This is a genomic window from Pantoea sp. SM3 (assembly GCF_000963995.1).
In the GTDB taxonomy this organism is placed as follows: domain Bacteria; phylum Pseudomonadota; class Gammaproteobacteria; order Enterobacterales; family Enterobacteriaceae; genus Pantoea; species Pantoea rwandensis_B.
In genome coordinates this window covers 1-57,671 of record NZ_JZRD01000024.1, presented here as the reverse complement: position 1 = coordinate 57,671, position 57,671 = coordinate 1, and the positions used below count along the sequence as shown (strand labels likewise).

Below are 57,671 nucleotides of genomic sequence, written 5' to 3'. Positions count from 1 at the left end.
TACCACATCAATCGCCAAAGCTATGGCAGGAGCGCCTTAGTAATACGCGTCCGGGTGTGCATATGCTAGTGGCAATGATTGACGATCAACTGGCTGGGCAAATCACGCTAGAAGTGCAATCTGTCGCACGACGTCGCCACGCCGCTACCTTTGGCATGGGCGTCGATCCCGCCTTTCACCGTCGCGGCGTAGGCTCGGCGCTCATGGCCGCGATGATTGACCTGTGCGACAACTGGCTACAGGTGACGCGTATTGAGCTGACGGTGTTTGCCGATAATCATAAAGCGATTGGGCTGTATCAGAAGTTTGGCTTTGAGATTGAAGGCACCGCGAAGCGTTTTGCGATGCGAGACGGTGAGATGATTGATACGCACTACATGGCGCGACTGAAATAACCGCTAATCAGTAGAAGCGCCCTCAAGCATATTAAAGCGCCACGACGGACAATAAGACTCGTCGCGGCGCCTTTTTATTCGAACTTAATACCCAGCACTCAAATCATCCACCGAACGCGGATCCGAAGCGCCATAACGCATGCCATCCGGCCCAATCATGATGCTCTGGGTGCTGCCCATCGCTGGCATCACTTTCACATGCTGACCTTTGGCTTCCAGCAAACGCAGCGTATCCGGGCTGAAGCCTTTCTCTACGCGCAACTGATCTGGCAACCACTGATGGTGGAAACGCGGCGCATTGGTCGCTTCCGCTACGTTCATACCAAAATCGATGCTGTTCACCACCATTTGCAGCACAGTGGTGATAATACGGCTGCCACCTGGGCTGCCCGTCACCAACCAGGTTTTGCCATCTTTGGCGATGATAGTCGGTGACATCGATGACAATGGACGTTTAGCCGGTTGCACGGCATTCGCCTCGCCGCCCACTAAACCATAAACGTTTGGTGTGCCCGGCTTAGCGGAGAAGTCATCCATTTCGTTGTTCATCAGGATACCGCTCTGTCCGGCGACAATGCCGCTACCGAAATAGGTGTTCAGCGTGTAGGTCACGGCGACCGCATTACCGTCTTTATCCACCACCGAGAAGTGCGTAGTCTGGTTGCTTTCGTACGGCTCAAGCTTACCCGGTTTGATTTCGCTGGAAGGACGCGCTTTGTTGACGTCAATCTGCTGCGCCAGGGTTTTGGCGTAGGCTTTGCTGGTCAATGCTTGCTGCGGCACTTTGACGAAATCCGGATCGCCCAGGTATTCCGAGCGGTCGGCATAAGCGTACTTCTCAGCTTCCGCCATCACCTGCATTGCATCAGCGCTGCCAAAGCCCCACTTCGCCAGATCGAAGTTCTCCAGGATGTTGAGGATCTGCACGATGTGAATCCCACCTGAAGACGGTGGCGGCATTGAGAACACTTCGTAGCCGCGATAGGTGCCGCTGACCGGTTTGCGCTCTACCGCACGATAGGCGGCCAAATCCGGTTTGCCAATCAATCCGCCATGCTGTGCCATTTCTCCGGCGATCTCATCGGCAATCTTGCCTTTGTAGAAGGCATCCGGCCCTTGTTGAGCAATGAGCTGCAGACTGTGCGCGAGGTTTTTCTGCACCAGACGCTCACCTTTTTGATACGGCTTGCCGTCTGCCTTGTAGAAAATCGCCCGGCTGTTGTCGTGATTGATCAACGTCTCTTTGCCGTAGGTCGCCAAATCGTCCGCCAGCGCATCGTTAACGATGATGCCCTCACGCGCCAGTTTAATCGCTGGAGCCAGCAGTTTACTCAGCGGCAGCGTACCGTATTTTTGTGCCGCCAGCGCAAAACCAGCAACCGTACCCGGCGTGCCCGAGGCTAAATGGGACGTGAGCGACAGTTTAGGGTCAGCATTACCCTGCTTATCGAGGAACATATCGCGTGAGGCACGCGCCGGCGCCATTTCACGAAAATCGATCGCCGTGGTGCGTCCCGATGCGGTTCGCAGCATCATAAAGCCACCACCGCCGAGATTACCGGCTTGTGGATGCGTGACGGCTAATGCGAAGCCCACTGCAACGGCCGCATCCACGGCATTACCGCCCTGCTTCAGAATATCGACGCCGACCTGGGTGGCCATCGCATCCACCGACGCCACCATACCGTGCTGCGCCTTCACCGGATGGAAGGTGTCACTGTCCACGCCGTATGACACCGGTGGCGCGCTGGCGGGTGCGGCAAATGCCCCCTGTACCACCGTAAAACTCATTAATAATGCCCAGCCAACCTGGCGCACACTGCCCTTTAGTCTCATTTGCGATCTTCCTTTGCGGTTATTTACATTTGTTATTTTTTGATGCAAGTGTTTGCAAACACGATAAAAAGCGTAGCAGTAAGCCAAATTCGGCGCACTCCTGGTTCAGGACTTTGTGACATCGCATAAACTTATGACAGCAGCCCTTGTTGCCATACTGATGACAACAGCACACAGCAGGCTGCATTAATGGAGGAAGACCATGAAAAAATGGCTAATCGTTATCGCTGCGTTGCTACCCTTAAGCAGCATGGCAAATATGCTGAACAGCACAAATGACCCGAATAAGCCTGGCTACAACCCGAGCCAGCAGCGCATGCAAACGCAGATGCAGGTTCAGCAACAGCAGCAGCAGCAAAAACTGCGTCAGGATCAGCAGCAGCAGAATCAGGAATTACAGCGGAAAATGCAGGAGCGAAGGGATAGCGCCCAGCAGCGCGTGATTCAGCAACAGCCGGGCCAGCAGCAAAACCAGAATTAGCGGAAGTCGGGACCGATAATGTCGATGCGGTCAGTACAGATGGCATCGACGCCCCAATTCAGCAGCTCGCGCGCCCGCGCGGGCTGATTGACTGTGTACACCAGAATGTGCAATCCGGCGGCTTTCAGCTGCGCGGTGCGTTCGGCATCCAGCAATTTATGATTGAGGTGGATAGAAACGCAGCCCAGTGCGCGGGTCAGCGCCAGCCAGTCCTCGTGCCACTCATCGAGGAGCAGTCCGCGTGGCAATTCAGGCGCCGCCTGCATCGCTGCTCCTAAGGCTTCATAAGAGAAGGAAGAGAGCAACGGCGCGGTTTGCCCCTGCCACAGTTCACGTGCGGCTAAAGCGACATCGCGTCCGGTTTCCACCTCTTTGCCAGTGGTCGGTTTGATCTCAATGTTCGCCATCATCTGATGCTGGCGACAGCGATCGGCCACGTCACGCAGCAGCGCCAGCGGCTCGCCTTCATACTCGCGGCTGTACCAACTGCCTGCATCCAGCTGCGATAACTTACTCCATGAGAGATCGCCCGCCACACCCCAGCCGTTGCTGGTGCGATCCAGCGTATCGTCATGCAACAGGAACACCTGTTTATCATCCGACAGCTTGGCATCAAACTCGATCATGGTATGACCGTACTGCGCGCCAACATCAATCGCCGCCAGGGTATTTTCCGGTGCCAGCTTACCGCCGCCGCGATGGGCGACGATCTGCGGGTATGGCCAATTTTCTACACTCATTCCAGACGCTTTCCATGGGTTGAATCGAAGAAGTGTAACGCATCTGGCGGCAGATGCAGCCACAAGGTGCTGCCGGATGCGGGACGCTCGCTGTGCGGCAAACGCACCACCAGACGGGTATTGCCGATGCGGCCGTGCGCGAGGTTATCCGCACCCAGCATCTCCAGCGTATCCACCACTAAAGGAATGCCACCCGCGGCTTGCGAGCTGAGCACCAGATGCTCAGGGCGAATACCCAACGTAAGGGGACGATTCGCCCACTTCGCTTTGCTTTCACCCAATGGCAGGCTATTAAGCGCATCGAGCGTAAAGCGCGTGCCGTCGCTGTTGATTTGGCCTGGCAGCAGGTTCATTGCGGGCGCACCGATAAACGATGCCACAAACTGGCTCGCCGGACGCTCATAAACTTCCACCGGGGTGCCCACTTGCTCGACCACCCCTTTGTTCATCACCATCACACGCTGGGCCAACGTCATCGCTTCCACCTGATCGTGTGTCACATACAGACTGGTGGTTTTCAGGCGGCGGTGCAGTTGTTGCAGTTCAAGACGCATCTGCACACGCAGACGCGCATCGAGGTTCGATAATGGCTCATCAAACAGGAATACCGCCGGTTCACGCACAATCGCACGGCCCATCGCCACACGCTGACGTTGACCGCCCGACAGCTCACGTGGACGACGAGCCAGCAGGTGATCCAGTTCCAGACTGCGCGCGGCTTCCATTACGCGTTGATCGATCTGCTCTTTGCCCATGCCGCGAATCTTCAGGCCATAGGCCATATTCTCGCCCACGGTCATATGTGGATAGAGCGCGTAGTTCTGGAACACCATGGCGATACCGCGATCTTTCGGTTCCATGTTAGTGACACGCTTATCGTCGATATAGATATCGCCCGAGGTCACACGTTCCAGGCCCGCGACCATGCGCAGCAGTGTCGATTTACCACAGCCCGAAGGGCCGACCATCACCATAAACTCGCCATCGTTGATGGTGATATTCAGCGGCTGAATGATCTGATTTTTGCCGTCATACGATTTGGTGACGGTCTGAAGGGTTACGCCTGCCATTTATTTATCACTCTCCACCAGGCCACGCACAAAGGCACGTTGCATCACGAGGACCACCACCACCGGTGGGATCAGGGTTAATAACATTGCCGCCATCACTTCGTTCCACTGCGTTGGCCCACCGCTGGTGTTGATCATACTTTTCACCCCGGCAACCGCCGTGCTCAGGCTCGGATCGTTAATGATCAACAGCGGCCATAAATACTGGTTCCAGCCGTAGATAAAGGTGATCACGAACAGTGCGGCAAGGTTGGTCTTTGACAGCGGTAAGACGATATCCCAGAAGAAGCGCATCGGGCTGGCACCATCAATACGCGCCGCTTCAATCAGCTCATCCGGCAGCGACATAAAGAACTGGCGGAACAGGAAAGTTGCGGTTGCCGAAGCCATTAGCGGCAGGGTTAAGCCACTGTAGCTGTCGAGCATGTTCAGGTTTGAAATCACTTCCACCGTGGGGAAGATACGCACTTCCACCGGCAGCATCAGGGTGATGAAGATCAGCCAGAAGAACAGTGAGCGCAACGGGAAGCGAAACCACACCAGTGCAAACGCGGAGAGCATCGATACCGCGATTTTGCCCACCGTGATGCCGAGCGCCATGATCAGGCTGTTGAGCATCATCATGCCAAAGGCCGGACCGCTACCGTTAACGCCTTGGGTCCAGATGCGTGAAATGTTGTCCCACAGATGCGTGCCGGGCACTAAGGTCATTGGCACCTGATACACCGCTTCATTATCCAGCGTCGCGGCGACTATCGCCACGTACAGCGGGAACAGAATGGTCAGGACACCGAGCACCAGCAGGGTATGGCTGAAGATATCCAGCCCGCGTCGATTCTCAATCATTGGTATTGCACCTTACGCTCGACAAAGCGGAATTGCAGGATCGTCAGTCCAATCACCAGCAGCATCAGCACCACCGACTGCGCGGCAGAGGATGAGAGATCCAAACCGGTAAAGCCTTCGCGATAAATTTTGTAGATCAGCGTGGTAGTGGCCTGCACCGGGCCACCGCCGGTCGCGGCATCGATCACCGGGAAAGTATCGAAGAAGGCATACACCAGATTGACCACCAGCAGGAAGAAACTCACCGGGGTGATCAGCGGCAGTGACAGATTGAAGAAGCGACGCACCGGTCCAGCCCCGTCAATCGCCGCCGCTTCCACCAGCGATTTGGGGATCGATTGCAGCGCGGCGAAGAAGAACAGGAAGTTGTAACTCATCTGCTGCCAGATGGACGCCAGTACAATCAGGAACATCGCCTGACCGCTGTTTTGTGCGTAGTTCCAGTTGTAACCGATCTGGTTCAGCAGATGGCTAAACAGGCCGAGGCCGGGATTGAACAGGAACATCCACAGCACGGCAGCGACCACCGGTGCCACGGCATAGGGCAGTAATAACAGGGTTTGATAGAGCTTTTTCAGCCGAACCACGTAATCAACCAACGCCGCCAGCAGCAGCGAAAAGGTCATGCCGCACACGGTGACCAGTGCGCTGAATTCAATGGTGGTCCAGAAAGAGTCGAGGTAATAGCTGTCGCTGAACAGGCGTTTAAAGTTATCCAGCCCAACAAAGGTGCTGGAAATACCAAAGGGATCGATGCTTTGCAGCGAATACCACAGCGCTTCACCGGCCGGCCACAGGAAGAAAATAGCGGTAATGACCAGCTGTGGTGCCACCAGCAAATAGGGCAAAAAACGGGAGCGAAAAACGGGGCGTGATGAGGACATAGCAGACTCGCCAAAAGAGAAATCGGGGCTGACGCCATGCGCCAGCCCCGAGACAACGGAATTACTTCACTTGCTGTTCAAAACGACGCAGCAGTTCGTTTCCGCGCTTCACAGCGTTATCCAGTGCAGCCTGTGGAGCCTGTTTGCCCGTCCACACGCCTTCCAGCTCTTCGTCCACGATGGTACGAATCTGTGGCATATTGCCCAGACGCATGCCTTTGGTGAATGGCAGAGGATCTTTGTTCAGCATCTGACGCGTGGCAATGTCTGCGCCTGGGTTCTTGTCATAGAAGCCCTGCTGCTTGGTCAGCTCATACGCCGCGGTGGTGATGGGCAGGTAACCGGTCTTCTGGTGCCATTCCGCTGCGATTTCTGGCTGTGCCAGGAACTTCATGAACTCCGCCACGCCTTTATAGGTGTCAGCATCTTTGCCTTTCATCACCCACAGACTTGCGCCGCCAATGATGGCGTTCTGCGGTGCGTTTGGCACCGTTGAGTCGTATGGCATCATGCCGACGCCGAAGTTGAATTTAGCGTAATGCTTGATATCCGCCAGAGAACCGGAAGAAGCCGTGGTGATGCCACAATCGCCGTTGTAGAACTTCGCGGTTGATTCATCTTTACGACCGAAGTAGGTGAAATCGCCCTTTTTGTTCATGTCTTCCAGCATCTGGATGTGGCGCACCTGAACGGGCTTGTTGAATTCCAATACCGCGTCGGTACCGTCAAAGCCGTTGTTTTTGGTGGCAACCGGCAGTGCATGCCAGGCGCTGAAGTTTTCGATTTGAATCCAACCCTGCCAGCCGCTGGCGTAACCACAGGTCATGCCCGCTTTACGCAGTGCGTCGGCGTCTTTCGCCAGCTCCTGCCAGGTTTTAGGTGGCTGATCTGGGTTCAGACCGGCTTTCTTGAATGCATCTTTGTTGTAGTACAGCACAGGTGTAGAGCTGTTGAACGGCTGAGAAATCAGCTGGCCCTTGCTGTCGCTGTAGTAACCTGCAACCGCTGGCACGAACTGTTTCGGGTCCATCTGCACGCCGGCGTCTTTGAACACGTCATGCACAGGCACGATAGCTTTCGAGGCCATCATGGTCGCCGTACCCACTTCGTAAACCTGCAGAATCGCCGGTGCTTTACCGGTACGTACAGCAGCAATACCCGCTGCCAGGCTCTGCTCATAGTTACCTTTGTAAGTCGGTACGATTTTGTATTCTGGGTGAGCCTGGTTAAAACGTTGTGCCAGAGAATCGACTTCTTTGCCTAGCTCGCCTTCCATTGAGTGCCAGAAAGGAATGTCAGTGGCAGCCAGCGCATTACCGCTGAGCGCCAGACCAAGCAAAACACTCATCAGGCGGGGACGAAGCGTAAAAGCGGACATAAGTTTTTTCCTGTGCTGTTAGGTACGCGCGATATCACGCATTTTTTTGTTCGCGAAGTAACATGACACGGGGAAATGACGGATTAATAACAGGTTTATGACGGGAATGTGACGGAGATTGCGCGTATTAGAAAGTTTAAAGTGGTGCGGATTAGTTAAAGATGACCTTTTATCAGACCGTCGGCGGCGCAGTCAGATTGCGGGCGGACAGCGCACAGCCACCGGAACGTACACGTAGTACGTGAGGATGGCGAGCACTGCCCAACCGCAAACGGGCAAGTTAGCCAGGTCAGGCGCCGAGACAGCGCGCAGCCACCGGAGCGTACTCTTAGTACGTGAGGATGGCGAGCACTGCCCAACCGCAAACTGGCAAGTTAGCCAGATCAGGCACCGAGGTAAGCGCTGCGGACTGCTTCGTTGGATAACAGCGCTTCACCACTGTCTTCAAGTACCACGTGACCGTTCTCCAACACGTAGCCGCGATCGGCCAGCTTCAGCGCCTGGTTGGCGTTTTGCTCCACCAGGAAGATGGTCATGCCCTCTTTACGCAGCTGTTCAATCGTATCGAAAATCTGCTGAATAATAATCGGCGCTAATCCTAAAGAAGGCTCGTCGAGCAACAGCAAACGCGGCTGACTCATTAACGCACGACCGATCGCCAGCATCTGCTGTTCACCACCGGACATGGTGCCCGCGCGCTGCACTTTACGTTCAGCCAGACGCGGGAACAGCTGATAAACCCGCTCAATGCGCTCCTGATACTGCTGACGCGTGGCAAAGAAACCGCCCATCGCCAGGTTCTCTTCCACCGTCATGCGGGAAAACACACGGCGGCCTTCCGGCACAATCGCAATCGCTTCACGCATGATTTTGGCGGTTTGCCAGTCGGTTATCTCTTTGCCATCGAACACGATTGTGCCACTGGTGGCACGCGGTTCTCCGCACAAAGTGCCGAGCAGCGTGGTTTTACCCGCGCCGTTAGCACCAATCAACGTGACGATTTCACCCTGGCTGATGTGCAGATTAATGTTGTGCAGTGCCTGAATCGGGCCGTAATGGGCACTCACCCCTTGCAACGTTAAAATTGGGTTTGCCATCTTACGCCTCACCTAAATAAGCACGGATCACATCCGGATTGTTACGCACTTCTTCCGGCGTACCGTTAGCCAGCGGTGTCCCCTGGTTCACCACATAAATGCGGTCAGAAATGCCCATCACCAACTTCATATCGTGTTCGATCAACAGTACCGAGACCTTATGCTCACCGCGCAGTTCGGCAATCAGCTCGTCCAGTTCGTGGGTTTCGCGCGGGTTAAGTCCTGCGGCAGGCTCATCCAGCATCAGGATTTCCGGACGCGTCACCATGCAGCGTGCAATCTCCAGACGGCGCTGTTGACCATAAGCCAGGTTACCCGCCTGGCGGTTGGCCAGCTCCAGCAAGCCGATGCGCTCCAGCCAGGTGGCCGCACGATCCAGCGCTTCACTCTCACCACGACGGAATGCCGGGGTCTTAAACAGGCCGGAGAACACGCCGCTTTTCAGGTGCTGATGCTGCGCCACCAGCAGGTTCTCAATCACTGTCATCTCACGGAACAGACGCACGTGCTGGAAAGTACGCACGATACCCATGCGCGCAATTTTCTGGCCAGGCTGCCCCTGCAACTCTTGATCGCGCAGTTTGATGGTACCGCCGGTCGGCTTGTAAAAACCGGTCAGGCAGTTGAACACCGTGGTTTTACCGGCACCGTTTGGCCCGATCAGTGACACGATTTCCTGGGGATGCAGTTCCAGCGCCACATTGTTGACGGCCAACAGCCCGCCAAAGCGCATCATCAAGCCTTCAACGGCTAACAAAGGCTGACTCATGCCTGCTCTCCTTGTTTACTGCTTTTCAACTTCAGGTGTGGACGCTTCATCGGCAGCAGCCCTTGCGGACGCCAGATCATCATCAGCACCATCAAACCACCGAGCACCAGCATGCTGTACTCGTTCAAATCACGCATCAATTCGCGCGACACCACCAACAGTATCGCCGCGAGGATCACCGCGAACTGCGATCCCATGCCGCCCAGCACCACAATCGCCAGCACAAAGGCAGACTCGACAAAGGTGAAGGATTCCGGGCTGACAAAGCCCTGACGTGCAGCGAACAACGTGCCGGCAAAACCCGCGAACACGGCACTGATCGTGAAGGCGGTCAGCTTAATACGCGTTGGGCTCAAGCCCAGCGATCGGCAGGCGATCTCGTCTTCACGCAGCGCTTCCCACGCACGGCCCAATGGCATGCGCAGCAAGCGGTTGATAACGAACAGCGTCAGCACCACCAGCAGCAGCGCCACCAGATAGAGGAAAATCACACGATGATTCGGATCGTATTGCAGCCCCGTTAGCTCATGGAAAGTGGTCCAGCCGCCTTCACTGACACGACGTCCAAACTCAATGCCAAACAGGCTCGGTTTAGGAATCTGCGCGATACCGTTTGGACCGCCGGTAATAGAGGTGCTGTTCAGCAGCAGAATACGCACGATCTCACCGAAGCCGAGCGTCACAATCGCCAGATAGTCACCGCGCAGGCGCAGTACCGGGAAGCCGAGCATCAGGCCAAACGCACCCGCGACAATCCCCGCCAGCGGCAGGCTTTCCCAGAAACCAAAACCGTAATAGTGATTGAGCAACGCAAAGGTGTAAGCGCCGATGGCATAGAAACCACCGTAACCCAGCACCAGCAAACCAGACAGGCCGACCACCACGTTGAGGCCGAGACCGAGCATCACATAGATCAGCGTTAATGTGGCGATATCGACACTGCCGCGCGACACCAGAAACGGCCACAGCACCGCAGCAACAATCAACAGCGCCATCACCAGTTTTTGCTTTGGCGTCGAACCATCGAAGCCTGGCAGCACGAAGCCTTTACCGCTGCGTTTGAACTTGCCATGGAACAGCGGACGCAGCAGCTGGAAGACAAAAACCACCGCACAGCCGATGAAAATCCAGTTCCAGCGCGCCGCGCCAGCGTTAGCCACCACCAGTTTGGTGCCATCAAGATCGAGACGGACGCCCATAAAGAAAGTGGCGAGAATCAGTAACATCACCGTTGAAATCACGGCGTTGACCAGACCGAGGCGTTTCATACTTTCTCTACCTCCGGACGGCCCAGAATGCCGGTAGGCATCACCAGCAGCACCACAATCAGCAGCGCGAATGACACCACATCTTTGTATTCGGTCGACAGATACGCCGAGGTCAGCGCTTCAGCGATACCGAGCACCAGACCACCAATCATCGCGCCCGGAATACTGCCGATGCCGCCTAATACCGCAGCGGTAAATGCCTTCATCCCAGCCATAAAGCCGATGAACGGGTTGATCGAGCCGTAGAACTGGCCCAGCAACACGCCCGCCACCGCTGCCATCGCGGCACCAATGATAAAGGTCAGTGAAATCACGCGGTCAGTGTTAATCCCCAGCAGACTGGCCATTTTCAGGTCTTCCGCACAGGCGCGGCAGGCGCGGCCCATACGTGAATAACGAATAAACAGCGTCAGGGCGAGCATCGAGAGGAAGGTCACCACCCAAATCACCAGCTGCATGGTGGAGAGCGTGGCAGCAAAGCCGTTGCTCTCGCCCAGCGTCCACTGGCCGGTGATCAGGCTTGGCAACGCCAGATCGCGCGAACCTTGCGTCAGACTGACGTAGTTCTGCAGGAAGATCGACATCCCAATAGCCGAGATCAGCGCGATTAAGCGCTTAGAGGAGCGCACGGGTTTATACGCCACGCGCTCAATGCTCCAGCCGTAAGCGCTGGAGATGATCACCGCCATCACGAACCCGGCGGCAATCATCAGCCACGTGGTATCGATACCCATCATCATCAGGGCGGCAATCACAATAAAGGAGACATAACTGCCGATCATATAGACCTCGCCATGGGCGAAGTTGATCATGCCGATGATGCCGTAAACCATGGTGTAACCAATGGCGATCAGCGCGTAAGTGCTCCCGAGGGTGACCCCGTTGAACATCTGCTGAATGAAATAGAGAAACTGCTCGGACATAGTGAGGACCTGCATGTGGACTAAAAATCCCCTCTCCCTATTGGCAGAGGGTTAGGGTGAGGGAACAGGCGCGCGGGATCTCATCAAGATGGTACGCGCTGTCCCTCCCCCAGCCCTCTCCAGCAAAAGAGAGGGCCAATCTATTTAAGGTTGGGAATTACTTAACAGCGGTAGAGGAACCGTCTTTGTGCCATTTGAAGACACCAAATTCGAAGCCCTTCAGGTCGCCTTTCTGATCCCAGTTCAGGTTGCCCATCACCGTTGGAACCGCTGCGCCCTCTTTCAGGTTTTTAGCAATGGCATCTGGCTCAGCGCTCTTGCTACGTTCGATACCGGCCACCAGCGACTGAATGGCCGCATAGGTGGTCCAGACGAACGGACCGGTTGGATCTTTACGGTTAGACGCGGTATTGGCTTTGATGGCTTCAACAATCGCCTTGTTCTCTGGCAACTGGTCATAACGTTTCGGCAAGGTGACATACAGGCCTTCAGATGCATCACCGGCGATGTTAGACAGTGAGGCGTTGCCCACACCTTCTGGTCCCATGAAGCCAGCAGTCAGACCGGCTGCTTTTGCCTGACGCAGAATCTGGCCCAGCTCTGGGTAGTAGCCACCGTAGTAAACGAAATCGACGTTTTCTTTCTTCAGACGCGCAATCAGCGTAGAGAAATCTTTATCGCCCGCGGTGATACCTTCGAACAGCACCACGTTGCCGCCTTTGGCTTTCAGGGTTTTCTGTACCGATTCGGCCAGTCCCTGACCGTACTGCTGCTTGTCATGCACCACAGCGATACGTTTTGGTTTGATCTCATTGAGAATGTAAGTTGCAGCGGTTGGGCCCTGATCGGAATCCAGACCGGTAGTACGCAGCACATCCGCATAGCCACGAGCGGTCAGCTCTGGTGCGGTTGCCGCTGGGGTGATCATCAGAATGCCTTCATCGTTATAGATGTCGGAAGCAGGCTGAGTAGAAGAGGAGCACAGGTGGCCGATCACATACTTGATGCCGTCGTTAACCACTTTGTTGGCCACTGCAACCGCTTGTTTCGGGTCACAGGCGTCGTCATATTCCACGCCAACCAGTTTGTCACCGTTCACGCCACCTTTGGCGTTGATGTCCTTAATGGCTTGCGCTGCACCGGTAAACTGCATATCACCGTATTGCGCAACCGGACCGGTTGCTGCGCCAACGATGGCAATCTTGATATCTTTCGCCAGTGCCGCGTGGCTCAGCGCCAGCGCAACGCAACCCGCCAGTAATGCGCGTCCTTTACTCATTTTCATGCGAACTTCCCCATCTGTTGTGTCGTGTGTCGTTGTGTTTGGTTTATTTTCTGCCAGTCAAAGAGGAAAACTGATTCAAGAATAATGAGTTAGCGCTCTTTTCTGGCATTTATTGGTAATAAGGCTTTATTTTTCAGGTTATTAAACAGGAACTTTCTTCTGTAAATCAACTGACATATTCAGTATTAGTCGCGTTGCACAGCAGAATCATCTGGTTTTTATGGCCGGTTTTTAGCCAAAATGCCAGCGTGTTATGCTGGCTTTTTCAGCCAACATTGATGACTTCCTCCACAATCCTGGCAAACTGGCTGGCATTTGACCTATTTTCATCGCAAAAAAGTGACAGCACGCTGACTGTCTAAATTCGCTACACTATGGCCTTTCTGGCAGTACAGGTAAGGGTAATGAAGCTCACTATTCAGCGAATCACCGCACTCACGCCGCAGGATCGGTTGGATTTAGCTAAAGTCTGGCCGCAGATCGATATTTCGCAACTTGAGGCTGCATTAAGCGAGACGCAGCGCTTGTATGCAGCAAGGTTTAACAATCGTCTGTTGGGTGGGTTACAGCTGGAAATTCGTGGCACGCAGGGGAAGATTTCGCACCTCACCGTGCGCGAAGTGACGCGGCGGCGCGGCGTCGGGCAATATCTGCTGGAAGAGACCATGGCGCAGAATCGCGCGCTGGCGGATTGGTGGGTAGCCGATGACGGCGACGACGATCAGAGTGTGCGCGCCGCCTTTATGCAGGCCTGTGGTTTTCGCGCGCAGGCCGATGGCTGGGTGCGCTAATGATTTCGAACACATAGCGGCGCGATTTATCGCGCTGGCCTTAAGCGCCTGGGTTGGTGACAGATGCGCCATAAATTGCGCGGCTAAGGATTTCGAGCAAATAAAAAGGGCGACTATAAAAGTCGCCCCGTTTTGACCTGATGGTTATCAGGCTTCAATCGCCATACGCAGTTTCTTCATGGCGTTCTTTTCCAGCTGACGCACACGCTCCGCAGAGACGCCATATTTGTCGGCCAGTTCCTGCAACGTGGTTTTGTTCTCATCATCCAGCCAACGGGCGCGGATGATGTGCTGGCTGCGCTCATCGAGGCTCAGCATGGCATCGCTCAGCTTGTCAGCAGCGTGCGCATCCCAGTTATCCTCTTCAATGCCGTCGGCAAAGTCTGAGGTTTTATCCTGCAGATAGAGTACCGGTGCCATCGGCTTACCTTCACCAGCTTCGTCATCCGAAGACATGTCGAAAGTCATATCCTGCGCGGCCATACGAGATTCCATCTCGAGGACATCTTTGCTGCTCACGCCTAACTCGCGCGCAACCATCTCCACTTCATCCTGATTAAACCAACCAAGACGCTGTTTGCTTTTACGCAGATTAAAGAACAGCTTGCGCTGAGCTTTCGTGGTCGCGACTTTCACGATACGCCAGTTACGCAGCACGTATTCGTGAATTTCTGCTTTAATCCAGTGCACGGCAAATGACACCAGACGCACACCAACTTCAGGGTTGAAGCGACGCACTGCCTTCATCAGGCCGATGTTACCTTCCTGAATCAGGTCCGCCTGTGGCAGGCCGTAACCGGAGTAGTTACGAGCAATATGAACAACAAAGCGCAGGTGAGACAGGATCAGCGTCTTAGCTGCATCCAGATCGCCCTGGTAATGCAGTTTCTCCGCTAATGCCTTCTCCTCTTCTGCCGTCAATACCGGCCAGTTATTGGCAGCCCGGACGTAAGATTCCAGGTTACCCAGAGGCGCAATCGCTAAAGTTTGCATTTCTTTGGTCATTCAAACCCTCACAAATTCAATGGACTTGCTGCACAGTTTCCTGGCGCAGACGTTACATTATGTCAACGTCGCCAAAAAACCAAAAGCAATCTGTGCTACTTGGACGACAAAGTTATCCACAAGTTCAATATTAGCAGTGAATATTTTACACACAGATGACGGCGGGGAAAATAGGAAGATTCCTCTGCTCCCAGGTCGTCGGCAGCAGAGGAAGAGTATATCAAAAAACGTTGCTGTTGGTTACTGCGGCGTAAATCGGCGTAAATGTTGTACAGTCGCTAACCACGCGGCAATCCAGCCAATAATGGCGGCAATCAGCAGCAGCAGTAGCCCTTCATCCCAGGAAAAACCTTCCAGAACAAAGGTGGTACCAAACACCGTCGCAACCTGCGCCACCACCGATTGCAGACGCAATACCAGCACTTCGGACAGCAGCAGTGAAAGTACTGCACCACTGAAACCTAACAGCGCGCCGCCATACAGGAACGGACGCAGGATGAAGCCATCGGTGGCACCAATCAGCTTTTGCACGTTGATGGTATCACGACGGGCAAAGATGCTCAGACGCACACTGTTACCGATGACCAGGAACACCGCCACCACCATCAGCAGACCAATCATCGAAGCGATTTGCCCCACCAGACCGGTCAACGCGGCTAAACGGGCAAACCAGCTGTCATCCATGCGCACTTCATCCACGCCCTGCACTTTCGACACGCGATCGCGGAGGTTAGCCATGGTGTCCGAATTCTGGAAATTGAGTTTCGGCGTGATGATAGCCACAGCGGGCAACGGGTTTTGCTCCAGCATGTCCATTGAACCGCCGAAACCAGACCAGTTGCGGAACTCATTCAGCGCTTCTTCACGGGTCAGATAGTTAACGTTATCCACGCCATCTAACTTTTTCAGCTCAGCAGCGACATTCTCAGCAGCCGTATCATCCAGCGCTTTATCCAGATACACCGTCAACTGCGGTGCCGGATACCACTGCGTCGCCGCCTGACTGACGTTTTTCCACACCATATAGCAGACGCTGGGCAGCGTCAGCGAGATGGCAATCACCATCACGGTCAGCAGCGTGGCCAGCGGCTGACGCCACATATCCGACAGCGTGCCGCGCAGCGCATAGCGCCACTGCTCCTGCCAGCCGCCTTTCAACGCCTTACTTTTTGAAGGCTGTTTCGTCGCCTTTGGCGCCGCCGGGCGCTTATTGCGTTTATTGACCATCATGGCCTCCGTGCAGGCGTCCCTGATTCAGCGTCATCAAGCGGTAATCGCGGCGGGCAATCAAACCGGTGTCGTGCGTCGCCATCAAGACGGTCACACCGACGCGGTTGAACTCTTCAAACAGACGCAGAATGTCTTCTGACAGGGCATCATCCAGGTTACCGGTGGGTTCGTCCGCCAGCAGCACCGCAGGTTTGTTCACCACCGCGCGGGCAATGCCCACACGTTGCTGTTCACCACCAGAAAGCTGGATCGGATAACTCTTCGCTTTGTCGAGCAAGCCGACTTTGTCCAACGCTGCCGATACACGGCGACGAATATCTTCACCGCTGGCGCCGGAAATGATCAGCGGAATCGCCACGTTGTCATAGACCGAACGATCCATCAGCAAGTGGTGATCCTGGAAAATCATCCCGATCTGACGTCGCAGGAAAGGCACTTCGCTGCGACGCAGACGTGAAATATCGTGGCCGCTAAACCAGATTTGCCCGGCGCTCGGGCGCTCAATGCCACAAATCAGCTTCAGCAAGGTACTTTTCCCTGCGCCGGAGTGGCCGGTCAGGAATGCCATTTCGCCGGGGCGCAGATGGAAATCCACTCCCTGCAGCGCCTGACGTCCTCCCAGGTATGCTTTACTGACCTCTTCAAAGCGAATCATCCCAATCATTCCTCTCGGGCAAACAGTGCCTCAATAAAGTCTGCGGCCTTAAACGGCCGTAAATCCTCGATGCCTTCCCCGACACCGATATAGCGAATCGGAATGCCAAACTGATCGGCAACCGAGAAGATCACACCACCTTTGGCGGTGCCGTCGAGCTTGGTCAGCGTGATGCCTGTCAGTCCCACCGCTTCATGGAACAGTTTGGCCTGGCTAACGGCGTTTTGCCCGGTGCTGGCATCGAGGGTCAACATCACCTCATGCGGTGCATCCTCATCCAACTTTTTCATCACGCGGGTGATTTTTTTCAGCTCTTCCATCAGATGCGCTTTGTTCTGCAGGCGACCAGCGGTATCTGCAATCAATACATCTACGTTGCGCGACTTCGCGGCCTGGATGGCGTCGAAGATAACGGAAGCCGAGTCAGCACCCGTATGCTGAGCCACCACCGGAATGTTGTTACGCTGACCCCAGACCTGAAGCTGCTCCACGGCTGCTGCACGGAAGGTATCACCCGCCGCCAACATCACTGATTTGCCCTGCGCCTGATATTGACGCGCCAGCTTACCGATAGTGGTGGTTTTACCCACGCCGTTGACGCCCACCATCAGGATAACAAACGGCGTCTTGCCGCCCACATCCAGTGGCTGATCAACCTTTTCCAGAATGCCGGCCATTTCACTTTTCAGCAGGCCGTAAAGTGCTTCAGCATCACGCAACTGCTTGCGGTTAGCCTGCTGCGTCAGATTGGTGATGATGCGGCGCGTGGTCTCCACACCCACATCAGCAATCAGCAGCTGCTCTTCCAGCTCTTCAAACAGGTCATCATCGATTTTTTTGCCGCGGAACAGGCTAACAAAACCAGAACCGAGGTTTTCTCGGGTTTTGACCAGACTGCGCTTGAGGCGAGCAAAGAAGCCCTCTTTGGTCGGACGATCCTGCTCCTGCGTGACCAGCGGCGCAGCGGCCAGCGGTAAATCGCTGACGGTATCCTGCGCTTCGGCTTCAGCGTCTTCTGCATAGGTTTCGGCCAACGCCAATGCTTCAAGTTCTTCGTCGCTCAACGCGTCATCTTCAGATTCAACGGCTGCGTCTTCGACCTCTGGCTCATGCTGAACAATCACGGGTTCAGCAGGCGCTTCTTCAATCTCTGGCTCGTGCTGCGCAATCACGGGTTCAGCAGGCGCTGCTTCGATCTCTGGCTCATGCTGCGCAATCACTGGCTCAACGACCGCTTCTTCGATCTCTGGCTCATGCTGCGCAGCAGGCGCTTCAACAATCAGTTCTTCTGCCTGAGGCTCCTCTTCGCCAGGCGCCACATCCGAATGGACTTCCTCTTCCGGCAGCACTTCCTCTTCAATTGCCGTGATCGGCTCGGACACCACCGCTTCCGGCTGTGCCCGTTGTTCTTCGGCTACGTGCTCAGTGACGGCAACCGTCTCTTCCGCCTGCGCTTCGGCGCTTACTAACGCGCTCTCTTCAGCGATCGGCTGTTGCGCCGCTTCGGCCGGTTGCTGCTCTTCCGCAGGCTGCTGCTTCTCTTCTTCTTTGCCAAAGCCTAGCCAGGAAAAAAAGCCACGTTTTTTCTCTTTTGCCATTGTGTAACCACACTCCTCGATGGCTTATTCCCGGTAGCACGCTGTTCCCAGGGGATAAAAAATTCAATTTTTTGGTCGCGAGCGGCGTAAAAATCAGGCAATTACGCGCGCCATATCAACTCAGTAGTCTAACACTTTCCAGCCAGCGCACCACAGCACCCTTTTTTACGTTTCTTCTGCCTGCCACGCCCGTTAAACTACGCAACAAATTATGACGAGTTGTGAGCAAAATGAGTAAATCCCCCCGCAGCAGCGGCGCTGCTGGCCAGATTCGTATCATTGGCGGACAGTGGCGCGGTCGCAAATTACCGGTGCCGGATAGCGCGGGTCTGCGCCCGACCACTGATCGCGTGCGTGAAACCCTGTTTAACTGGTTAGCGCCGGATATTCAGGAAGCGCGTTGTCTTGATTGCTTCGCCGGTAGCGGTGCGCTCGGGCTGGAAGCACTGTCACGCTATGCGGCGTCTGCTACGCTGCTTGAGATGGAACGTTCCGTCGCCCAACAGCTGTCGCAGAATCTGCAAACCCTGCGTGCGACGCAAGGCAATGTCGTGCAGACCAATACTCTTCTGTGGTTGAGCCAACCCGGAGAGCCGTTCGATGTGGTGTTTGTTGATCCACCATTCCGCAAAGGGTTACTGCTGGAGACGCTGACGCTGCTGGAAAACAACGGCTGGCTGGCGGAGAACGCGCTGATTTACGTCGAAAGTGAAGTGGAGCACGGCACGCCAGTGGCTCCCGCTAACTGGGACTTGTACCGCGAAAAAATTGCCGGTCAGGTGGCTTATCGCCTTTATCAACGCCAACAGGAGACGCACGATGTGGCTTAATCTGGGACGATTACTGATGATTTGCGTCTGGGCATTTCTGCTGCTCAATCTGGTGCATCCTTTCCCGACACCGCTGCGCTACTTTGTGCATGTGGCACTGTTCTTCATGGTGATCATGCACGGCTTGCAGCTGGTTCTGCTGCGCGCTACCCAGCCGAAAGAGGCGCCAAAACTCAGTGGCGTCACGCAGGCGAAGATTTTCTTTTTTGGTGTGTTTGAACTGCTGGCGTGGCAGAAGAAGCATTATCCGAAGATGTAACGATACGGGCCGCTGCAGCGGCCCGTTTTATTGCGCAGGCGTGAAACTGACAAAGCGGCTGCCCTGCATTTTCAACTCTCCCTTCGCGCCTTTATCAATATGATGATAGTCATTGGCGCTCACCACCACCTTGATATCACTCGCCCCATTGAGTGGATGAAACCAGGCTTCGTACTTCATATCTTCAGCCACAATCTCTTCACGCTGGCGCGTACGGCGATTGGGCGAAGGGAACTCACGTTTGGTTTTCACTTCAACGCTCAGTGAGCGAATCGGTGAAGCATCATTTACCGCGGTTTCACGGCGTTGCTTAATAAACTGACGGGTCGCCAATACGGCAATAATCGCCAGAACGATGAAAAAGATTAGCGGTGGTTTGCTCATGTTTTCTCTCGCACTTTGCGTTAGTGTCGGAACAGTTAAAGACGACAAAGCATACAACCAGAGTTGACCGATTGTCACATTCGTCGCCGGTAACTTACACTGAGATCGCGATTTTGGGAAAATTCATGACTCTGAACAGCACGTTCAGAAAAGGGAGAAAACATGCTTTGGTCTTTCCTTGCCGTACTTTTTTCCGGTTGGCTGTACGTTGATGCTTCATACCGCGGCCCGCAGTGGCAACGCTGGCTGTTCAAACCCGTTACCTTGCTGTTGCTGGTCGCCTGGGCATGGCAAGCACCCACACTGAATACCACCGACTATCTGATTCTGGCGGGCCTGATTGCCACTCTGGTCGGTGATGCACTGACATTACTGCCTCGCCAGCAAATGCTCTATGCACTGGGCGCATTCTTCCTGTCACATCTGCTCTACACCATCAGCTTTGCTGCCCACATGACCATGAGTTTCTTCTGGCCGATTCCGGTCACGCTGCTGGTGATTGGGGTGGTGGTGATTGGCATTATCTGGTCGAAGCTGGAGGATTTGCGCTGGCCGATCTGTACCCTCATTGGGATGACGCTGGTGATGAACTGGATGGCGGCAGAGAATTACTTCTTCCGCCCGACGGATTACAGCTTCTCACTATTGGTTGGCGCCGGATTGCTGCTGTTAGGCAACATTGTCTGGTTTATCACCCATTATCGCCGCCGCTTCAGTGCCGATAGCGCCATTGTTGCCGCTTGCTACTTCGCCGGCCACTTTATGATTGTGCGTTCACTGTGGCTGTATTGAAGAAAAGATGACCTTTCGCTTGACTCTGGAGTTGACTCCAGAGTGTAGCATTAGGGATGCGGGCAGTGGCCCGCATTGATCCCGGAGGCTCTATGCACGCCCATTCTCATTCATGCCGTTGTGGAAAATCCCACAGCAAAACCCAGCCGCTGTGCGCCATTCGCAGCGTTTCACCCACGACGTCGAAAATCTCAGCCGCCCTTCCCGCCACACCAGAAAGTGGTTGCGGTTGCTGCGACAACGAGAGCGGCAGTCCCGGTGGCGAAAGCGACGCCGAAAGCGACAGGCCCACGCTCAGCGCCCATCAATTCCGCTGGCAGATTGCTGGAATGGACTGCCCCAGCTGCGCGCGAAAAATTGAAAGTGCCGTGCAACAGCTGGCACAAGTACGCACTGCTCGCGTGATTTTTGCCAGTGAAAAACTGCTAGTGGATGCCGACCAGGATATCCGCCCGGCCATCGAACAAGCGGTAAAAAATGTCGGCTTTACCCTGACCGCAAACGATCCGCAATCTCAGCCCGTACCGCAACGCCGCTGGCAGGAAAATGCCGGTTTGCTGTTACTGGCGCTGCTGATGCTTGCCAGTTGGCTGCTGAGCCAGGTTTCTCCGGTATGGGGCGATCGCCTGTTTGTAATGACCACGCTGATCGGCCTGGCTCCGATTGCATTCAGCGCGTGGAAACTGCTGCGAGGCGGTTCACCCTTCAGTATCGAAACCCTGATGACCCTTGCCGCCACCGGTGCGTTGGTGATTGGCGCACATGCCGAAGCCGCCATGGTGCTGCTGCTGTTCCAGCTGGGCGAACGGCTGGAGTCATTTGCAGCTTCTCGCGCACGTCGCGGTGTGACGGCGTTAATGGCACTGCGCCCCGATACCGCTACGCGTTTGACAGGCACGCAGCGCGAGCAGGTGGCGCTGGCTGACTTGCATCCTGGTGATACGATTGAAGTCGCGGCTGGCGGTCGTTTGCCGGCCGATGGCGAGCTGCTGAACCAGAGCGCCAGTTTTGATGAAAGTGCGCTGACAGGCGAATCCGTGCCGGTTGCGCGCCAGCCGGGCGAAACGGTGATGGCTGGCGCCACCAGCGTCGATCGTCTGGTCACGCTGAAAGTGATCTCCCAACCTGGCCAGAGCGCGATTGACCGCATCCTGCAGCTTATCGAAGAAGCTGAAAGCCACCGTGCGCCGGTTGAGCGCTTTATTGATCGCTTCAGCCGCATTTATACGCCTGCCATTATGCTGCTGGCGCTGTTAGTGATGGTGCTGCCGCCACTGTTAGCGGGGGCCGCGTGGTTGCCGTGGATTTATAAGGGCCTGACGCTGCTGTTGATTGGCTGCCCTTGTGCGCTGGTGATTTCAACACCCGCAGCGATCACCTCTGGCTTAGCGGCGGCCGCGCGTCAGGGCGCCCTGATCAAAGGCGGAGCCGCGCTGGAACGTCTTAGCCGTATCCAGACCATGGCATTCGATAAAACCGGCACCCTCACCCTCGGTAAACCGCAGGTGACCGAGGTCGATTCCTTCAGTGCGATGGATGAACACGAGATGTTGCGGATGGCAGCGGCCGTGGAGCAAGGTTCCAGCCATCCATTGGCGATCGCCATCGTGCGCGAGGCAGAAAAACGCCAGCTCAAGCTACCGCGCGCCCGGCAGCAGCAAACGCTGGCTGGCAGCGGCATCCGTGCGCAGATTGATGACGTGACGTTTCAGCTGCTGGCACCGCGCGATATCTCCACGCTCACCGTCGACCAGCAGCAGGCGATCGCGCAACGAGAAGCTCAGGGTAAAACCGTTGTGGTGCTGTTGCAGGATGAGACGGTGCTCGGCACCCTGGCGTTACAGGATCAGCTACGCGAGGAAGCCGTCACGGCGCTGGCACAGTTGCAAGCGCTGGGCATTAATAGCCTGATGCTGACTGGCGATAACCCCCGTGCGGCAGCGGCGATGGCGGCGCAACTCAACATCGATTATCGCGCCGGCTTGTTGCCTGCCGATAAAGTGGAGATGGTGCGCAAACTGGAGCAGCAGCAGCCGCTGGCCATGGTGGGCGATGGTATTAACGACGCTCCGGCGATGAAAGCCGCCACCCTCGGCATTGCCATGGGCAGCGGCACCGATGTCGCGCTGGAAGCCGCCGACGCCGCGCTGACGCAAAACCGTCTGGCGATTCTGCCGCGTACCGTGGCGCTGGCCCGTCGCACGCGTGCCATTATTCGTCAAAACATCGCGATAGCGCTGGGGCTGAAAGGCATTTTCCTGTTCACCACACTGCTCGGTTTCACCGGTTTGTGGCTGGCGGTGCTGGCCGATTCAGGTGCGACAGCGTTGGTCACAGCCAACGCCTTGCGATTACTGCGACAGCGTTAAGCCGTGCCTTTCTGAATCAGATACTGGTACGGCAGCGTTTCCGTCTGCTGTGCCAGCAACTGATGTTCCATAAAGCGGCAAAAACCGGGAATATCGCGCGTGGTGGCCGGATCGTCGGCAATGATCAGTAAGGTTTCGCCCGCCTGCATGGTGCGCACTGTTTTACGCACCATCATCACCGGCTCCGGGCAGCGCAGGCCAAGTGCATCAAGCTTGTGGTCCGGCGCAGAAAAGGGATCGCTCATGATTCTCTGTCTTCATTCAAGATGGGCGCTCATTCTAGCGCGCTAAATGCACAGCGCAAGGCGATAACGATTGCGTTAAAATTAACCATTGCATTAATTGCGCAACGCGCTAAGATCGCCGCCGTTTTTTTACCACATTGCTCAATCCTCGAAATAATTCTCGCTGTAGTAAGGCGGCAAGAGCGTGTATCCCCCAGGAACTTACACAAGTCAGTGACTGAGGTACGCGAACGCAGCCAACGCCGCTACAACGCGAAGGATGAAGAGGATTGTTGGGTTCCCTCACCCCATTACTAAAAAGGTCTTACATGATTGATTTCTCTGCACGTCAGCGCATGCATGCGCTGTTTTGGCTATCGCTATTCCATTTGCTGGTGATCACTTCCAGTAACTATCTGGTACAGCTGCCGGTTTCCATCTTCGGCTTCCACACCACCTGGGGTGCCTTTAGCTTTCCCTTTATCTTCCTTGCTACTGATCTCACCGTGCGCATCTTTGGCGCGCCGTTAGCCCGTCGTATTATTCTGGCGGTGATGATCCCGGCGCTGTTTATCTCTTACGTGGTCTCTTGCGTGTTCTATCAGGGCGAATGGCAAGGCTGGGCATCGCTGGAACAGGTGAATCTGTTTGTCGCGCGTATCGCCAGTGCCAGCTTTATGGCCTATGCGCTGGGCCAAATTCTGGATGTCCACGTTTTTAACCGTTTGCGTCGTTTACCGCAGTGGTGGATCGCCCCTGCAGCGGCCATGTTCCTCGGTAATATCAGCGATACGCTGGCCTTCTTTTTCATCGCCTTCTACAAGAGTCCAGACCCGTTCATGGCCGCGCATTGGGTGGAGATCGCACTGGTGGATTACAGCTTCAAAGTGCTGATCTGCATGATTTTCTTCCTGCCCGCTTACGGTGTGCTGCTGAACAGCCTGCTGAAGCGTCTGGCTGAACGCTCTTCTCAACGCCAGGTGAATTTCGGCTAATTGCACATAGACGAAACGCGACAGCACGCTAAGATTTCCTGACAGACCGGCGGTTGCTTTTGACCGCCGATTCCGTTTTGATAGCCGTCATACTTCAAACGGCTGATCTGTTGGCCGCGCGCGGTTTTCCCACTTCCTTACTCACGTAAGCGCCGGGGAGACGCGCTGGCGACCTTTTTGACGCTTGAATTATTTAGGCTAAAAGCCTGAACGACTGGAATCATGTAAAAGGGAAAAGAATGCGTAACTTAGTGAAATATGCAGGTATTGGTTTGTTGGTATTGGGTCTCGCGGCTTGTGACCAGAAGAAAGAGGATACCGCTGCGGGCAGCAACGGTGCCAGCCCCAGCCAGTCGGCCCAGACTGTCAACCTGATGGACGGCAAGCTGAGCTTCACTCTGCCTGCGGGCATGTCGGATAAGAGCGGCAAGCTCGGTTCTGAATCCACCAATATGCATGTGTACGCCGATGAAACCGGTCAGCGCGCCATTATCGTGATTGCTGGTGACCCAACCAACGAAGCGCTGGATGCCCTGTCACAGCGTCTGGAACAACAACAGCGCGGTCGCGATCCGCAGTTGCAGGTGGTTTCCAATAAAGCGGTGACGCTGAAAGATCAACCTGCTCAGCAACTGGATACCGTGATTTCGGCCAACAACCAGACGTCATGGTCTTCCGTGATCCTGGCAAAAGTAGATGGCAAACTGCTGACCCTGCAAATTACCCTGCCAGCGGATAACCAGCAGCAGGCGCAGAGCGATGCCGATGCCATTGTGAAAAGCATCACCCTGAAGTAATCCCCTTCATCCTGCGAACTGCAGATGCGTTGGCTGCGTTTAAATGATATTGGGATCATAGTTATTGTTAACTACGCGCAGGGAAGCGAAGGAGCAGGCTGGGATAGCTCAGGGGCTGGCAATCCACAGCGCTGAACAGAATGAGCCAGCCAGGAGAGGACGCGGGCGAAAGGCGGGCGGCACACGATGTGCCATCCCCGCCGGTCCGTCAGGCAGACGAATGAAGTGAAGGAAAAGCGTCAGCGGCGCGAGAACGCCAGCCCCAAAGCGTCCCCAGACTGCGTTGGCCCTGGCCTTTCAAACGCTCTACCTTACAACCTCACCGGCGAAATATGCCAGATCTCATCCGCGTATTCCTGAATCGTTCTGTCCGCTGAGAAGTAACCCATATTGGCGATATTCAATGCCGCACAGCGCTGCCACTCATCCGGCTGGCGGTAGAGTTTATCCACCTTATCCTGCGCATCGACATAGCTGCGATAATCGGCCAGCAGCTGGTAGTGATCGCCGAAATTCACCAACGCATCAAACAGATTGCGATAGCGACCTGGCTCACCTGGACTGAATGCGCCGCTGGCAATTTGCGTCAGCGCCTGGTGCAGCTCGGCATCATCCTCATAATATTTACGCGGGTTGTAGCCATCCTTGCGCAGCTGCTCGACCTGCGGCGTGGTGTTGCCGAAGATAAAGATATTCTCCTCACCAACATGCTCGCGCATCTCGACGTTCGCACCATCCAGCGTACCGATGGTCAACGCGCCATTGAGGGCAAACTTCATGTTACTGGTACCCGATGCCTCGGTTCCCGCTGTGGAAATTTGCTCAGAGAGATCCGCCGCCGGAATAATGATCTGCGCCAGGCTTACGCTGTAGTTGGGAATAAACACCACCTTCAGCTTGTTCTTCACCTGGGGATCGTTGTTGATCACATTGGCCACATCGTTGATCAAATGAATGATGTGCTTCGCCACGTAATAGGCGGATGCCGCTTTACCGGCAAAGATATTCACGCGTGGCACCCAATCCGCAGTAGGATCAGTTTTGATGCGGTTGTAGCGCGTGATGACATGTAACACATTGAGCAACTGACGTTTGTATTCGTGAATGCGTTTGATCTGCACATCGAACAGCGCATGCGGATCCAGCACGATATCCATATTCTTCGCCACCCAATCCGCCAGACGCTTTTTGTTGGCGAACTTGGCATCGGCAATCTGCTCGATGAAGGCCGGATAATCGATGTGCGGCGTCAGTTCACTCAATTGACTGAGATCGGTACGCCAGGTGCGACCGATAGTCTCGTCCAATACATCGGACAGCGCCGGGTTGGCCAGCGCCAGCCAGCGACGCGGCGTCACGCCGTTGGTTTTATTACAGAAACGCCCCGGGAACAGGCGAGCGAAATCAGCAAACAGCGACTGCACCATCAGATTGGAATGCAGCTCTGAAACGCCATTCACCTTGTGGCTGACCACCACCGCCAGCCACGCCATGCGCACCTTACGGCCATTATTTTCGTCGATGATCGAGATGCGCGACATCAAATCCCAATCGTCGGGATAATATTCCTGGATGGTTTTCAGGAAGTAATCATTGATTTCAAACACGATGCTGAGATGGCGCGGCAGAATCTTGCCGAACATGTCCACCGGCCAGGTTTCCAGCGCTTCACTCATCAACGTGTGGTTGGTGTACGAGAACACCTGGCAAGTGACCTCAAAAGCGTCATCCCAGCTGAACTTGTGCTCGTCGATCAACAGGCGCATCAATTCAGGGATGGCTAAAACCGGGTGGGTATCATTGAGATGGATAGCAATTTTATCCGCCAGGTTGTCCCAGGTTTCATGCATTTGCCAGTGGCGACTCAAAATATCCTGCACTGTGGCGGAGACGAGGAAATACTCCTGACGCAAACGCAGTTCACGACCAGAATCGGTAGAATCATCCGGATAGAGCACGCGCGATACGTTCTCTGAATGGTTTTTATCTTCCACCGCCGCAAAGTAATCACCCTGGTTAAACTTGCCGAGGTTGATCTCATTGCTGGCCTGCGCGCTCCACAAGCGCAGCGTGTTGGTGGCATCGGTGTCGAAACCGGGAATGATTTGATCGTAAGCCGCCGCGATAATCTCTTCGGTTTCCAGCCAACGTACGCGCGCGCCTTCATGCTGCAGACGGCCACCAAAGCGGACTTTATAGCGGGTATTGAAGCGCTGGAACTCCCACGGATTGCCGTATTCCAGCCAGTAATCCGGAGATTCACGCTGCTGACCGTCGACAATGTTCTGCTTGAACATGCCGTAGTCATAACGAATGCCATAACCGCGTCCCGGCAAGCCGAGCGTGGCGAGCGAGTCGAGGAAACAGGCCGCTAAACGGCCCAGGCCGCCATTGCCAAGCCCTGGATCGTTCTCTTCGTCCATCAGTTCACTGAGGTCGAGCCCCATCTCGTCCAGCGCCTGATTGAGATCGTCATAGATGCCCATCGCCAGCAGTGCATTGCCCAGCGTGCGTCCCATCAGGAATTCCATCGACAGGTAGTAAACCTGACGCACATCCTGCGACAGCTGCGCACGGCTGGAGCGCAACCAACGTTCCACCATACGATCGCGCACTGCCAGCAAGGCGGCGTTAAGCCACTCATGCTGATTGGCGATCGACGGGTCTTTACCAATAGTAAACATCAGTTTATAGGCGATTGAGTGCTTCAGTGCGTCAACCGTTAACGTGGGTGAGGCATAGGTGAAAGGTGCATTCATATCCAGTATCCCAATCTCTGATTACAGCAAACGTTGATAAAGATCGCGGTAGGCTTGTGCGGCCACCTGCCAACTAAAATCCATCCCCATCGCCTGCCGCTGAACGTAGCGCCAGAGAGAAGGACGGGACCAGAGGACAAAAGCACGTCGAATCGCGCGGAGCAGCGACCAGGCGTTACTGTCTTCAAAACTGAAACCGCTTGCGACCCCGTCAGCGAGGTTCTCCAGCGAACTGTCCTGCACGGTATCCGCCAGCCCGCCGGTGCGGCGCACTAACGGCAATGTGCCGTATTTCAAACCGTACAACTGGGTTAAGCCGCACGGCTCAAAGCGGCTCGGCACCATAATCACATCGGCGCCACCGACAATGCGGTGCGAGAAGGCTTCGTGATAACCGATCTGCACGCCGACGCTGCCTGGATGTTCCGCCGCCGCAGCGAGGAAACCTTGTTGTAACTCTGCATCGCCCTGGCCCAACAGCACCAGTTGGCCGCCTTGCGCCAGCAGCCCCGGTAACGCTTCCAGCACCAGATCCAGCCCTTTCTGTTTGGTCAAACGACTGATGACACAAAATACGGGCACTTTGTCATCCACCTTCAGGCCCATGGCGATCTGCAATTGGCGCTTGTTCTCCGCCTTGCTCTCCAGCGTTTCCCGATCGTAACGCGCCGTTAGCAGCAGGTCGTGCGCCGGGTCCCAAATACCCGGGTCAACGCCATTCAGGATGCCACTTAACCGTCCCTCTTTCAGACGCTGCTCTAGCAGCGCTTCCATGCCATAACCAAATTCTGGCCGGGTGATTTCCAGAGCATACGTAGGGCTGACTGCCGTAATATGATCGGCATAAAACAATCCCGCCTTGAGATACGAAATTTGCCCGAAAAACTCTAACCCGTGCATGTCAAAAAAGGCGCGCGGTAGCTGAATCTCATCAAGGTGACGCGCATTGAATAAACCCTGGTACGCCAGGTTGTGCACGGTAAACACCGTTTTCGCCGGGCGACCTCGTGCCGCAATATAGGCGCAGGTCAGCCCTGCGTGCCAGTCATGCGCGTGCACCACATCGGGTTGCCAGTAGGTATCCAACCCGCTGGCCAGCTCGGCGCCCATCCAGCCCAGCAGCGCAAAACGCAGATAGTTATCCACGTAGGCAAACTGCGATGTGTCGTGATAAGGGCTGCCGGGACGCTCATACAATCCCGGCGCATCTATTAAATAAATGCCAACACCGTTAAATTGTCCAAATAATAAACGGACCGGCCCAGCAAAAGTATGTAACTCCGCCACGATTTCGGTATCAGGAATCCCTTTTCGCAGATCCGGATACGCGGGAATCAGTACCCGCGCATCCGTTCCACCGGCAATTTGAGCCTGAGGCAATGCGCCGACAACATCAGCCAACCCGCCTGTTTTTAACAGCGGGAAAAGTTCTGAACAGACATGTAAAACCTGCATCCTGGACCCCTATTGTGTTATCGCGCGCGTTCCCCGCGGCGATTGCCTGTATGTCTTGCTCGTAGCTTTCGTGGTCAGCCAGCCAATTTGGCCAGCATGGCGCGCGTCACCAAAACGATGCCTTCTTCTGAACGGTAAAAACGGCGGCTGTCTTCATCTGGGTTTTCACCAATCACCATGCCTTCGGGAATCACGCAGGCGCGATCGATCACGCAACGGCGCAGACGACAGGAACGATTGATCACCACATCTGGTAACAGCACCGATGAGTCGATATTGCAAAACGAGTTGATACGCACGCGTGGAAACAGCACCGAATTCACCACCACCGAACCGGAGATAATGCAGCCGCCGGAAACCAGTGAATTCATCGTCATGCCGTGGCTGCCCGAGCGATCCTGCACAAATTTGGCGGGCGGCAAGGGTTCCATATGCGTACGGATTGGCCAGTCGTGGTCGTACATATCCAGTTCTGGCGTGACCGAGGCCAGATCGAGATTCGCGCGCCAGTAGGCTTCCAGCGTTCCGACGTCACGCCAGTAAGGCTCGGCGTTTTCATCGTTCTGCACGCACGATAAGGTGAAGGAGTGCGCATACGCCTCACCGCTGGCGACAATTTTCGGCAGCAGATCTTTGCCGAAATCATGGGTCGATTCGGGGATCAGCAAATCCTCTTCCAACAGTTGGTAGAGATAATCCGCGTCGAACACGTAGATGCCCATACTGGCTAGCGCTTTGGTGTCATCACCCGGCATTGAAGGGGGTTTCGGCGGTTTTTCCACAAAATCGATCACGTTGTTGTCCGCATCCACCGCCATCACACCAAACGCCGTGGCTTCGGCGAGCGGCACGGGTAAGCAGGCGATAGTGCACTTCGCGCCGCGTTCAGCGTGATCGAGCAACATCCGCGAGTAATCCATTTTGTAGATATGATCCCCGGCGAGAATCACGATGTATTGCGCGCGATAGCGGCGAATGATGTCGAGGTTCTGCGAAACCGCATCGGCAGTACCGCGATACCAATGCTCGGTGGAGGCACGCTGCTGCGCCGGCAGCAAATCAACAAATTCATTCATCTCTTCGTTGAATAGCGACCAGCCGCGCTGGATGTGCTGCGTTAATGTATGCGACTGATATTGGGTGATCACGCCAATGCGCCGAATACCCGAATTGATACAATTCGACAGCGCAAAGTCGATGATGCGGAACTTGCCGCCGAAATGAACGGCAGGTTTGGCGCGTTTCGCGGTGAGATCTTTCAGACGCGTACCGCGCCCGCCAGCAAGGATCAACGCCACCGTTTGTGTAGGGAGCTGGCGCGCCAGCATCAGTGGATCTGTTCTATCTAACTTAACCATGTCTGACTCCTTATGATTGCTTTAGGAACACACACACGCCGTGTGCGGGCCCGTGCCAGACAGTTGTCAGGATGGGGTTATCTTCCCCGGCGAAAGGAGGAATGGCACGCCACTCTCCGTCTGGTAAGGCAAGGTCACTCACCGATTCCGTGGCGTTGATTGTTATTAACCAGCGGCTGGAGAGCAGGATCTGCATTCTGTGCGCCCCCTGTTCCCACTCCTCATTTCCCAGTGGTTTGCCGCTGGCATTGAACCACTGCACATTGCCATCGCCTTCCTGCCACCAACGATCTGCCCTCAACGCGGGAATGCGCTGACGCAGCCGGATTAATGCGGCAGTGAAGTCGACCAGTCCAAAATCATCCTGATGCCAGTGCAACCAGGTGAGCGGGTTGTCCTGACAGTAAGCGTTATTGTTGCCGTGCTGGCTGTGACCGCGTTCGTCACCGGCCAGCAGCATTGGTGTACCTTGCGCCAGCAGCAGCGTGGTCAGCAGAGCATGCACGCTACGCCGACGACGTTCGACAATATCGAAATTGACCTGTAGCCCCTCTTTGCCATGGTTATGGCTGAAGTTGCTGCTGCTGCCGTCACGATTGTCTTCGCCGTTAGCCTGATTGTGTTTGTTGTTGAAGCTCACCACGTCGCGCAGCGTAAAACCGTCATGCGCGGTGATCAGATTGATACTGGCGTGCGGTAAGCGCCCCTCTCGCTGGAACACATCGCTGGAGGCGGCAAAGCGCCGGGCAAATTCGCCATTATTGAGCTGGCCATGCAGCCAGTAACGACGCGCGGCATCGCGGAAATGGTCGTTCCATTCCGCGAATCCTGCGGGAAAATTGCCCACCTGATAGCCGCCGGGGCCGATATCCCACGGTTCAGCAATCAATTTGACCTGTGACAGTACCGGACAGGCTTTAATGGCGGCGAACAGCGGGGCATCCTGACGATAGTCAGGCGTACGGCCCAGCACGCTGGCAAGGTCAAAGCGGAAGCCATCAATATGGCAGTCCCGCACCCAATAGCGCAGCGCCTCTAATGCCCATTCCATCACCTGCGGATCGCTGAGATTGAGCGTGTTGCCGCAGCCGGTCCAGTTTTGGTATTCACCCTGCGCGTCGAGCCAGTAATAGCTGGCGTTATCCACGCCGCGCAGTGAAATGTTGGGGCCAATCTCTTCCAGTTCGGCGCTGTGGTTGAACACCACATCGAGGATCACTTCGATACCCGCCGCATGCAGCGCTTTGACTGCCTGCTGAAACTCCTGCAAAGGCGTTAAACCCTGCTCACCAGACGCGTAGCGGGGATCCACCGCCCACAGCGCGAACGGGTTGTAACCCCAGTAATTGCTCAGCCCGAGTCGTAGCAAACGCGGCTCGCTGGCGAAGTGCGCAATCGGCAGCAGCTCCAGCGCGGTAATACCGAGATGGCGCAAGTACTTCACCATAGCAGGATGGCCCAGTGCCGCATAAGTCCCGCGCAGCCTTTCCGGAATTTCCGGATGTTGCTGAGTTAAGCCGCGCACGTGAGCTTCATAAATCACGGTCTTGCCCCACGGCGTACGCAGCGGCTTATCCGTCTCCCAATCGAAGTCTTCACTGATGACCAAGGATTTTGGCGCGATCACGGCGTTATCCTGACTGTCTGGCTGCTGATCGCCACTGTTGAAACGCGGATCGTCCGGCACATCCCCCACCACTGCTTTGGCACAGGGATCCACCAGCAGTTTGGCGGGGTTAAATCGGTGCCCTTGTTGAGGCGACCACGGACCATACACACGATAGCCATAACGCTGGCCGGGCTTTAAAGCCGGAAAATAGCCGTGCCAGATATCCCCACTGCGAGCGGGTAACGAGAAGCGCCGCTCGACACCGTGTGCGTCAAACAGGCATAGCTCCACCTGCTCAGCGTGACGAGAAAACAGCGTAAAGTTAACGCCGCGCCCATCGTAATGAGCGCCCAACGGCGTCGGCTGCCCGGTCTCCAGCATCAGTCGCCCTCCCGCACCAGCCAAATGGTGGCCAGCGGCGGCAAAGTCAGGCTGATCGATTGCGCACGACCGTGGCTCTCAATCGCATCGGTATGCACCACACCATGATTGCGCACATCACTGCCGTGATAATCCTGTTGGTCGGTGTTCAACACCTCACGCCAGCCGCCTTGCTGATTAACGCCAAAGCGATAGTCATGACGAGCAACCGGAGTGAAGTTACTGGCGACAATGATTTCATTGCCGTCACGGTCGCGGCGGACAAATACAAACACCGAGTTTTCGTGATCGTCGACCACCAGCCATTCAAAGCCCTGCGCATCGAAATCCAGTTGGTGTAATGGCGTGAAGTGTTTGTAACTGTGGTTGAGATCGCGCACCAGACGCTGCACGCCGTTGTGCCAGTTATCCTCACCCTCCAGCAGATGCCAGTCGAGGCTCGAATCGTGATTCCACTCGCGGCCTTGAGCAAACTCGTTGCCCATAAACTGCAGCTTTTTACCGGGGAAGCCCCACATCCAGCCGTAATAGGCACGCAGGTTGGCAAATTTTTGCCAGGCATCTCCCGGCATGCGATCGAGGATTGAGCGCTTGCCATGCACCACTTCGTCATGCGACAGCGGCAGCACAAAGTTTTCGGTGTAGTTGTACAGCATGCCGAAGGTCATCAGGTTGTGATAATAACGACGGTGTACCGGGTCAAGCTTCATGTAGTCGAGCGTGTCGTGCATCCAGCCGAGGTTCCATTTAAACCAGAAGCCGAGACCGCCATCTTCAGAAGGACGTGTCACACCCGGATAATCGGTGGACTCTTCCGCCACGCTGATGGTGCCCGGTGCCGCACGGCCCAGCGTACGGTTGGTGTGGCGCAGGAACGAGATAGCTTCGAGGTTCTCACGGCCGCCAAAGTGGTTGGGCACCCATTCGCCCTCTTTGCGGCTGTAATCGCGATAGATCATGGAAGCCACCGCATCCACACGCAGACCGTCAATGCCGAATCGCTCCATCCAGTACAGTGCGTTACCGGAGAGATAGTTGCTGACTTCACGGCGACCAAAGTTATAAATCAGCGTGTTCCAGTCCTGATGGTAACCCTCGCGGGGATCGCTGTGTTCATACAGCTCTGTGCCATCAAATTTCGCCAACCCAAAGTCATCACTGGGGAAATGGCCTGGCACCCAGTCGAGTAACACGTTGATGCCTGCATCGTGCGCTGCGGCGATAAAGTGCCGGAACTCGTCGCGCGTGCCGAAGCGGCGCGTCGGCGCATACATGCCAAGAGGCTGATAGCCCCAGCTGCCATCAAACGGGTGTTCGTTGATCGGCAACAGCTCAATGTGGGTGAAGCCCATCTCTTTCACATATGGAATGAGCTGTTCCGCCAACTCTTTGTAGCTCAACCAAAAGTTGTTGTCGGTGTGGCGGCGCCACGAACCCAGGTGCACTTCGTAAATTGAAATCGGCTGATCAAAGGCGTTGGCGGCTTTGCGCTGCGGCTGCATCTCTACTTTTGGCGGCAGGCCACAGATCATTGAGGCGGTCTGCGGGCGCATCTGTGCCTCAAAGGCGAACGGGTCGGCTTTGATCCGCATCTGCCCAGACGCATCAATGATTTCATATTTGTACAGCTGACCATTGACCGCGCCAGGCACGAATAACTCCCAGATACCCAGCTCGCGACGGAAGCGCATCGGGTGACGACGACCGTCCCAGAAGTTGAACTCGCCGACCACGGAAACCCGGCGTGCATTGGGTGCCCACACCGAGAATCGCGTACCACTGACGCCATCAATGGTTGCGCCATGCGCTCCCAGGGTTTCATAGGGCCGTAAATGCGTGCCCTCGCCCAGCAGCCAGGCGTCCATTTCCGCCAGCAGCGGGCCGAAGCGATAGGCATCGTCGATCAGGTTTTGCTGGCCGTGCCAGGTGACCGCCAGTTGATAGCGAAACAGGTTTTTACGACGGGGGATCACCCCGCTGAAGAAGCCGCGCGAATCGAGGCATTTAAGCTGCGCGCATTTGCGTCCGGTGTTGGTTTCAATCACCCAGACTTCGGAGGCATCAGGCAGCAGTGCACGCACTTCGAGGCCTTCGACAGTTTGGTGCATCCCCAGAAACGAGAAGGGATCGGCATAATTCCCGGCAAAAAGGGCATTGATCGCATGGCGATCGGGAAGCTCTGACATGACTTTCTTCCTATGATTTCGCGCAGGCGACCGGAGTGGACAACAATGCCGCCTCTGGTGCGCTGCTTTTCATTGAGCCATACATACACCAGCAAGAGAGGACACCGTCCATGGGAGAAGATCTTAGCCGTGTACAACAACCATTCAGTTCGGAAAGCAAAAACAGTTAACAACCGGCACATCACTGTTAAATCATAGCTTGGGGCTGGCAGAAGCCAGGGGGGAAAGCAAAAAAATCTTGTTAGACGAGCAAAAAGGGGAAGCGGATCACTTGTCAGGCGCAATTTGCGTTAAGTTTTGCAACCTGCATTACAAAAAAGGCCGGGAAACCCCGGCCTGTCTGATTTGTCGCTGCGCTTAGTCGATCAGCAAACGCAACATGCGGCGCAGCGGTTCAGCCGCGCCCCACAGCAACTGGTCACCCACGGTGAAGGCCGAAAGGTATTCCGGCCCCATGTTCAGCTTGCGCAGTCGGCCAACTGGCGTGGTCAGCGTGCCGGTGACGGCCGCAGGCGTCAGCTCACGCAGGGTGATTTCGCGGTCGTTTGGCACCACTTTCACCCACTCGTTGTGAGAAGCCAGCAGCTGTTCGATTTCGTTGAGCGGAATATCTTTTTTCAGCTTCAGGGTGAACGCCTGGCTGTGGCAACGCAGTGCGCCGACACGCACGCACAGACCATCAACCGGGATCGGGCTGCTGGTACGCAGGATTTTGTTGGTTTCTGCCTGGCCTTTCCACTCTTCGCGCGTCTGGCCATTATCCAGTTGCTTGTCGATCCACGGGATCAGGCTGCCGGCTAACGGCACGCCGAAATTGTCGGTCGGCAAAGTGCCAGAACGGGTGAAATCGGTGACGCTGCGTTCAATTTCCAAAATCGCCGAGGCCGGATCTTGCAACGATTTTGCCACGTGGTTGTGCAGCATGCCCATTTGCGTCAGCAGTTCACGCATATGGCGTGCGCCGCCACCTGAAGCCGCCTGGTAAGTGGCGACAGACGCCCACTCCACCAGATCGTTAGCGAACAGGCCGCCGAGTGACATCAGCATCAGGCTGACGGTGCAGTTACCGCCGACGAAGGTTTTGATACCGTTGTCGAGGCCCTGACGAATCACATTATGGTTAACCGGATCGAGAATAATGATGGCGTCATCTTTCATGCGCAGCGTGGAGGCTGCATCAATCCAGTAACCCTGCCAGCCGCTTTCACGCAGCTTAGGATAGACTTCACTGGTGTAGTCACCGCCCTGACAGGTGATAATAATATCCAGCGCCTTCAGCGCCTCGATATCAAAAGCATCCTGCAGCGCACCGGTCGACTTGCCGCCGAAAGTCGGTGCCGCCTGACCAAACTGAGACGTGGAGAAGAAGACCGGATTGATCACATCAAAATCACGTTCTTCACTCATGCGTGACATCAGCACAGAGCCGACCATGCCACGCCAACCAATAAAGCCTACATTCTTCATTTTCTGTCCGTCCGGGGCGTTTTCACTGTGCCCTTCGTGGTGCGAGGAAAAGACCAAGCGGAATATCCAGTTGATCTGCGTAATAATCAGGTTTACCTGCGACCTCCAACTCTACAAAATGCAGGCTTTCTGGCAAGTGAATTAATTCGATTGCGCCAACTTTTTCAGCAGTACAACTAATACTCCCCTCAGTGAATCGAGGTACGGGCAGGCGGAAATTCGGCGTATCTCGACGGCTACGCGAGTCAGCGTTTCGTAAGCCCGTCGTCGCCAACGCACCTCAGTTTAAAAAATGACGGGGAAAAAGGGATGGCTTTTACCTATGACTGAAATGATATCTGCGACCATATTGCTGCTGTTAATTATGGACCCGCTGGGCAACCTGCCGATTTTTATGTCGGTGCTCAAGCATCTCGAACCCAAGCGCCGACGTGCGGTGTTGATACGTGAAATGCTGATCGCACTGATCATCATGCTGCTGTTCCTGTTTACCGGCGAACGTATTCTGGCGTTCCTCAATCTGCGCACCGAAACCGTCTCGATCTCCGGTGGTATCATCCTGTTCCTCATCGCCATTCGCATGATTTTCCCCTCTGGCGAAACCAGCACCAGCGGATTACCGGCGGGTGAAGAGCCGTTTCTGGTGCCGCTGGCGATTCCGCTGGTCGCAGGTCCTTCGCTGTTAGCCACGCTGATGCTGCTGTCACATCAATATCCTAATCAGATGTCACATTTGGTTGGCGCATTGCTGATTGCCTGGGGCGTGACCGTGGTCATTCTGCTGATGTCAGGACTGTTTTTACGCCTGTTGGGTGACAAAGGCGTTAACGCGCTGGAGCGGTTAATGGGATTGATTTTGATTATGCTGGCAACACAGATGTTTCTGGATGGGATTCGCGCTTATCTGAAACTGTAGCGAATAGACAGCGGGCGGCTCATTGGTCGCCCGCTCGCATTATTATTTCTGCTTCTTCTCTATCGGTTTGCCCGACCAGTAACCCGCCAGCAGTGAACCTGACAGATTGTGCCACACCGAGAACAGCGCGCCCGGCAACGCGGCCAGCGGTGAGAAGTAAAGTTTGCCCAGTGTGGCTGCCAGACCTGAGTTCTGCATACCCACTTCCAGCGCCAGCGTGCGGCAGGTAGATTCGTCAAAGCCAAACAGCTTGCCGCCCCAGTAACCGCCCAGCAGGCCGATGGCGTTATGCAGGATCACCGCCGCAATCACTACCAGGCCGACAGAACCGATAAAGCCCTGAGAACCCGCTACCACTGCGCTGATAATCAGCAGAATACAGACCATGGAAAATGCCGGCAGATACGGCTCAACACGGCGCACCACGCTGTTCATCGAGTGGTGGATGATCAGACCCAGACCAATCGGGATAACCACGATTTTAACGATGCTGAGCAGCATGCCGATCACATCGACCTGAATGTGAGTATCGACATAGAAGCGCGTCAGTAGCGGCGTCGCGAAAACCCCCACCAGCGCAGACACTGAAGAGATGGTCACGGACAGGGCCACATCGCCCTTCGCCAGATAGATCATCACGTTGGACGCGGTGCCGCTGGCCACGCTGCCTACCAAAATCATCCCAGCCGAGAGATCCGGCGGCATATGGAACAGTTTTGCCAGGCCCCAGGCGGCGAGTGGCATCACCAGATAGTGCAAAAAGGTGCCGGCGATAACCGGTGCCGGACGCGTCAGTACACGTTTGAAATCATCAATATTCAGAGTGACGCCCATGCCGAACATGATCAGCATCAGCAGATAAGTCACCCACGGCCCAATGCCGAGGAACGTCGAGGGTGAATAATACGCCGCGACCGAGAGCAGCACGGCCCAGAGCGGGAACAGGCGGGTTAATTTGGCGAGCATGGAGAGACTTCCTTAGATATTTTTTAATTTATTTCATATGCCACAGATGAAGTGCCGCGCGGGGAACGACCACAGCGACGGACGCGGGATCATAACATTTCATTATCGTGACGTAAGGCGGGAAGTCGCTGGCAGGATAAAATGCGGATCGTATGCGGCAAATCCGGGTAAACAGCGAAGATATCCGCTACTTTTAGGGCAGTGAACGAGATATCACACGCCTGTTGCCTGTCGCAAAAATAAAAAAGCCGGACCAGGTCCGGCTTGATGGATTGCGCTAAAAATTTGCCTTAAGAACCAAAAAGATTCTTATGCAGCGCACGCACCACTTCTTCTGCGTCTGGCGTTGGTACCAGGAAGCACAGGTTATAGCTGCTGGCTCCATAACAGATCATGCGCAGGTTAAACGGCTCAAGGGCACCAAACACCTCTTTGCCGACGCCGCAGGCTTTCGACAGGTTATTGCCGATAATGGCCACCAGCGCCAGGTTCTCTTCCACTTCCACGCGGCACAGTGAAGAGAGCTCAGTCAGCAGTGCTTGCGTCAACAAGCTTTCACCGGTGGTCGAAGAACCGGTGGTATCCAGCGTCAGCGCCACGCTCACTTCTGAAGTGGTGACCAGATCGACGGAGATGTTATGGCGGGCCAGAATCGCAAACACTTCGGCCAGGAAGCCGTGCGCGTGCAGCATGTTCAGGCTATGCAGCGTCATTAGCGTCTGTTTACGACGCAGCGCCAGCGCACGGAACAGCGGCGGATTCTGGGTTTCATTGCACACACGCGTGCCACCCGCAGCCGGATCTTTACTTGAACCCACGAACACCGGAATGTCACTGCGCACCGCAGGCAGTAAGGTCGCCGGATGCAACACTTTCGCGCCGAAAATCGCCATTTCAGCCGCTTCCTCGAAGGTGATCTCTTCGATGCGTTTCGCGGTGGGCACTACGCGTGGGTCGGTGGTGTAGATACCGGCCACGTCGGTCCAGATATCCACACGCGACGCCTGCAGGGCTTCCCCCAACAGTGCTGCGGTATAGTCGCTGCCGCCACGTCCCAGCGTGGTGGTGCGCCCTTTGCCTTCGCTACCAATAAAGCCCTGAGTAATGACCAGCGCTTCTGCAACACGTGGAGCCAGTTGCGCGGTGGACAGCTCTTTCAGCGTGGCAACATCAGGCTCAGCACGACCGAAACGGTCGCTGGTACGCATCACTTTACGCACGTCAAACCATTCGGCATTGACCTGACGCTCACGCAGGACCTCCACAAACAGCAGGGTCGACATCAGCTCACCGTGGCTCACCAGCTCATCGGTCAGCGCATGTGATGTCGCCAGCGCAGTGGCTTCCGCCAGCATCAGGATATTTTCCAGCATGCGATCAATCTCCTGGCGAATCACTTCAGGGGATTGCAGGCGATCAATGATGGCGTATTGAATATTGCGAATTTCGTCCAGCAGGTGCGCGCGCTGCTCCAGTTCCCGGCCTTCAGCCAGAGAAACCAGCAGATTAGTCACGCCAGCAGACGCAGAGAGCACCACTAAACGGGTGTTGGCATCGGAGAGCACAACATCCGCGCTGCGGTTCATGGCATCAAAATCGGCAACGCTGGTGCCGCCAAATTTCGCCACGATCAGATTTTGAGACATGTAACGAACCTCGTGTCAGATTAGCTTTCTCCCGTTGTTAAACGGAAGCGGTGATTTCAGCCTTGGCACAAGAGAAGAGCAGAATTGGACAGACAAGATCAGGAGATGAGTCACCAAAAGCACTTCACCTTGCGAAACGTCCGACTGCGGACGCTTCTGGTGACAACCCAGAGGATTCAGCCCCTGCAGCCGACAGGACAACACTCCGCGTGTTGTTCCATCTCGGCGTCGCACCCCATGATGTGTTGTCGTTGGATACGGATCCTCAAACACACTGCCTGGGCGACGCGCCTCTTCTGGCTTGCACCCAAAGGTGCAAGTCGCGGGCACAAAATACTGATTAATTCTTCCGCTGTCCAGCCTTGCAACACGTTGAAAATTCTTTTTTAGAATTACGCCAGCGCATCGCAGAACAAACGCTGGCGCTCGCACCCGCCTAAAGTAGTCAACGGCGCGCAAAAACGCGGCTTTTTGCTGATGCGGCACAGGGAATTTTTTTGCCAGAACATCGACAATCGCCGCCGGATTAACCTGAAACCTTGCGGCCACGGTCACAAATTTTTTCCCTTCGTTTGCAACTGTGGTCATACTGAAACCCGTTCGCGGTAGCGTATCAGCCACAAGAAATGCTTAGCACGCTGGGCCAGCAGGACGCGCCCGGCTGGAATGACGGTTCTTATTTCAACAAGAGTGTTGCCATGAAAAATATCAATCCGAAACAAACCGCAGCCTGGAAAGCGCTGCAGCAGCATTTTGACCAGATGAAATCGGTGCAGATCGCCGACCTGTTTAAAGATGATGCCGATCGTTTTGCGAAATTCTCTGCCACTTTCGACGATCAGATGCTGGTGGATTTCTCAAAAAACCGCATCACCCAGGAAACCCTCGATAAGTTACAGGCGCTGGCAAAAGAGACCGATCTGGCGGGCGCCATCAAATCCATGTTCTCTGGTGAGAAGATCAACCGCACCGAAGAGCGTGCCGTGCTGCACGTTGCTTTGCGTAATCGCAGCAACACGCCAATCATTGTTGATGGCAAAGATGTGATGCCAGAAGTGAACGCGGTGCTGGCGAAGATGAAAGGCTTCTCTGAGCGCATCATCAGCGGCGAGTGGAAAGGTTATACCGGCAAAGCGATCACCGACGTGGTGAACATCGGTATCGGCGGTTCGGATCTCGGTCCATTCATGGTGACTGAGGCGCTGCGCCCGTATAAAAATCACCTGAACATGCACTTTGTTTCTAACGTGGATGGCACGCACATTGCCGAAACGCTGAAAGATCTCAGCCCGGAAACCACCCTGTTCCTCGTGGCGTCTAAAACCTTCACCACGCAGGAGACCATGACCAACGCCCACAGCGCGCGCGACTGGTTCCTGAAAACCGCGGGCGATCAGCAGCATGTCGCCAAACACTTTGCTGCGCTGTCGACCAACGGTAAAGCGGTGGGCGAGTTCGGTATCGATACCGACAACATGTTTGAGTTCTGGGACTGGGTCGGCGGTCGCTATTCACTGTGGTCAGCGATTGGCTTGTCGATCATCCTGTCAGTGGGCTTCGAGAACTTCGAACAGCTGCTGAGCGGCGCGCATGCGATGGACAACCACTTTGCCAACACACCAGCCGAGCAGAACCTGCCAGTGCTGCTGGCACTGATTGGTATCTGGTACAACAACTTCTTTGGTGCCGAAACCGAAGCCATCCTGCCTTACGACCAGTACATGCACCGCTTCGCGGCGTACTTCCAGCAGGGCAACATGGAGTCCAACGGTAAGTACGTGGATCGCGAAGGTAACCCGGTGGATTACCAGACTGGCCCAATTATTTGGGGCGAGCCAGGCACCAACGGCCAGCATGCGTTTTATCAGCTGATTCATCAGGGCACCAAACTGATCCCTTGCGACTTTATCGCCCCGGCGCAGACCCACAACGCACTGACCGATCACCATCCGAAACTGCTGTCGAACTTCTTCGCGCAGACCGAAGCACTGGCGTTTGGTAAATCTCGTGATGTGGTCGAGAAAGAGTTTACCGATGCCGGTAAATCCGTTGAGTCTGTTGCTCACATCGTGCCGTTCAAGGTTTTCGAAGGTAACCGCCCAACCAACTCCATCCTGCTGCGTGAGATCACCCCGTTCAGCCTGGGTGCACTGATTGCGCTGTACGAACACAAGATCTTCACTCAGGGCGCGATTCTTAACATCTTCACCTTTGACCAATGGGGTGTTGAATTGGGCAAACAGCTGGCAAACCGTATTCTGCCAGAGCTGGAAAATGCAGCGCAGATTAACAGCCATGACAGTTCCACTAATGGCTTAATTAACCGCTACAAATCCTGGCGTTAATTTTCCTGCCGATACGAATAAGGCGGCTTCATTGCCGCCTTATTTTTGTCAAACATGCGGTTATCCTCCTAAATTTGATACTGAGTGGCCCCATCGCGGTTAGATAATTCTTAAAATGGTCTAAGGAAAATCGGAAGTTGCCGTTCAACAACGACAGTTCATTGATCAAAAAATGGATCTAAATAAGCCGCTTATAATATGTATCTGATTGATTAAACAGTTATTAAAATTAAGTCCCGATCAGGAAATTCTGATTATTCCTATTCCGTACCATTTTTTAATGCAAAAGTGAAAAATCCTGCCGCATCAATCTCAGCCACTCAAATATTCCACCCTCGTAAAAATATTCATTAAAAAAAAGCAGCTATCGCCATTTCGCCGTATTTATCACCAGAATAATCCCTGATTATCACCCTCTTTTACTGACAATGAACTCTGGTAATTTGTTGCCCTATACTGAACGCGCCCGAAATTAGGGTACATCCTTCATTCATTTGTTTCTAAAAATGCAGGAAACGTTGTTATGAAAAAACTGATGGTTGCCGGTGCAGCCTTACTTTACGTCGCCGTTTCTTCCGCTGCGATTGCCGCACCGGAAGAAGCTGGTGCTGCAGCAGGTGCGCAGGCGGGAGCAATCTCGACCGGTGCCACTACTGCTGTCGGTATCGGCGCACTGGGCGCGTTAGTCGGTCTCGGCATCGCTGCTGCTGGCGGTGGCGACGGCGCAAATACCGGCACAACAACGACCACCACAACGAGCACCACGCGTTGATGTAGCACCTTTAAACATAACCACACAGCCGTGTGGTTATTTTTTGCCTGGTTTTACTTTTTGACAGGGATATACACAGTGCACCGACTCTCCTTGCTGCTTTTCTGCCTGCTGCTGCAGGCCTGCACACAAACGCAAAAAGGCCTGGAACAAACCGTGATGCTGGCCGTGAACGGTCCGGATGATGTCACCGTCACCGATGAGCAGGTCGCCAGTCTCCCTTATGCCAGCCTGTATGCGCGAATCAATGAAGGGCCACGCATTTTTGTGGTGCTCGGTTACGACGAAAACGGCCAACAGAAATGGATCACTCAGGATAAGGCGATGCTGGTGATGCAGCATGGCAGGCTGGTCAAAACGCTGGGGCTGACCAGCAACCTTGATGAGGTCAGCAATCTGGCGCAGGATCCGCTCGCCGATGCGCAGCATCTGCAAAACAATGCCAGCTGGACCCGCGTGGTGCAGTGGCGCGAGAAAGAGAAAGTGCGCGCTGCCACCGCCATTTCCACCTTTCAGCGCGGCGATGACACCGTGCTGAACATCGCTGGTGAGCGCGTGCCCTGCCGTGTCTGGATCGAGACCGTGCGAATGGATGATGTCGGCGCAGAATGGCAAAACACCTTCTGGATCGATAACCGTGATGGCAGCGTTTTGCAGGCAAATCAAATGCTCGCCGCAGATGCCTTCCCTGTTGAAACCACTATTCTGAAGCCGGCGAAATCATGAAAATAATCTCCCCTCTGTTAACGGCCATCGCGCTGCTGACGGCCGGTTATGCGCTGGCAGATAGTCAGGTCACGGTGCATGACCTGCACAGCCAAAACAGCCTGCAGATCGATCATGCACAGAATCTGGCGCAGCTGGTCAGCAACCCGGCAATACACACCTGGTGGCCCGGCACGGTGATCGCTGAACGTGGCGCTACGGCGGTGGCACAGCAACAACAGAAACAGCTGCTGGCTGATTTACGCACCTGGCAGGCTGACAGCGGCGATACGCTGGCAGCGACCATTGGCGCGGTGATCCACCAGCTCAGCGCGATACAGGTCACCGGACGCCAGTTCACTACGCTCGATCCTGATTGGGTGCGCCTGCGTCCAGAAGCCAATCGCACGCTGCAGGGCAGCTACGACCTCTACACGCTGCCGCAACCGAATCAGGTGCTGATTCTCGGCGCGCTGGAACATCCCGGCAAAGCAAGCTGGCAACCCGGTCGTACCGTGCGTGATTACCTTGATACGCACGATCGCCTGTCAGGAGCCGAGCGCAGTTTCGCCACGGTGATCTCGCCTTCCGGTCAGATGCAGCAGGTGCCGGTCGCCTACTGGAATCAACGTCACGTGGAAGTGGCACCCGGCAGCATCATCTGGCTGGGCTTTACCTCGTGGAGCCTGCCCTGGGGCAAAGCTGATTTGAATGCGCGCATGCTTTCTGTTCTGACACACCGGATTCCAGACTGATGAAAAAACAATTACTTCTCAGCCTGTTGGCTGCTTCTGTCTCTGCGGCATGCCAGGTGCACGCGGAAACCTGGCCGGAACCCATCGGGCCATCACAATCGGATTTCGGCGGCGTGGGTTTGATGCAGACCCCCACGGCACGTATGGCGAAAGAGGGCGAATTCAGCCTGAACTTCCGCGATAACGATCAATATCGCTACTACTCTGCTTCGCTGCAGCTGTTCCCATGGCTGGAAACTACCGTGCGTTACACTGACGTGCGCACGCGTCGTTATAGCGCAGTTGAAGGCTTCAGTGGCGACCAAAGTTATAAAGATAAAGCCTTCGATGTGAAGCTGCGTCTGTGGCAGGAGAGCTACTGGCTGCCTGAAGTGGCAGTCGGATCGCGTGATTTGGGCGGTACCGGCCTGTTTGACAGTGAATATCTGGTGGCAACCAAAGCCTGGGGACCGTTTGATTTCACCATGGGCATCGGCTGGGGCTACCTCGGTAACAGCGGCAGCATCAAAAACCCGTTCTGCTCCTACAGCGACAGCTTCTGTAGCCGCACCGGCGGTGGCTCAGCGGGTTCTATCAATGGTTCCCAAATGTTCCACGGCCCGGCAGCCTTGTTTGGCGGCGTGGAGTATCAAACCCCCTGGCAGCCGCTACGCCTGAAGCTGGAATATGAAGGCAATGATTATCAGGATGACTTTGCCGGACGTCTGGAACAGCGCAGCAAGGTCAATGTTGGAGCGATTTATCGCCTGACCGATTGGGCCGATATCAACGCCAGCTATGAGCGTGGCAACACCTTTATGTTTGGCGTGACCGTGCGCACTAACTTCAACGATCTGCGCCAGTCGCACATTGATAGTGCCAAACCGGCTTACCATCCGCAGCCGCAGGGCGATCTGTTGCAACCGACGGTGGTAGCCAACCAGTTGACCGATCTGAAGTACAACGCCGGATTAAGCGGTCCGCGCATCCAGACCAAAGGCAGTACGCTGTATGTCTCTGGCGAACAGACGAAATATCGCGATACGCGCGAAGGCGTCGATCGTGCCAATCGCATCATCATGAACAACCTGCCGGCCGGCATTGATACCATAGATGTCACCGAGTCGCGTCTCAATATGCCGCAGGTGACCACCCGCACCGACGTTGCCAGCCTGCATAACGAACTCAGCGGTTACCCGCTGGGCCATGAGCAGCCGCTGCAGCAGACGCGTGAGAATCCGGTCGATCCAGGCGAGACTGAACAAGGCTTCTTTATCCGCAAAGATCGCCTTCACTATAATCTGGCACCGGTGCTCAATCAGTCGGTTGGTGGGCCTGAAAGCTTCTACATGTACCAACTGGGCGTGATGGGCAGCGTTGATTACGCACTGACCGATCACCTGCTGGTTAGCGGCAGCCTGTTTGGTAACCTCGCCAATAACTACGACAAATTTAACTACAATGGCGCGCCGGCTGACTCCACCCTGCCGCGCGTGCGAACCCATATTCGCGACTACGTCGAGAACAATGTTTACGTTAATGACCTGCAAGCCAACTACATGGGGTATCTCGGCAATGGCTTCTATGGCCAGGTGTACGGCGGTTATCTCGAAACCATGTACGGCGGCGTGGGTGGTGAAGTGTTGTATCGTCCGATAGACAGCAACTGGGCTTTTGGTGTTGATGCCAACTACGTGAAACAACGTGACTGGGACAACATGATGCAGTTCACCGACTACAAAGCCCCAACCGGACACTTCACTGCGTACTGGCGCCCATGGTTCATGCAGGACGTGCTGGTGAAAGCCAGCGTCGGTGAATATCTGGCGAAAGATAAAGGTGTAACGGTTGATGTGTCGAAGCGCTTCGACAGCGGTGTGATGGTCGGCTTCTACGCCACCAAAACCAACGTGTCCGCCGAGGCCTATGGCGAAGGCGACTTCACCAAAGGCTTCTATATCTCGATTCCAATGGATCTGTTTACCGTGACGCCAACTCGTGGCCGTGCGCAGGTGAATTGGGTGCCGCTAACGCGTGATGGCGGACAGATGCTGGGGCGTAAATATCAGCTGTATGACATGACCTCAGATCGTGATGCGCGGTTTAATTAACGACAAGTGTGGAAGGTTGAAACGGCGTTGACCTCCAGGTGCTTACCTGGAGGTCTCGGGGCCTTGCCTGGTTGGGCCCCGACTGCATGCTCTGCGCGTCCTTTTACGCCATCAGCCCATCAATCCGCGTCATAACCCAGATTCGGTGCCAGCCAGCGCTCAACCTCGCTGACACTCATCCCTTTACGCGCCGCATAATCTTCCACCTGATCGCGCTGTATCTGCGCCACAGCGAAGTATTTGCTGTCCGGATGGCTGAAATACCAGCCGGATACTGCCGCGCCCGGCCACATTGCAAAAGACTCCGTGAGCTTCATGCCAGTGTGCGTCTCCACATCCAGCAACTGCCAGATTTGCGCTTTCTCCGTGTGTTCCGGACAGGCCGGATAGCCCGGAGCAGGACGAATGCCCTGATAATTTTCGCGAATCAACTCTTCGTTACTCAGGTTCTCATGGGCATCAAAGCCCCAAATCACCTTACGTACCCGCTCATGCAGATATTCGGCAAAAGCTTCTGCCAGCCGGTCTGCCAGCGCCTTGACCATGATCTTGTTGTAATCATCGTGCTGCTGCTCATACGCTTCGGCCAGCGCATCTTCTTCCAGCCCACCGGTCACCGCAAAAGCGCCGAGATAATCGGCTTTACCGCTGGATTTCGGTGCGACAAAGTCAGCTAAGCAGTAGTTGGCGAAGTCAGTCTTCTCGGTCTGCTGACGTAAGTGATGGCTCACACCTATCACCTGATCGCGGTTTTCATCACGGTAGACTTCGATATCGTCTCCGACGCGGTTTGCCGGGAAAATCCCTACTACGCCACGCGGATTGAGGGTGCCGGTTTCACTGAGCCTGTCCAACATAGCGTTGGCATCGGCAAACAGGCGTTTAGCCTCTTCACCCACCACTTCATCTTCGAGAATGCGCGGGTATTTCCCCGCCAGCGACCAGGTCATAAAGAACGGCGTCCAGTCGATGTAGTGACGCAGCGTGTCGATACTGGCTTCCACCGCGCTGACCCCAAGGCGATGCGCGACCGGCGGCGTATAGCTTTCCCAGTCGATGGCATAATCGTTGTCGCGTGCGGTTTGCAGGCTGACCGGCGGCGTACGTGGCTTTTTACGTGCGTGCTGAATGCGCACCGTGTCGTATTCTTTGCGCGTGCGTGCCACAAACTCCTCTTTGAGGCTTTCGGAGAGCAGTGAAGAGACAACACCCACGGTACGCGAGGCGTTTTGCACATACACCGTTGGACCACTGTAGTTCTGCTCGATCTTCACCGCCGTATGCGCTTTCGACGTGGTCGCACCGCCAATCAGTAACGGAATGGTGAAGCCCTGGCGCTCCATCTCTTTCGCCACGTTGACCATTTCATCCAGTGATGGCGTAATCAGCCCAGAAAGCCCAATGATATCGGCATTTTCAGCCATGGCGGTTTTCAGGATTTTGTCACTTGGCACCATCACGCCAAGATCGATAATTTCGTAGTTATTACATTGCAGCACCACGCCGACAATGTTTTTACCGATGTCATGCACATCGCCCTTCACCGTCGCCAGCACGATTTTACCGTTGCTGCGCCCGGCTTCTTTGCTGGCTTCAATATAAGGTTCGAGATAGGCCACCGCTTGCTTCATCACGCGCGCCGATTTCACCACCTGCGGCAGGAACATTTTGCCCTCGCCGAACAAATCGCCGACCACGTTCATGCCGGACATCAGCGGCCCTTCAATCACCTCAATAGGCCGTGCGGCAGCCTGACGCGCCTCCTCGGTGTCCAGCTCGATAAATTCAGTGATGCCTTTTACCAGCGAGTATTCCAGACGCTTGACCACGTCCCAGCTACGCCATTCGGCCTGCTGCTTCTCCTGCTCACCGTCGCTCTTGCTACCGCGATATTTCTCCGCCAGCTCCAGCAAACGCTCGGTGCCATCGTCGCGGCGGTTCAGCACTACATCTTCCACCGCATCGCGCAATTCTGCGGGCAAATCATCATAAATCGCCAGTTGCCCGGCGTTGACGATGCCCATATCCATCCCGTTGCGAATCGCGTAATAGAGGAACACCGCATGAATCGCCTCACGCACCGGATCGTTACCGCGGAACGAGAACGACACGTTAGAGACGCCGCCGGAGATCATCGCATGCGGCAGTTCGCGTTTGATGTCTTCACAGGCACCAATAAAGTCCATCGCATAGTTATTATGCTCTTCAATACCGGTGGCGACTGCGAAGATATTTGGGTCGAAAATGATGTCTTCTGGCGGGAAACCGACCTCTTCCGTCAGGATCTTGTAGGCGCGACGACAGATTTCGATTTTGCGTGCGCGGGTATCCGCCTGGCCGACTTCGTCAAACGCCATCACCACCATGGCGGCACCGTAGCGTCGCACTTTACGCGCGTGTTCGATAAACGGCTCAACGCCCTCTTTCATCGAAATGGAGTTAACGATGCCTTTGCCCTGAATGCACTGCAGCCCTTTCTCGATCACCTCCCACTTGGAGGAGTCGATCATAATCGGTACGCGTGCGATATCGGGTTCACCGGCAATCAGGTTAAGGAAGCGCACCATCGCGGCTTCCGCATCCAGCATGCCTTCGTCCATGTTGATATCGATAATTTGCGCGCCACTTTCCACCTGCTGACGCGCCACATCCAGCGCTTCGTTATATTTCTCTTCTTTAATCAGACGCTTAAATTTGGCCGAACCGGTGACGTTGGTGCGTTCGCCGACGTTCACAAACAGTGAATCAGCGTGAATATTCAGGGGTTCCAGACCGGACAGACGGCAGGCAACAGGGATCTCAGGCAACTGACGGGGTGCAACGCCCTCAACCGCCGCCGCCATCGCCGCGATATGCTCCGGCGTGGTACCGCAGCAGCCGCCGATGATATTTAGAAAGCCAGCTCGCGCCCATTCGCCGATCTGTTCAGCCATGGTTGCCGCATCTAAATCGTATTCACCAAACGCATTCGGCAATCCGGCGTTAGGGTGGGCAGTGACATAGCCTTCCGCAATACGGGATAGCTCCTGCACATACTGACGCAACTCGTCCGGGCCCAGCGCACAGTTGAGGCCGAACGACAGCGGCTCGGCGTGACGCAGTGAGTTGTAGAAACCTTCGGTGGTCTGCCCGGAGAGCGTGCGACCCGAGGCATCGGTGATGGTGCCGGAGATCATCACCGGCAGCTTCACACCCATCGCTTCCATCTCGACCTGCACAGCGTAAATCGCCGCCTTGGCGTTCAGGGTATCGAACACTGTCTCAATCATGATCAGGTCGGAGCCACCCGCAATCAGGGCATGCGTTGATTCGCGGTAGGCTTCCACCAGCTGATTGAAGGTGACGTTTCGGAAGGCAGGATCGTTCACATCGGGCGAAATGGAGCAGGTGCGGTTGGTGGGACCGAGCACGCCCGCAACATAGCGCGGTCGGTCAGGTGTTTTTACCGTCCATGCATCCGCACTGGCACGCGCCAGTTTTGCCGCTTCAAAGTTAATCTCCGCTGACAAAGCTTCCATCGCGTAATCTGCCATCGCAATGGTGGTGGAGTTGAAGGTGTTGGTTTCCAGAATATCTGCGCCAGCGGCGAGATAAGCATCATGAATTTCGCGAATAACGTCCGGTTTGGTGAGCACTAACAGATCGTTATTGCCTTTTAAATCAGAAGGCCAGTCGGCAAAACGGCTGCCCCGGAAATCTGCTTCACTCAGTTTATAACTCTGGATCATGGTGCCCATGCCACCATCCAAAATCATAATGCGCTGTGCAAGCTGCTGATGCAGCATTTCGGTTTTGTTGCTCACTCTCGCCCCGTCCACGTCATTGCATTGGCTAATATGCCAGCCAGACATACTGGCATAACTTTCCGGTGAGCAAAAGTCACGACAGATGAGACATTTTCAGCCTGAAAGCATCACAGATCCGACCAGTAAAGCAGCGTTTGCATTCATACGCCCAAAAACGAAAATGGTTTCCAGCATTGATGCGATTGTGGAGACGTTATGGCAACCCCAGTACCGGCGAAACGTGGAAAAAAACCGCGTGCCGCAACAGCCACCAGCGCCCCGGCAGGTGGGCAAGTTCAATCCCTGACGCGCGGTTTGCGTTTACTCGAACTGATCGCCGAATCTCACGGCAGCGTCGCGCTGACCGAGCTGGCTCAACAGGCCGGCTTACCGAACTCCACCACGCATCGCTTGCTGACCACCATGCAGCAGCAGGGATTTGTGCATCAGGTCGGTGATCTGGGCTTCTGGACGATTGGATCGCACGCATTTGTGGTCGGCAGTAGCTTCCTGCAGAGCCGCAATCTGCTGGCGATTGTGCATCCTATCCTGCGCAAACTGATGGAAGATGCCGGAGAGACAGTGAATCTGGCGGTGCTGGATCTCAGCGACTATCAGGCAGTGATTATCGACCAGGTGCAGTGTACGCAGCTGATGCGTATGTCGGCACCAATTGGCGGTAAGCTGCCGATGCACGCGTCTGGCGCTGGCAAAGCATTTCTCGCCCATCTCAGCGATGAGCAGGTGACCGCGCTGTTGCATCAGAAAGGATTGCACCACTACACGCCGAAAACGTTGATGTCTCCGCACAGCCTTAAAGAGAATCTGGCGCTGATCCGTAAGATGGGCTTTTCACACGATGATGAAGAGCACGCGCTGGGCCTGCGCTGCGTAGCGGCCCCGATTTATGACGAGCACGGCGAGCCTTTTGCCGCCATCTCGATTTCCGGCCCAATCGCGCGCATGACCGACGACCGCGTGACCGAACTGGGCGCGCTGGTGATCCGCGCTGCCAGGCAGGTCACGCAAACCTATTCTGGCCGCTAAGCGGCCACTGATGCATAGCGCGCGCTGAAACGTTGTCCGGCGCGCCAGGCGATCACTTCTTCGATGTGCCCTTGTCGAATGCGCGCTTGCAGCGCGCGCCACCAGCCCGGATCAAACAATTGCGGATGCAACGCCTGCAATAACTTTCCGGTGCCTGGCTCGCTGCACAGCGCATAGCGGAAGGTTTCCGGGAACACATCATCCGGTCCCACGCTGTACCACGGCTCGGCCTGCAGTTCATCCTCTTCGTAACGCGCTGGCGGCACATCGCGGAACTGCAATTCGGTCATGGGCCGAATTTCATCGTAGTCGTAAAACACCACGCGGCCGTGGCGCGTCATGCCGAAGTTTTTGAACAGCATGTCGCCGGGGAAAATGTTGGCTGCCGCCAGCTGGCGAATCGCGTCGCCATATTCACCCACCGCGTGCTGACGCTGTTCCGGCGTGGCCTGCGCCAGCCACAAATTGAGTGGCTCCATGCGGCGCTCCAGCCACAGATGTCGAATGATCAGCACATCGTCACGCAGTTCCATCTTCTCCGGAATGTCGCGTTGAAATTCCTCCATCAGCTCTGCCGGGATACGTGCGCGCGGTATCGCGAAGTACTCAAATTCCTGGGTATCAGCCATGCGTCCCACGCGGTCGTGTTCTTTGACCATGCGATAGCATTCCCGCACCTGCGCATCGGTGACCTCTTTCTGCGGCGCGAAGCGATCTTTAATCACCTTAAATACGCGATCAAATCCTGGCAGCGTAAACACCAGCATCACCATGCCGCGGATGCCGGGCGCGATGGTGAAATCTTCGTCGCTGTGTGCCAGATAATCCAGATATTCGCGGTAGCATTCGGTTTTGCCGTGTTTCTGGCAACCGATGGCCATGTAGCGTTCGGCAAGGGTTTTTCCCGGCAGAATCGGTTGCAGCCAGGCAACCAACGCCGCAGGAACGGGGGCATATACCATAAAGTAGGCGCGGGCGAAGCCAAACACGATGCTGGCGTCGTCGCTGTCGGTTAAGCAGGTGTCGATCCACAAGCGTCCCGCCTCATCACGCTGAATAGGCAGTAAGCAAGGCACCATGCCATCACTCAGCTGTAATCGCGCCACAATCCATGCGGTTTTATTTCGGTAGAACAATTCACCGGCGACATCCAGCGTGGCAGCTGCCAGTTGAGTGGAGCTGAACTGCTCATGCAGATGGCGGACAATCCAGCCAATATCACGGGTGAGGTCCTGCCAGGGTAAGCGCAAAGGAATATCATTGAGCACCTGACGCAGTACCTCATGCCAGTTGTGCTGCAGGCGATACAAGCGTGACAGCGGACGCTGGGCCAGCGGCGTCGGGGCATAAGGCTGCGACGGAAAGATAAACAGGCGTTCGGGATCCAGATGACTATGGCCTTGCAGACGGCAATAGACGGAATTAAAAAAGCTTTCGGCGATTTCATGGCGCGGATAGCCGGGGAGCAGCGTCTCATAATGGCTTTTTACCCGCAGCCAGAACGCCTCATCCCAGTTCGACACGTCATTGAGGATGCGCAGTTGGTTGGCCACGAGTCCGACATGGTGATCATAAAGATGGATACGCGCTTTCATCGCCTGCTGCACGGCATGCCAGTCGGCCTGCTCGAAGCGCTGCTGGGCGCCTGCAGTGATATCCAGAAAGCGGCCATACTGCGCATCGAAACCTTGCAGAATGGTGTGGGCGATCAGAGATTCTCTTGGTGTCATCGGCAACGCTCCGGCAAAGGGCGCCCGTCCGTGGGCCAGGCGTGATGAAAGTCCGGGATGCGGTTTTTGGTCGTCATCAATGGCGACCCTACGAATGTATCGTGCGATTTTCGTAGGGTACGCATGCAGACTGATCAGAACTGCGCGGCCTCAGTGGAACCGGTCAGTGCAGTGACGGAAGACTGGCCGCCCTGAATCACGTTAGTGATACGGTCAAAATAGCCGGTGCCCACTTCCTGCTGATGTGAGGAGAAGGTGTAACCTTTTTCGCGCGCGGCAAATTCAGGCTGCTGCACTTTCTCAACGTAATGGCGCATACCTTCACCCTGCGCATACGCGTGCGCCAGATCGAACATGTTGAACCACATACTGTGGATACCCGCCAGCGTGATGAACTGGAAGCGGTAGCCCATGTCGCTCAATGCCTGCTGGAAACGGGCGATGGTGCGATCGTCGAGGTTCTTCTTCCAGTTAAACGATGGCGAACAGTTGTAGGCCAGCAATTTGCCCGGATATTGTGCGTGGATCGCATCGGCGAAACGCTGCGCCAGTTCGAGATCCGGCGTCGAGGTTTCGCACCAGAGTACATCTGCGTACGGCGCATAAGACAAACCTCGGCTGATCGCCTGCTCAATACCGGCACGAGTGCGGAAGAACCCTTCCGCAGTGCGTTGCCCGGTGATAAACGGCGCATCGCGCTCGTCACAGTCGGAGGTAATCAAATCAGCAGCATCCGCATCGGTGCGCGCCAGCAATATGGTGGGCACCCCCATGACATCGGCTGCCAGTCGCGCGGCCACCAGTTTTTGAATCGCTTCCTGGGTTGGCACCAACACTTTGCCGCCCATATGGCCACACTTCTTCACCGAGGCCAGCTGATCTTCAAAGTGCACCGCGCCGGCGCCTGCTTGTATCATCAATTTCATCAGCTCGAAGGCGTTGAGCACGCCACCAAAGCCTGCTTCCGCATCCGCCACAATCGGCAGGAAGTAGTCGATAAAGCCCTCATCCTCTGGTGACACACCATTCGCCCACTGAATCTGGTCGGCGCGTTGGAAGCTCTGATTAATACGCTCGACCACATTGGGCACCGAGTTCGCCGGATAGAGCGATTGATCGGGATACATCTGCCCGGCCATATTCGCATCCGCTGCTACCTGCCAGCCGGAGAGATAGATCGCCTCGATTCCTGCTTTGGCCTGCTGTATCGCCTGCCCGCCGGTTAAGGCACCAAGGCTGTTGATATAGCCCTTGGTGGATTCACCGTTGAGCAGCGACCACAGTTTATTGGCCCCCCGCTCTGCCAGCGTACAGGCCGGATTCACCGAACCGCGCAGGTTGATAACATCTTCCGCGCTGTAGGGGCGGGTAATGCCCTGCCAGCGTGCGTCGTTCCAGCTCGATTCCAGTTGTTTGATCTGTTGGTTACGATTCATAGCGTTATCTCCAGGTTCATGGCAGCAGGCGGTAGCCCGGCAGAGTGAGAAAAGAAACCAGCTCGTTATCCGTGGTGATTTGCGCCATCAGTGCGGCGGCATCGGCGAAGCGCCCGCTACGGCAGCGCTCTTCACCCAGCGTGTGTTGCAGCGCTTGCATCTCCTCATCCAGCAGACGTTCAAACAGCTCGGTGGTCACCAGTTGGCCATCGCTGAGGATCTGTTTGTGGTGAATCCACTGCCAGATGGAGGTACGAGCAATTTCTGCCGTGGCGGCATCCTCCATCAATCCATCGATAGGCACGCAGCCGTTACCCCCGATCCACGCCTCAAGGTATTGCAGCGCCACACGAATGTTGGCGCGCATACCCGCTTCAGTACGCAGCCCCCGGCATGGGCGCAACAAGCGTTCGGCGGTGATGGGCGCATCCTGATCGCGACTGACATGCAGCTGATTCGGTTGCTCACCAAGCTGGCGATCAAATTCTGCCATCGCGATATCGGCCAGGCCCGGGTGTGCGACCCAGGTGCCGTCATGACCGTTACCGGCTTCACGCGCTTTGTCTTCCTGTACTTTCTGCATCACCCACGCATTACGTTCGGCGTCTTTACTGGGGATTAGCGCGGACATGCCACCCATCGCTAAGGCGCCGCGGCGGTGGCAGGTTTTGATCAGCAGCCGTGAATAGGCATCGAGGAAAGGCTGATCCATGCTGATTTGCTGACGATCCGGCAGAATGCGATCGCCGTGCTGCGCCAGCGTTTTGATGTAACTGAAGATGTAATCCCAGCGGCCGCAGTTCAGGCCGACCACGTGATCGCGCAGTTCCCACAGGATCTCGTCCATCTGGAAGACTGCCGGCAGCGTTTCGATCAACACCGTGGCTTTGATGGTGCCGCGCGGCAGATCAAAACGATCTTCGCTAAAGCGGAAGATCTCACGCCACCACGCCACTTCAGACGCATGCTCGGTTTTTGGCAGATAGAACCAGGGCGCGTGCCCCTTCTCCAGCAGCGCATCAACGTTGTGGAACAAATAGAGCGCAAAATCAAACAGTCCGCCAGGAATGGCACGATCGCGCCACTCAACATGCTTTTCATTCAGATGCAGTCCACGTACACGGCACATCAGCAGAGCAGGATCGGATTTCAACTGGTAGATCTTGCCCGCTTCACTGGTGAAGCTCAGCGTGCCTTTAACCGCATCGCGCAGTGTCAGCTGGCCATCCATCAATTTCTGCCAGGTCGGTGCCAGTGAATCCTCAAAATCGGCCATAAAGACATTGACGTTAGCATTCAGCGCGTTGATCACCATTTTGCGATCCGGCGGACCGGTGATCTCAACGCGACGATCGCGCAGCAGATGGGGAATTGGACGTACCTGCCAGTCACGATTACGAATGGAAGCTGTTTCCGAATCAAAGTCCGGTAAGGCCCCCTGATCGTAACGTTGCTGGCGCTGCTGACGTGCCTTTAACAGGCGCTCACGTTCCGGTGCAAAACGTGCAACCAGTGTATGCAGGAAGTCGATGGCTTCCGGTGTGAGCAGCTGCTTTTCCGTTTGGGTAAAGGGCTGAGTGAAAGTCAGCGTATTGTGGATAACCGAATCTGTCATGCGGGCTGCTCCTGTTTTGATCCGTCCCCATTTACGGGGATCCGGGTGTAGGGTGATTTTTAACCGGCAAGATCAGAGCATAATGATTTTTATTTTTTTTTCAAAAACTATTTCCATTTTTGTTTCGCAAATGATTTATCTTTTTGATTTAAATGTAATTTAAACTCTCGAATTAAAGGCAATGGATTCCACCACTTTGCGCAAGGCAAAAAAAATGCCGCGACAGCACGAGGCTGTCACGGCACATTTAACGAGAAAAGCGAGCTTTGCTTTAGTCGAGTGTGGGATTCATATGACGCAGATCGAACGGCGTGATCTGGTAAACGTAATAGTTTAGCCAGTTTGAGAACAACAGATTACCGTGGCTGCGCCAGGTGGCACGTGGTGGCAGTTCAGGGTTGTCCTGCGGGAAGTAGTTAAACGGTACTTCCGGGTGCAGCCCGGCATCATAATCTCGATGATATTCACAGGACAGCGTCAGCGCATCGTATTCAGGATGGCCAGTAACAAATGCCAGGCGCTTGTCTTTGCTCGCCATCAGGTAAGCCCCGGTGGCGTCAGATTCGGCAAACAACTCGAGATCGGTATAGTCGCGAATTAACTGGCTCGGGAAATCAGCATAACGCGAATGAGGCGCGAGAAAATTGTCGTCAAATCCACGGGTTAGCAAGGCATGTGGATGCAGGATTTGATGTTCATATACACCCGAAAGTTTGTTCTGCCGCGTCTGCTTAGGAATACCATAGAGAATGTTCAGGGCTGCTTGCACCGCCCAACAGACAAACAGCGTGGATGTGACGTGTTCTTTCGCCCAGTGCAGCACACGCTGAATCTGCGGCCAGTATGCCACGTCATTGAAATCTACCAATCCCAGCGGGGCACCCGTAACGATCAGACCATCGAAATTATCGTGCTCAATATCTTCGAAGTTGCAGTAGAAGTTATTGAGATGCTCGCTCGGCGTATTGCGTGACTCACGACTGTCGATGCGCAGTAGCTGTATGTCGATCTGCAGTGGCGAGTTAGAGAGTAAGCGTAAGAACTGATTTTCCGTTTCGATCTTTTTTGGCATCAGGTTGAGGATCAGTACTTTTAGCGGACGAATCTCCTGAACACTGGCGCGCGATGAGGCCATGACAAACACGTTCTCATTACGCAAAAAATTCACTGCCGGTAATTCGTCGGGGATTCTGATTGGCATAACTGACTGACCTCTTACTGATAACCGTATAAACGTTTAGACATCCAGATGCCCGAGGTTAGCCTGGCATCCGCTGAATGTCGAGTCTTCATGCGGATTATGAAAATGTTTCAGTTTAAAGCGGGATTCATACCGGTAAATTGGTTATTTAAGTCGCGTTTTTACCGTGCTGACGCTTGGATTTATGCCTATTTTGCATATAGGCGTGATTCTGAGAATGGTTTTTTATTGCCGAAATGTGGATCTAATTCAACAGTTAATGACCGCTGCTTGGAGTCAACACTACAGCGACTGGGTTCCGGAGTGGCAGCCGTTCAGTGGATACAAAATAGAATCAAATTACTGCTGATTTATCAGGATTAGCTTAAGGTCTTGAGGTTAACCTGTAGCCAAAATCGCGCTGTGGCGGCGTGGTGTCAAAGGTGAAGTGGCTGATTTACTGGATGGATATGTGATTGCGCTGGCCAGCGATGAGAAACTGGCGATCGACCGCCCTCTTCTTGATATTAATCATCCGTTTAGCGTGGCTGATTTTATCGAAAACTG

Annotated in this window: 46 protein-coding genes and 1 riboswitch (1 of these 47 running past the window's edge); of the genes, 16 read left to right on the top strand and 30 right to left on the bottom strand. The window is 55.2% G+C overall.

The window, feature by feature from the left end; all coding sequences use genetic code 11:
- A protein-coding gene (locus VI01_RS14950; protein ID WP_045815777.1) for a GNAT family N-acetyltransferase crosses the window boundary here: on the top strand, nt 1-395 show its 3' portion. Its footprint begins 97 nt before the window's first position; only the last 395 of its 492 coding nucleotides appear in the window; its start codon lies beyond the left edge, outside the window; the stop codon is at nt 393-395.
- An 84-nt stretch (nt 396-479) separates the two neighbouring features.
- Here VI01_RS14950 and ggt read toward each other — a convergent pair whose 3' ends face one another.
- A complete protein-coding gene (ggt, locus tag VI01_RS14945; protein ID WP_045815776.1) occupies nt 480-2,231 on the bottom strand; it encodes a gamma-glutamyltransferase in 1,752 nt (583 codons plus the stop codon).
- Between the two features lie 202 nt (nt 2,232-2,433).
- Between ggt and VI01_RS14940 the strand changes: the two genes are divergently transcribed.
- Nucleotides 2,434-2,712, top strand: a complete 279-nt coding sequence (locus VI01_RS14940) for a DUF2756 domain-containing protein (RefSeq protein WP_038643672.1) — start codon at nt 2,434-2,436, stop codon at nt 2,710-2,712.
- On the opposite strand, the gene ugpQ is transcribed toward VI01_RS14940, so the two are convergent.
- The 10 genes from ugpQ to VI01_RS14890 all read right to left on the bottom strand — a co-directional run bounded on the left by ugpQ (nt 2,709) and on the right by VI01_RS14890 (nt 12,972).
- Nucleotides 2,709-3,452, bottom strand: coding sequence for a glycerophosphodiester phosphodiesterase (ugpQ, locus tag VI01_RS14935; RefSeq protein WP_045815775.1), 744 nt, complete (start codon nt 3,450-3,452; stop codon nt 2,709-2,711). The genes VI01_RS14940 and ugpQ overlap by 4 nt on opposite strands.
- Nucleotides 3,449-4,522, bottom strand: coding sequence for a sn-glycerol-3-phosphate import ATP-binding protein UgpC (locus VI01_RS14930; protein ID WP_045815774.1), 1,074 nt, complete (start codon nt 4,520-4,522; stop codon nt 3,449-3,451). The genes ugpQ and VI01_RS14930 overlap by 4 nt, the downstream gene beginning before the upstream one ends.
- The gene (ugpE, locus tag VI01_RS14925; protein WP_038643678.1) at nt 4,523-5,368 is read right to left on the bottom strand and encodes a sn-glycerol-3-phosphate ABC transporter permease UgpE; all 846 of its coding nucleotides are present in this window, start codon (nt 5,366-5,368) and stop codon (nt 4,523-4,525) included. It abuts the gene before it with no gap.
- Nucleotides 5,365-6,252, bottom strand: a complete 888-nt coding sequence (gene ugpA / locus VI01_RS14920) for a sn-glycerol-3-phosphate ABC transporter permease UgpA (RefSeq protein WP_034827026.1) — start codon at nt 6,250-6,252, stop codon at nt 5,365-5,367. Before ugpA ends, ugpE begins: the two co-directional genes overlap by 4 nt.
- Before the next feature lie 61 nt (nt 6,253-6,313).
- Entirely contained in the window at nt 6,314-7,630 is a 1,317-nt protein-coding gene (gene ugpB, locus VI01_RS14915) for a sn-glycerol-3-phosphate ABC transporter substrate-binding protein UgpB (protein ID WP_045815773.1), read from the bottom strand.
- A gap of 383 nt (nt 7,631-8,013) precedes the next feature.
- Nucleotides 8,014-8,727 (bottom strand): high-affinity branched-chain amino acid ABC transporter ATP-binding protein LivF, encoded by a 714-nt coding sequence (gene livF, locus VI01_RS14910; protein WP_038643683.1) that lies wholly within the window; start codon nt 8,725-8,727, stop codon nt 8,014-8,016.
- Nucleotide 8,728: 1 nt separating this feature from the next.
- Entirely contained in the window at nt 8,729-9,496 is a 768-nt protein-coding gene (gene livG, locus VI01_RS14905) for a high-affinity branched-chain amino acid ABC transporter ATP-binding protein LivG (RefSeq protein ID WP_038643684.1), read from the bottom strand.
- A complete protein-coding gene (locus VI01_RS14900) occupies nt 9,493-10,764 on the bottom strand; it encodes a high-affinity branched-chain amino acid ABC transporter permease LivM (protein ID WP_038643685.1) in 1,272 nt (423 codons plus the stop codon). The genes livG and VI01_RS14900 overlap by 4 nt, the downstream gene beginning before the upstream one ends.
- Complete coding sequence (livH, locus tag VI01_RS14895) at nt 10,761-11,687, bottom strand: high-affinity branched-chain amino acid ABC transporter permease LivH (protein WP_034827036.1); 927 nt, start codon at nt 11,685-11,687, stop codon at nt 10,761-10,763. The genes VI01_RS14900 and livH overlap by 4 nt, the downstream gene beginning before the upstream one ends.
- A 157-nt stretch (nt 11,688-11,844) precedes the next feature.
- Entirely contained in the window at nt 11,845-12,972 is a 1,128-nt protein-coding gene (locus VI01_RS14890; protein WP_045815772.1) for a branched-chain amino acid ABC transporter substrate-binding protein, read from the bottom strand.
- Nucleotides 12,973-13,376: 404 nt separating this feature from the next.
- Between VI01_RS14890 and panM the strand changes: the two genes are divergently transcribed.
- Nucleotides 13,377-13,763 (top strand): aspartate 1-decarboxylase autocleavage activator PanM, encoded by a 387-nt coding sequence (panM, locus tag VI01_RS14885; protein ID WP_045815771.1) that lies wholly within the window; start codon nt 13,377-13,379, stop codon nt 13,761-13,763.
- 147 nt (nt 13,764-13,910) lie between these two features.
- On the opposite strand, the gene rpoH is transcribed toward panM, so the two are convergent.
- The 4 genes from rpoH to ftsY form a co-directional block, all read right to left on the bottom strand.
- Nucleotides 13,911-14,768: an RNA polymerase sigma factor RpoH gene (gene rpoH, locus VI01_RS14880; protein ID WP_034827057.1), complete on the bottom strand. Its 858-nt coding sequence runs from the start codon at nt 14,766-14,768 to the stop codon at nt 13,911-13,913.
- A 240-nt stretch (nt 14,769-15,008) separates the two neighbouring features.
- Entirely contained in the window at nt 15,009-15,995 is a 987-nt protein-coding gene (ftsX, locus tag VI01_RS14875; protein ID WP_038643690.1) for a permease-like cell division protein FtsX, read from the bottom strand.
- Nucleotides 15,985-16,653 carry a cell division ATP-binding protein FtsE gene (gene ftsE, locus VI01_RS14870; RefSeq protein ID WP_038643692.1) on the bottom strand — a complete coding sequence of 223 codons (669 nt, stop codon included), beginning with the start codon at nt 16,651-16,653 and terminating at the stop codon, nt 15,985-15,987. Before ftsE ends, ftsX begins: the two co-directional genes overlap by 11 nt.
- A gap of 5 nt (nt 16,654-16,658) precedes the next feature.
- Nucleotides 16,659-18,251 (bottom strand): signal recognition particle-docking protein FtsY, encoded by a 1,593-nt coding sequence (ftsY, locus tag VI01_RS14865; RefSeq protein WP_045815770.1) that lies wholly within the window; start codon nt 18,249-18,251, stop codon nt 16,659-16,661.
- 230 nt (nt 18,252-18,481) lie between these two features.
- Here ftsY and rsmD point away from each other — a divergent pair, with 230 nt between their 5' ends.
- On the top strand, nt 18,482-19,081 hold the full coding sequence (gene rsmD / locus VI01_RS14860; RefSeq protein ID WP_045815769.1) for a 16S rRNA (guanine(966)-N(2))-methyltransferase: 600 nt from the start codon (nt 18,482-18,484) through the stop codon (nt 19,079-19,081).
- Nucleotides 19,071-19,340 (top strand): DUF1145 family protein, encoded by a 270-nt coding sequence (locus VI01_RS14855; protein WP_034827067.1) that lies wholly within the window; start codon nt 19,071-19,073, stop codon nt 19,338-19,340. The genes rsmD and VI01_RS14855 overlap by 11 nt, the downstream gene beginning before the upstream one ends.
- A gap of 27 nt (nt 19,341-19,367) precedes the next feature.
- Here the strand turns inward: VI01_RS14855 and VI01_RS14850 are convergent, their stop codons facing one another.
- Entirely contained in the window at nt 19,368-19,724 is a 357-nt protein-coding gene (locus tag VI01_RS14850) for a DUF2500 domain-containing protein (protein WP_045815768.1), read from the bottom strand.
- A 162-nt stretch (nt 19,725-19,886) separates the two neighbouring features.
- Between VI01_RS14850 and VI01_RS14845 the strand changes: the two genes are divergently transcribed.
- Complete coding sequence (locus VI01_RS14845; RefSeq protein WP_045815767.1) at nt 19,887-20,516, top strand: lysoplasmalogenase; 630 nt, start codon at nt 19,887-19,889, stop codon at nt 20,514-20,516.
- Nucleotides 20,517-20,608: 92 nt separating this feature from the next.
- Nucleotides 20,609-22,885, top strand: coding sequence for a zinc/cadmium/mercury/lead-transporting ATPase (locus VI01_RS14840; protein ID WP_045815766.1), 2,277 nt, complete (start codon nt 20,609-20,611; stop codon nt 22,883-22,885).
- Here VI01_RS14840 and tusA read toward each other — a convergent pair.
- The gene (tusA, locus tag VI01_RS14835; protein WP_034827082.1) at nt 22,882-23,130 is read right to left on the bottom strand and encodes a sulfurtransferase TusA; all 249 of its coding nucleotides are present in this window, start codon (nt 23,128-23,130) and stop codon (nt 22,882-22,884) included. The genes VI01_RS14840 and tusA overlap by 4 nt on opposite strands.
- Before the next feature lie 308 nt (nt 23,131-23,438).
- Between tusA and VI01_RS14830 the strand changes: the two genes are divergently transcribed.
- Together VI01_RS14830 and VI01_RS14825 are read left to right on the top strand one after the other, a co-directional pair.
- The gene (locus tag VI01_RS14830; protein WP_045815765.1) at nt 23,439-24,104 is read left to right on the top strand and encodes a 7-cyano-7-deazaguanine/7-aminomethyl-7-deazaguanine transporter; all 666 of its coding nucleotides are present in this window, start codon (nt 23,439-23,441) and stop codon (nt 24,102-24,104) included.
- A 239-nt stretch (nt 24,105-24,343) separates the two neighbouring features.
- Nucleotides 24,344-24,901: a DcrB family lipoprotein gene (locus VI01_RS14825; protein ID WP_045815764.1), complete on the top strand. Its 558-nt coding sequence runs from the start codon at nt 24,344-24,346 to the stop codon at nt 24,899-24,901.
- 311 nt (nt 24,902-25,212) lie between these two features.
- Here VI01_RS14825 and glgP read toward each other — a convergent pair whose 3' ends face one another.
- The 6 genes from glgP to asd form a co-directional block, all read right to left on the bottom strand.
- The gene (glgP, locus tag VI01_RS14820; RefSeq protein ID WP_045815763.1) at nt 25,213-27,660 is read right to left on the bottom strand and encodes a glycogen phosphorylase; all 2,448 of its coding nucleotides are present in this window, start codon (nt 27,658-27,660) and stop codon (nt 25,213-25,215) included.
- Between the two features lie 21 nt (nt 27,661-27,681).
- Complete coding sequence (gene glgA / locus VI01_RS14815) at nt 27,682-29,115, bottom strand: glycogen synthase GlgA (protein WP_038643704.1); 1,434 nt, start codon at nt 29,113-29,115, stop codon at nt 27,682-27,684.
- A gap of 74 nt (nt 29,116-29,189) precedes the next feature.
- Entirely contained in the window at nt 29,190-30,473 is a 1,284-nt protein-coding gene (glgC, locus tag VI01_RS14810; protein ID WP_045815762.1) for a glucose-1-phosphate adenylyltransferase, read from the bottom strand.
- Nucleotides 30,474-30,483: 10 nt separating this feature from the next.
- On the bottom strand, nt 30,484-32,463 hold the full coding sequence (gene glgX / locus VI01_RS14805; RefSeq protein WP_045815761.1) for a glycogen debranching protein GlgX: 1,980 nt from the start codon (nt 32,461-32,463) through the stop codon (nt 30,484-30,486).
- On the bottom strand, nt 32,463-34,649 hold the full coding sequence (gene glgB, locus VI01_RS14800) for a 1,4-alpha-glucan branching enzyme (protein WP_045815760.1): 2,187 nt from the start codon (nt 34,647-34,649) through the stop codon (nt 32,463-32,465). The genes glgX and glgB overlap by 1 nt, the downstream gene beginning before the upstream one ends.
- 357 nt (nt 34,650-35,006) lie before the next feature.
- On the bottom strand, nt 35,007-36,116 hold the full coding sequence (gene asd / locus VI01_RS14795; RefSeq protein WP_045815759.1) for an aspartate-semialdehyde dehydrogenase: 1,110 nt from the start codon (nt 36,114-36,116) through the stop codon (nt 35,007-35,009).
- Nucleotides 36,117-36,438: 322 nt separating this feature from the next.
- Here asd and VI01_RS14790 point away from each other — a divergent pair, with 322 nt between their 5' ends.
- Nucleotides 36,439-37,032, top strand: coding sequence for a YhgN family NAAT transporter (locus tag VI01_RS14790; protein ID WP_034827091.1), 594 nt, complete (start codon nt 36,439-36,441; stop codon nt 37,030-37,032).
- 42 nt (nt 37,033-37,074) lie between these two features.
- On the opposite strand, the gene panS is transcribed toward VI01_RS14790, so the two are convergent.
- Together panS and lysC are read right to left on the bottom strand one after the other, a co-directional pair.
- Nucleotides 37,075-37,998, bottom strand: coding sequence for a ketopantoate/pantoate/pantothenate transporter PanS (gene panS / locus VI01_RS14785; protein ID WP_038643713.1), 924 nt, complete (start codon nt 37,996-37,998; stop codon nt 37,075-37,077).
- Between the two features lie 290 nt (nt 37,999-38,288).
- Entirely contained in the window at nt 38,289-39,644 is a 1,356-nt protein-coding gene (lysC, locus tag VI01_RS14780) for a lysine-sensitive aspartokinase 3 (RefSeq protein ID WP_045815758.1), read from the bottom strand.
- Nucleotides 39,645-39,753: 109 nt separating this feature from the next.
- A riboswitch (Lysine riboswitch) is annotated at nt 39,754-39,948 on the bottom strand.
- Between the two features lie 394 nt (nt 39,949-40,342).
- On the opposite strand from lysC, the gene pgi reads away from it, so the two are divergent.
- The 5 genes from pgi (at nt 40,343) to VI01_RS14755 (ending at nt 46,311) form a co-directional block, all read left to right on the top strand.
- Entirely contained in the window at nt 40,343-41,989 is a 1,647-nt protein-coding gene (gene pgi, locus VI01_RS14775) for a glucose-6-phosphate isomerase (RefSeq protein WP_038649725.1), read from the top strand.
- 523 nt (nt 41,990-42,512) lie between these two features.
- Nucleotides 42,513-42,761, top strand: coding sequence for an exopolysaccharide production protein YjbE (gene yjbE, locus VI01_RS14770; RefSeq protein ID WP_034827112.1), 249 nt, complete (start codon nt 42,513-42,515; stop codon nt 42,759-42,761).
- 78 nt (nt 42,762-42,839) lie between these two features.
- Nucleotides 42,840-43,487, top strand: coding sequence for a YjbF family lipoprotein (locus VI01_RS14765; protein WP_045815757.1), 648 nt, complete (start codon nt 42,840-42,842; stop codon nt 43,485-43,487).
- A complete protein-coding gene (locus tag VI01_RS14760) occupies nt 43,484-44,221 on the top strand; it encodes a capsule biosynthesis GfcC family protein (RefSeq protein ID WP_045815756.1) in 738 nt (245 codons plus the stop codon). The genes VI01_RS14765 and VI01_RS14760 overlap by 4 nt, the downstream gene beginning before the upstream one ends.
- Nucleotides 44,221-46,311 (top strand): YjbH domain-containing protein, encoded by a 2,091-nt coding sequence (locus VI01_RS14755; protein ID WP_038643721.1) that lies wholly within the window; start codon nt 44,221-44,223, stop codon nt 46,309-46,311. Before VI01_RS14760 ends, VI01_RS14755 begins: the two co-directional genes overlap by 1 nt.
- 119 nt (nt 46,312-46,430) lie before the next feature.
- On the opposite strand, the gene metH is transcribed toward VI01_RS14755, so the two are convergent.
- Nucleotides 46,431-50,114: a methionine synthase gene (gene metH / locus VI01_RS14750; RefSeq protein ID WP_045815755.1), complete on the bottom strand. Its 3,684-nt coding sequence runs from the start codon at nt 50,112-50,114 to the stop codon at nt 46,431-46,433.
- Nucleotides 50,115-50,312: 198 nt separating this feature from the next.
- Here metH and iclR point away from each other — a divergent pair, with 198 nt between their 5' ends.
- A complete protein-coding gene (gene iclR / locus VI01_RS14745; protein WP_038643723.1) occupies nt 50,313-51,143 on the top strand; it encodes a glyoxylate bypass operon transcriptional repressor IclR in 831 nt (276 codons plus the stop codon).
- On the opposite strand, the gene aceK is transcribed toward iclR, so the two are convergent.
- From aceK to metA, 4 genes are all read right to left on the bottom strand, one after another.
- Nucleotides 51,140-52,873 (bottom strand): bifunctional isocitrate dehydrogenase kinase/phosphatase, encoded by a 1,734-nt coding sequence (gene aceK, locus VI01_RS14740; protein WP_045815754.1) that lies wholly within the window; start codon nt 52,871-52,873, stop codon nt 51,140-51,142. The two genes, iclR and aceK, sit on opposite strands and share 4 nt — an antisense overlap.
- 134 nt (nt 52,874-53,007) lie before the next feature.
- Nucleotides 53,008-54,309, bottom strand: coding sequence for an isocitrate lyase (gene aceA / locus VI01_RS14735; RefSeq protein ID WP_045815753.1), 1,302 nt, complete (start codon nt 54,307-54,309; stop codon nt 53,008-53,010).
- 16 nt (nt 54,310-54,325) lie between these two features.
- Nucleotides 54,326-55,924, bottom strand: coding sequence for a malate synthase A (gene aceB, locus VI01_RS14730; RefSeq protein ID WP_045815752.1), 1,599 nt, complete (start codon nt 55,922-55,924; stop codon nt 54,326-54,328).
- 271 nt (nt 55,925-56,195) lie between these two features.
- Complete coding sequence (metA, locus tag VI01_RS14725; RefSeq protein ID WP_045815751.1) at nt 56,196-57,125, bottom strand: homoserine O-succinyltransferase; 930 nt, start codon at nt 57,123-57,125, stop codon at nt 56,196-56,198.
- Nucleotides 57,126-57,671 lie beyond the last annotated feature (546 nt).

What these genes read in the sequence shown, in the direction of transcription:
- ggt (WP_045815776.1), bottom strand. Translation starts at nt 2,231, where the DNA reads ATGAGACTAAAGGGCAGTGTGCGCCAGGTTGGCTGGGCATTATTAATG.
- VI01_RS14940 (WP_038643672.1), top strand. Translation starts at nt 2,434, where the DNA reads ATGAAAAAATGGCTAATCGTTATCGCTGCGTTGCTACCCTTAAGCAGC.
- ugpQ (WP_045815775.1), bottom strand. Translation starts at nt 3,452, where the DNA reads ATGAGTGTAGAAAATTGGCCATACCCGCAGATCGTCGCCCATCGCGGC.
- VI01_RS14930 (WP_045815774.1), bottom strand. Translation starts at nt 4,522, where the DNA reads ATGGCAGGCGTAACCCTTCAGACCGTCACCAAATCGTATGACGGCAAA.
- ugpE (WP_038643678.1), bottom strand. Translation starts at nt 5,368, where the DNA reads ATGATTGAGAATCGACGCGGGCTGGATATCTTCAGCCATACCCTGCTG.
- ugpA (WP_034827026.1), bottom strand. Translation starts at nt 6,252, where the DNA reads ATGTCCTCATCACGCCCCGTTTTTCGCTCCCGTTTTTTGCCCTATTTG.
- ugpB (WP_045815773.1), bottom strand. Translation starts at nt 7,630, where the DNA reads ATGTCCGCTTTTACGCTTCGTCCCCGCCTGATGAGTGTTTTGCTTGGT.
- livF (WP_038643683.1), bottom strand. Translation starts at nt 8,727, where the DNA reads ATGGCAAACCCAATTTTAACGTTGCAAGGGGTGAGTGCCCATTACGGC.
- livG (WP_038643684.1), bottom strand. Translation starts at nt 9,496, where the DNA reads ATGAGTCAGCCTTTGTTAGCCGTTGAAGGCTTGATGATGCGCTTTGGC.
- VI01_RS14900 (WP_038643685.1), bottom strand. Translation starts at nt 10,764, where the DNA reads ATGAAACGCCTCGGTCTGGTCAACGCCGTGATTTCAACGGTGATGTTA.
- livH (WP_034827036.1), bottom strand. Translation starts at nt 11,687, where the DNA reads ATGTCCGAGCAGTTTCTCTATTTCATTCAGCAGATGTTCAACGGGGTC.
- VI01_RS14890 (WP_045815772.1), bottom strand. Translation starts at nt 12,972, where the DNA reads ATGAAAATGAGTAAAGGACGCGCATTACTGGCGGGTTGCGTTGCGCTG.
- panM (WP_045815771.1), top strand. Translation starts at nt 13,377, where the DNA reads ATGAAGCTCACTATTCAGCGAATCACCGCACTCACGCCGCAGGATCGG.
- rpoH (WP_034827057.1), bottom strand. Translation starts at nt 14,768, where the DNA reads ATGACCAAAGAAATGCAAACTTTAGCGATTGCGCCTCTGGGTAACCTG.
- ftsX (WP_038643690.1), bottom strand. Translation starts at nt 15,995, where the DNA reads ATGGTCAATAAACGCAATAAGCGCCCGGCGGCGCCAAAGGCGACGAAA.
- ftsE (WP_038643692.1), bottom strand. Translation starts at nt 16,653, where the DNA reads ATGATTCGCTTTGAAGAGGTCAGTAAAGCATACCTGGGAGGACGTCAG.
- ftsY (WP_045815770.1), bottom strand. Translation starts at nt 18,251, where the DNA reads ATGGCAAAAGAGAAAAAACGTGGCTTTTTTTCCTGGCTAGGCTTTGGC.
- rsmD (WP_045815769.1), top strand. Translation starts at nt 18,482, where the DNA reads ATGAGTAAATCCCCCCGCAGCAGCGGCGCTGCTGGCCAGATTCGTATC.
- VI01_RS14855 (WP_034827067.1), top strand. Translation starts at nt 19,071, where the DNA reads ATGTGGCTTAATCTGGGACGATTACTGATGATTTGCGTCTGGGCATTT.
- VI01_RS14850 (WP_045815768.1), bottom strand. Translation starts at nt 19,724, where the DNA reads ATGAGCAAACCACCGCTAATCTTTTTCATCGTTCTGGCGATTATTGCC.
- VI01_RS14845 (WP_045815767.1), top strand. Translation starts at nt 19,887, where the DNA reads ATGCTTTGGTCTTTCCTTGCCGTACTTTTTTCCGGTTGGCTGTACGTT.
- VI01_RS14840 (WP_045815766.1), top strand. Translation starts at nt 20,609, where the DNA reads ATGCACGCCCATTCTCATTCATGCCGTTGTGGAAAATCCCACAGCAAA.
- tusA (WP_034827082.1), bottom strand. Translation starts at nt 23,130, where the DNA reads ATGAGCGATCCCTTTTCTGCGCCGGACCACAAGCTTGATGCACTTGGC.
- VI01_RS14830 (WP_045815765.1), top strand. Translation starts at nt 23,439, where the DNA reads ATGATTGATTTCTCTGCACGTCAGCGCATGCATGCGCTGTTTTGGCTA.
- VI01_RS14825 (WP_045815764.1), top strand. Translation starts at nt 24,344, where the DNA reads ATGCGTAACTTAGTGAAATATGCAGGTATTGGTTTGTTGGTATTGGGT.
- glgP (WP_045815763.1), bottom strand. Translation starts at nt 27,660, where the DNA reads ATGAATGCACCTTTCACCTATGCCTCACCCACGTTAACGGTTGACGCA.
- glgA (WP_038643704.1), bottom strand. Translation starts at nt 29,115, where the DNA reads ATGCAGGTTTTACATGTCTGTTCAGAACTTTTCCCGCTGTTAAAAACA.
- glgC (WP_045815762.1), bottom strand. Translation starts at nt 30,473, where the DNA reads ATGGTTAAGTTAGATAGAACAGATCCACTGATGCTGGCGCGCCAGCTC.
- glgX (WP_045815761.1), bottom strand. Translation starts at nt 32,463, where the DNA reads ATGCTGGAGACCGGGCAGCCGACGCCGTTGGGCGCTCATTACGATGGG.
- glgB (WP_045815760.1), bottom strand. Translation starts at nt 34,649, where the DNA reads ATGTCAGAGCTTCCCGATCGCCATGCGATCAATGCCCTTTTTGCCGGG.
- asd (WP_045815759.1), bottom strand. Translation starts at nt 36,116, where the DNA reads ATGAAGAATGTAGGCTTTATTGGTTGGCGTGGCATGGTCGGCTCTGTG.
- VI01_RS14790 (WP_034827091.1), top strand. Translation starts at nt 36,439, where the DNA reads ATGACTGAAATGATATCTGCGACCATATTGCTGCTGTTAATTATGGAC.
- panS (WP_038643713.1), bottom strand. Translation starts at nt 37,998, where the DNA reads ATGCTCGCCAAATTAACCCGCCTGTTCCCGCTCTGGGCCGTGCTGCTC.
- lysC (WP_045815758.1), bottom strand. Translation starts at nt 39,644, where the DNA reads ATGTCTCAAAATCTGATCGTGGCGAAATTTGGCGGCACCAGCGTTGCC.
- pgi (WP_038649725.1), top strand. Translation starts at nt 40,343, where the DNA reads ATGAAAAATATCAATCCGAAACAAACCGCAGCCTGGAAAGCGCTGCAG.
- yjbE (WP_034827112.1), top strand. Translation starts at nt 42,513, where the DNA reads ATGAAAAAACTGATGGTTGCCGGTGCAGCCTTACTTTACGTCGCCGTT.
- VI01_RS14760 (WP_045815756.1), top strand. Translation starts at nt 43,484, where the DNA reads ATGAAAATAATCTCCCCTCTGTTAACGGCCATCGCGCTGCTGACGGCC.
- VI01_RS14755 (WP_038643721.1), top strand. Translation starts at nt 44,221, where the DNA reads ATGAAAAAACAATTACTTCTCAGCCTGTTGGCTGCTTCTGTCTCTGCG.
- iclR (WP_038643723.1), top strand. Translation starts at nt 50,313, where the DNA reads ATGGCAACCCCAGTACCGGCGAAACGTGGAAAAAAACCGCGTGCCGCA.
- aceK (WP_045815754.1), bottom strand. Translation starts at nt 52,873, where the DNA reads ATGACACCAAGAGAATCTCTGATCGCCCACACCATTCTGCAAGGTTTC.
- aceA (WP_045815753.1), bottom strand. Translation starts at nt 54,309, where the DNA reads ATGAATCGTAACCAACAGATCAAACAACTGGAATCGAGCTGGAACGAC.
- aceB (WP_045815752.1), bottom strand. Translation starts at nt 55,924, where the DNA reads ATGACAGATTCGGTTATCCACAATACGCTGACTTTCACTCAGCCCTTT.
- metA (WP_045815751.1), bottom strand. Translation starts at nt 57,125, where the DNA reads ATGCCAATCAGAATCCCCGACGAATTACCGGCAGTGAATTTTTTGCGT.